Source organism: Streptococcus sp. HPH0090 (assembly GCF_000411475.1).
In the GTDB taxonomy this organism is placed as follows: domain Bacteria; phylum Bacillota; class Bacilli; order Lactobacillales; family Streptococcaceae; genus Streptococcus.
In genome coordinates this window covers 632,687-690,357 of record NZ_KE150464.1, presented here as the reverse complement: position 1 = coordinate 690,357, position 57,671 = coordinate 632,687, and the positions used below count along the sequence as shown (strand labels likewise).

The 57,671-nt window shown below is 39.4% G+C and carries 53 protein-coding genes (2 of these 53 running past the window's edge); 46 read left to right on the top strand and 7 right to left on the bottom strand.

Annotation, left to right across the window (positions count from 1 at the left end):
- The 20 genes from HMPREF1481_RS05345 to HMPREF1481_RS05250 form a co-directional block, all read left to right on the top strand.
- On the top strand, positions 1 to 1,322 hold the 3' portion of the coding sequence (locus tag HMPREF1481_RS05345; protein ID WP_016466022.1) for an LPXTG cell wall anchor domain-containing protein. It extends 355 nt beyond the left edge of the window; 1,322 of the gene's 1,677 nt are visible here — the last part of the coding sequence; its start codon lies off the left edge, out of view; it ends in the stop codon at positions 1,320 to 1,322.
- 200 nt (positions 1,323 to 1,522) lie between these two features.
- Positions 1,523 to 2,458: an HPr(Ser) kinase/phosphatase gene (hprK, locus tag HMPREF1481_RS05340; protein WP_016466021.1), complete on the top strand. Its 936-nt coding sequence runs from the start codon at positions 1,523 to 1,525 to the stop codon at positions 2,456 to 2,458.
- A complete protein-coding gene (lgt, locus tag HMPREF1481_RS05335; RefSeq protein ID WP_016466020.1) occupies positions 2,451 to 3,239 on the top strand; it encodes a prolipoprotein diacylglyceryl transferase in 789 nt (262 codons plus the stop codon). Before hprK ends, lgt begins: the two co-directional genes overlap by 8 nt.
- 1 nt (position 3,240) lies before the next feature.
- The gene (locus HMPREF1481_RS05330) at positions 3,241 to 3,624 is read left to right on the top strand and encodes a DUF948 domain-containing protein (protein WP_016466019.1); all 384 of its coding nucleotides are present in this window, start codon (positions 3,241 to 3,243) and stop codon (positions 3,622 to 3,624) included.
- Between the two features lie 14 nt (positions 3,625 to 3,638).
- Complete coding sequence (locus HMPREF1481_RS05325) at positions 3,639 to 4,034, top strand: YtxH domain-containing protein (protein ID WP_016466018.1); 396 nt, start codon at positions 3,639 to 3,641, stop codon at positions 4,032 to 4,034.
- Between the two features lie 85 nt (positions 4,035 to 4,119).
- A complete protein-coding gene (hemW, locus tag HMPREF1481_RS05320; protein WP_016466017.1) occupies positions 4,120 to 5,250 on the top strand; it encodes a radical SAM family heme chaperone HemW in 1,131 nt (376 codons plus the stop codon).
- Between the two features lie 4 nt (positions 5,251 to 5,254).
- On the top strand, positions 5,255 to 5,992 hold the full coding sequence (locus HMPREF1481_RS05315) for an acyl-[acyl-carrier-protein] thioesterase (protein ID WP_016466016.1): 738 nt from the start codon (positions 5,255 to 5,257) through the stop codon (positions 5,990 to 5,992).
- A 10-nt stretch (positions 5,993 to 6,002) separates the two neighbouring features.
- On the top strand, positions 6,003 to 6,776 hold the full coding sequence (locus HMPREF1481_RS05310; protein WP_016466015.1) for a TIGR01457 family HAD-type hydrolase: 774 nt from the start codon (positions 6,003 to 6,005) through the stop codon (positions 6,774 to 6,776).
- A complete protein-coding gene (locus HMPREF1481_RS05305) occupies positions 6,766 to 7,389 on the top strand; it encodes a TIGR01906 family membrane protein (RefSeq protein WP_016466014.1) in 624 nt (207 codons plus the stop codon). The genes HMPREF1481_RS05310 and HMPREF1481_RS05305 overlap by 11 nt, the downstream gene beginning before the upstream one ends.
- A 145-nt stretch (positions 7,390 to 7,534) precedes the next feature.
- Positions 7,535 to 7,936, top strand: coding sequence for a Spx/MgsR family RNA polymerase-binding regulatory protein (locus HMPREF1481_RS05300; protein ID WP_016466013.1), 402 nt, complete (start codon positions 7,535 to 7,537; stop codon positions 7,934 to 7,936).
- Positions 7,937 to 8,215 carry a UPF0223 family protein gene (locus HMPREF1481_RS05295; RefSeq protein WP_016466012.1) on the top strand — a complete coding sequence of 93 codons (279 nt, stop codon included), beginning with the start codon at positions 7,937 to 7,939 and terminating at the stop codon, positions 8,213 to 8,215.
- Positions 8,205 to 8,972 carry an inositol monophosphatase family protein gene (locus HMPREF1481_RS05290; protein WP_016466011.1) on the top strand — a complete coding sequence of 256 codons (768 nt, stop codon included), beginning with the start codon at positions 8,205 to 8,207 and terminating at the stop codon, positions 8,970 to 8,972. The genes HMPREF1481_RS05295 and HMPREF1481_RS05290 overlap by 11 nt, the downstream gene beginning before the upstream one ends.
- A gap of 6 nt (positions 8,973 to 8,978) precedes the next feature.
- A complete protein-coding gene (locus HMPREF1481_RS05285; protein WP_016466010.1) occupies positions 8,979 to 10,286 on the top strand; it encodes an RsmF rRNA methyltransferase first C-terminal domain-containing protein in 1,308 nt (435 codons plus the stop codon).
- Positions 10,287 to 10,402: 116 nt separating this feature from the next.
- Positions 10,403 to 11,281: a phosphate ABC transporter substrate-binding protein PstS family protein gene (locus HMPREF1481_RS05280; protein WP_016466009.1), complete on the top strand. Its 879-nt coding sequence runs from the start codon at positions 10,403 to 10,405 to the stop codon at positions 11,279 to 11,281.
- The gene (gene pstC, locus HMPREF1481_RS05275; protein WP_006148223.1) at positions 11,281 to 12,198 is read left to right on the top strand and encodes a phosphate ABC transporter permease subunit PstC; all 918 of its coding nucleotides are present in this window, start codon (positions 11,281 to 11,283) and stop codon (positions 12,196 to 12,198) included. Before HMPREF1481_RS05280 ends, pstC begins: the two co-directional genes overlap by 1 nt.
- On the top strand, positions 12,188 to 13,072 hold the full coding sequence (gene pstA / locus HMPREF1481_RS05270) for a phosphate ABC transporter permease PstA (protein ID WP_006150807.1): 885 nt from the start codon (positions 12,188 to 12,190) through the stop codon (positions 13,070 to 13,072). Before pstC ends, pstA begins: the two co-directional genes overlap by 11 nt.
- Before the next feature lie 10 nt (positions 13,073 to 13,082).
- Positions 13,083 to 13,886, top strand: a complete 804-nt coding sequence (pstB, locus tag HMPREF1481_RS05265) for a phosphate ABC transporter ATP-binding protein PstB (RefSeq protein ID WP_016466008.1) — start codon at positions 13,083 to 13,085, stop codon at positions 13,884 to 13,886.
- A gap of 12 nt (positions 13,887 to 13,898) precedes the next feature.
- Complete coding sequence (gene pstB, locus HMPREF1481_RS05260) at positions 13,899 to 14,657, top strand: phosphate ABC transporter ATP-binding protein PstB (protein WP_016466007.1); 759 nt, start codon at positions 13,899 to 13,901, stop codon at positions 14,655 to 14,657.
- A 10-nt stretch (positions 14,658 to 14,667) separates the two neighbouring features.
- Positions 14,668 to 15,321 carry a phosphate signaling complex protein PhoU gene (phoU, locus tag HMPREF1481_RS05255; protein ID WP_016466006.1) on the top strand — a complete coding sequence of 218 codons (654 nt, stop codon included), beginning with the start codon at positions 14,668 to 14,670 and terminating at the stop codon, positions 15,319 to 15,321.
- Between the two features lie 157 nt (positions 15,322 to 15,478).
- The gene (locus tag HMPREF1481_RS05250; protein WP_016466005.1) at positions 15,479 to 16,294 is read left to right on the top strand and encodes an ABC transporter substrate-binding protein; all 816 of its coding nucleotides are present in this window, start codon (positions 15,479 to 15,481) and stop codon (positions 16,292 to 16,294) included.
- Between the two features lie 19 nt (positions 16,295 to 16,313).
- Here the strand turns inward: HMPREF1481_RS05250 and HMPREF1481_RS05245 are convergent, their stop codons facing one another.
- Positions 16,314 to 17,588: an aminotransferase-like domain-containing protein gene (locus HMPREF1481_RS05245; RefSeq protein ID WP_016466004.1), complete on the bottom strand. Its 1,275-nt coding sequence runs from the start codon at positions 17,586 to 17,588 to the stop codon at positions 16,314 to 16,316.
- 329 nt (positions 17,589 to 17,917) lie between these two features.
- Here HMPREF1481_RS05245 and budA point away from each other — a divergent pair, with 329 nt between their 5' ends.
- The 12 genes from budA (at position 17,918) to HMPREF1481_RS05185 (ending at position 34,293) form a co-directional block, all read left to right on the top strand.
- Positions 17,918 to 18,646, top strand: a complete 729-nt coding sequence (gene budA / locus HMPREF1481_RS05240; RefSeq protein WP_025173275.1) for an acetolactate decarboxylase — start codon at positions 17,918 to 17,920, stop codon at positions 18,644 to 18,646.
- Between the two features lie 12 nt (positions 18,647 to 18,658).
- Positions 18,659 to 19,411, top strand: coding sequence for a YhfC family intramembrane metalloprotease (locus tag HMPREF1481_RS05235; RefSeq protein WP_016466002.1), 753 nt, complete (start codon positions 18,659 to 18,661; stop codon positions 19,409 to 19,411).
- A 115-nt stretch (positions 19,412 to 19,526) separates the two neighbouring features.
- Entirely contained in the window at positions 19,527 to 20,432 is a 906-nt protein-coding gene (gene murB / locus HMPREF1481_RS05230) for a UDP-N-acetylmuramate dehydrogenase (RefSeq protein ID WP_016466001.1), read from the top strand.
- A 138-nt stretch (positions 20,433 to 20,570) separates the two neighbouring features.
- On the top strand, positions 20,571 to 21,728 hold the full coding sequence (locus HMPREF1481_RS05225) for an ABC transporter ATP-binding protein (RefSeq protein WP_006150793.1): 1,158 nt from the start codon (positions 20,571 to 20,573) through the stop codon (positions 21,726 to 21,728).
- Positions 21,709 to 22,515, top strand: a complete 807-nt coding sequence (locus HMPREF1481_RS05220; protein ID WP_016466000.1) for an ABC transporter permease — start codon at positions 21,709 to 21,711, stop codon at positions 22,513 to 22,515. Before HMPREF1481_RS05225 ends, HMPREF1481_RS05220 begins: the two co-directional genes overlap by 20 nt.
- The gene (locus HMPREF1481_RS05215; protein WP_016465999.1) at positions 22,512 to 23,285 is read left to right on the top strand and encodes an ABC transporter permease; all 774 of its coding nucleotides are present in this window, start codon (positions 22,512 to 22,514) and stop codon (positions 23,283 to 23,285) included. Before HMPREF1481_RS05220 ends, HMPREF1481_RS05215 begins: the two co-directional genes overlap by 4 nt.
- Positions 23,282 to 24,352 carry an ABC transporter substrate-binding protein gene (locus HMPREF1481_RS05210; protein ID WP_016465998.1) on the top strand — a complete coding sequence of 357 codons (1,071 nt, stop codon included), beginning with the start codon at positions 23,282 to 23,284 and terminating at the stop codon, positions 24,350 to 24,352. The genes HMPREF1481_RS05215 and HMPREF1481_RS05210 overlap by 4 nt, the downstream gene beginning before the upstream one ends.
- A 283-nt stretch (positions 24,353 to 24,635) precedes the next feature.
- Positions 24,636 to 25,121: an LURP-one-related/scramblase family protein gene (locus tag HMPREF1481_RS05205; RefSeq protein WP_016465997.1), complete on the top strand. Its 486-nt coding sequence runs from the start codon at positions 24,636 to 24,638 to the stop codon at positions 25,119 to 25,121.
- A 15-nt stretch (positions 25,122 to 25,136) separates the two neighbouring features.
- Entirely contained in the window at positions 25,137 to 27,755 is a 2,619-nt protein-coding gene (gene alaS, locus HMPREF1481_RS05200; protein ID WP_016465996.1) for an alanine--tRNA ligase, read from the top strand.
- Between the two features lie 216 nt (positions 27,756 to 27,971).
- On the top strand, positions 27,972 to 32,453 hold the full coding sequence (locus HMPREF1481_RS05195; protein ID WP_083936640.1) for a Cna B-type domain-containing protein: 4,482 nt from the start codon (positions 27,972 to 27,974) through the stop codon (positions 32,451 to 32,453).
- Positions 32,454 to 32,628: 175 nt separating this feature from the next.
- On the top strand, positions 32,629 to 33,633 hold the full coding sequence (locus HMPREF1481_RS05190) for an NADP-dependent oxidoreductase (protein ID WP_016465994.1): 1,005 nt from the start codon (positions 32,629 to 32,631) through the stop codon (positions 33,631 to 33,633).
- A 15-nt stretch (positions 33,634 to 33,648) separates the two neighbouring features.
- Positions 33,649 to 34,293, top strand: coding sequence for a TetR/AcrR family transcriptional regulator (locus HMPREF1481_RS05185; protein WP_016465993.1), 645 nt, complete (start codon positions 33,649 to 33,651; stop codon positions 34,291 to 34,293).
- Positions 34,294 to 34,393: 100 nt separating this feature from the next.
- Here HMPREF1481_RS05185 and gdhA read toward each other — a convergent pair whose 3' ends face one another.
- Positions 34,394 to 35,740 carry an NADP-specific glutamate dehydrogenase gene (gene gdhA, locus HMPREF1481_RS05180; protein WP_016465992.1) on the bottom strand — a complete coding sequence of 449 codons (1,347 nt, stop codon included), beginning with the start codon at positions 35,738 to 35,740 and terminating at the stop codon, positions 34,394 to 34,396.
- Between the two features lie 229 nt (positions 35,741 to 35,969).
- On the opposite strand from gdhA, the gene HMPREF1481_RS05175 reads away from it, so the two are divergent.
- The 6 genes from HMPREF1481_RS05175 (at position 35,970) to HMPREF1481_RS05150 (ending at position 41,048) form a co-directional block, all read left to right on the top strand.
- Positions 35,970 to 36,905 (top strand): dihydroorotate oxidase, encoded by a 936-nt coding sequence (locus HMPREF1481_RS05175; protein ID WP_016465991.1) that lies wholly within the window; start codon positions 35,970 to 35,972, stop codon positions 36,903 to 36,905.
- 32 nt (positions 36,906 to 36,937) lie between these two features.
- Complete coding sequence (gene holA / locus HMPREF1481_RS05170) at positions 36,938 to 37,975, top strand: DNA polymerase III subunit delta (protein WP_016465990.1); 1,038 nt, start codon at positions 36,938 to 36,940, stop codon at positions 37,973 to 37,975.
- 69 nt (positions 37,976 to 38,044) lie between these two features.
- Entirely contained in the window at positions 38,045 to 38,650 is a 606-nt protein-coding gene (gene sodA / locus HMPREF1481_RS05165; protein WP_016465989.1) for a superoxide dismutase SodA, read from the top strand.
- A 151-nt stretch (positions 38,651 to 38,801) separates the two neighbouring features.
- A complete protein-coding gene (locus tag HMPREF1481_RS05160) occupies positions 38,802 to 39,710 on the top strand; it encodes a LysR family transcriptional regulator (protein ID WP_016465988.1) in 909 nt (302 codons plus the stop codon).
- Complete coding sequence (gene lspA, locus HMPREF1481_RS05155; protein WP_016465987.1) at positions 39,707 to 40,168, top strand: signal peptidase II; 462 nt, start codon at positions 39,707 to 39,709, stop codon at positions 40,166 to 40,168. The genes HMPREF1481_RS05160 and lspA overlap by 4 nt, the downstream gene beginning before the upstream one ends.
- The gene (locus HMPREF1481_RS05150) at positions 40,158 to 41,048 is read left to right on the top strand and encodes an RluA family pseudouridine synthase (protein ID WP_016465986.1); all 891 of its coding nucleotides are present in this window, start codon (positions 40,158 to 40,160) and stop codon (positions 41,046 to 41,048) included. Before lspA ends, HMPREF1481_RS05150 begins: the two co-directional genes overlap by 11 nt.
- Positions 41,049 to 41,077: 29 nt before the next feature.
- Here HMPREF1481_RS05150 and ffh read toward each other — a convergent pair whose 3' ends face one another.
- Complete coding sequence (ffh, locus tag HMPREF1481_RS05145; protein ID WP_016465985.1) at positions 41,078 to 42,643, bottom strand: signal recognition particle protein; 1,566 nt, start codon at positions 42,641 to 42,643, stop codon at positions 41,078 to 41,080.
- A gap of 11 nt (positions 42,644 to 42,654) precedes the next feature.
- Positions 42,655 to 42,987 (bottom strand): putative DNA-binding protein, encoded by a 333-nt coding sequence (locus HMPREF1481_RS05140; RefSeq protein WP_000402062.1) that lies wholly within the window; start codon positions 42,985 to 42,987, stop codon positions 42,655 to 42,657.
- 153 nt (positions 42,988 to 43,140) lie between these two features.
- On the opposite strand from HMPREF1481_RS05140, the gene rnc reads away from it, so the two are divergent.
- From rnc to ftsY, 7 genes are all read left to right on the top strand, one after another.
- Positions 43,141 to 43,839 (top strand): ribonuclease III, encoded by a 699-nt coding sequence (rnc, locus tag HMPREF1481_RS05135; RefSeq protein ID WP_016465984.1) that lies wholly within the window; start codon positions 43,141 to 43,143, stop codon positions 43,837 to 43,839.
- Entirely contained in the window at positions 43,830 to 47,369 is a 3,540-nt protein-coding gene (gene smc, locus HMPREF1481_RS05130) for a chromosome segregation protein SMC (protein ID WP_016465983.1), read from the top strand. Before rnc ends, smc begins: the two co-directional genes overlap by 10 nt.
- 87 nt (positions 47,370 to 47,456) lie before the next feature.
- Positions 47,457 to 48,116 carry a trimeric intracellular cation channel family protein gene (locus HMPREF1481_RS05125; RefSeq protein ID WP_016465982.1) on the top strand — a complete coding sequence of 220 codons (660 nt, stop codon included), beginning with the start codon at positions 47,457 to 47,459 and terminating at the stop codon, positions 48,114 to 48,116.
- A 144-nt stretch (positions 48,117 to 48,260) separates the two neighbouring features.
- A complete protein-coding gene (locus HMPREF1481_RS05120; protein WP_016465981.1) occupies positions 48,261 to 48,839 on the top strand; it encodes an HD domain-containing protein in 579 nt (192 codons plus the stop codon).
- 131 nt (positions 48,840 to 48,970) lie between these two features.
- Complete coding sequence (locus HMPREF1481_RS05115) at positions 48,971 to 49,762, top strand: Cof-type HAD-IIB family hydrolase (RefSeq protein WP_016465980.1); 792 nt, start codon at positions 48,971 to 48,973, stop codon at positions 49,760 to 49,762.
- On the top strand, positions 49,762 to 50,580 hold the full coding sequence (locus tag HMPREF1481_RS05110; RefSeq protein WP_016465979.1) for a Cof-type HAD-IIB family hydrolase: 819 nt from the start codon (positions 49,762 to 49,764) through the stop codon (positions 50,578 to 50,580). The genes HMPREF1481_RS05115 and HMPREF1481_RS05110 overlap by 1 nt, the downstream gene beginning before the upstream one ends.
- A gap of 3 nt (positions 50,581 to 50,583) precedes the next feature.
- The gene (ftsY, locus tag HMPREF1481_RS05105) at positions 50,584 to 51,954 is read left to right on the top strand and encodes a signal recognition particle-docking protein FtsY (protein ID WP_016465978.1); all 1,371 of its coding nucleotides are present in this window, start codon (positions 50,584 to 50,586) and stop codon (positions 51,952 to 51,954) included.
- Between the two features lie 39 nt (positions 51,955 to 51,993).
- On the opposite strand, the gene zwf is transcribed toward ftsY, so the two are convergent.
- From zwf to HMPREF1481_RS05090, 3 genes are all read right to left on the bottom strand, one after another.
- The gene (gene zwf, locus HMPREF1481_RS05100; protein WP_016465977.1) at positions 51,994 to 53,481 is read right to left on the bottom strand and encodes a glucose-6-phosphate dehydrogenase; all 1,488 of its coding nucleotides are present in this window, start codon (positions 53,479 to 53,481) and stop codon (positions 51,994 to 51,996) included.
- A 149-nt stretch (positions 53,482 to 53,630) separates the two neighbouring features.
- Positions 53,631 to 54,371 (bottom strand): amino acid ABC transporter ATP-binding protein, encoded by a 741-nt coding sequence (locus tag HMPREF1481_RS05095; RefSeq protein WP_016465976.1) that lies wholly within the window; start codon positions 54,369 to 54,371, stop codon positions 53,631 to 53,633.
- Positions 54,371 to 55,816, bottom strand: a complete 1,446-nt coding sequence (locus HMPREF1481_RS05090; RefSeq protein ID WP_016465975.1) for an amino acid ABC transporter substrate-binding protein/permease — start codon at positions 55,814 to 55,816, stop codon at positions 54,371 to 54,373. The genes HMPREF1481_RS05095 and HMPREF1481_RS05090 overlap by 1 nt, the downstream gene beginning before the upstream one ends.
- A gap of 184 nt (positions 55,817 to 56,000) precedes the next feature.
- Here HMPREF1481_RS05090 and uvrB point away from each other — a divergent pair, with 184 nt between their 5' ends.
- A protein-coding gene (gene uvrB / locus HMPREF1481_RS05085) for an excinuclease ABC subunit UvrB (protein WP_016465974.1) crosses the window boundary here: on the top strand, positions 56,001 to 57,671 show its 5' portion. It continues 318 nt past the right edge of the window; only the first 1,671 of its 1,989 coding nucleotides appear in the window; the start codon lies at positions 56,001 to 56,003; its stop codon lies off the right edge, out of view.

Below are 57,671 nucleotides of genomic sequence, written 5' to 3'. Positions count from 1 at the left end.
GCGACTATGTTACAGTTACATTAGAAAACGTCGCTGTCTTAAATCAACTAAATGGCAAGGACGTAACTTACGAAGGTAAGACAATTGGTAAAATTTCAATTGTTTCGTTCGAAAACATCAATAAAGCACGTCAAGGTTCAAACGATACAGCTCAAATGCAACAAGCTGAATTGGAATCAACGCGCGCGACTTTAAAAATTACATTTACGAAGGCTATTGAAGCTGAACAACCAGATGTATTGAAACAAGTCAAGTTCCAAATTAAATCAGACAACGCCTATAATGGAGCTGTAATTGCAAATAAAAACTACACTTTAAATCAAGTGATTAAAGTGGGCTCTTCTTCTGTGACAAGTACAGTGGATATTCCTAAAGTAGAACAATTTGCGACAGAGACAAACTCAATCCACTTTACACCATCTGGAAATACAATTAAGTTCAATGCAGATGGTTCATATGACACTTCAACACAATTCCAAGTGCGTGGAAGTGAAGGGATGAAAGTTGGTTCAACAGTTGAACTAGAATTCAATGACGCTTCAGGTATCGAGTGGAAAACAAGTGGTGACACAGCAATTAAAGTTGGTGATACACACCAAGCTTACTTTATCTTACCTGTCTATAGTAGCTATAGTGTAAACCAATACGGTGCTTATGTGTTCCCAACAGGTGTAGCACCTAAGTTTAAAGTGACTTCTGTTACTGCTAAGAAAATCACACTTGAGATGATTTCAGGAGATGTTCCAAAAGAACTTGGAGTTTTCTTCGGTGTTGGTCAAAATCGTATTAACATTATTGATAAATCTAAGATCGATCTTGAAAAAATGCAATATGATGTTTCGAAAGTAGCTACGGCAACTATTGATGGGAAAGATTCAAAGGGTATTTATATTTACCGTATCATTAATGACTCTGCAGGTGCACAATTAGTTCTTGATACGCTTGTGACAGACTACAAAGACATCGATACAAAAGCAACTCTTAAACCACAGGATAAGGGTTGGAAGGATCCAGCTACTATCGATGGATATGAATTTGTAAAAACAGAAAAAGACCGTGAAGGAAATCGTATCCACTGGTATAAAAAAGTTGAACAACCAACAACTACAACAACTACAACAACCACAACCACAACTACAACAACAGTTGAGACAACTCCAGGTAAAACAACTGAAGAAACAACACCTGAAACTACATCTACAACATCTGAACCTAAAAAGGAACTACCAAATACAGGTTCTAAAGAATCATTGTTCGCAACAGGTGTAGCTCTCTTAGTAACAGGACTTGGCGTATTGGGTCTAAAGAAAAAAGATAATTAAAGTTCACTATTTATTCGTAAATAATACTGTTAAAAATAGTGGAAGGGATTAGACATGAATTTGTTGTCTAATCCCTTTTTCATTAGAATAAATCACTTAAAAAGTTATTTCTAAATAAATAGCATAAAGACTGTAAAAAACATAAACTTATTCCGACAATCTGATATAATAGTAGGAGAACTCTATTGAAGGAGAAATATATGTCGGTTTTAGTCAAAGAAGTAATCGATAAGCTCAGACTAGATATTGTCTATGGTGAGCCAGAATTACTTGAAAAGGAAATCAATACGGGCGATATTTGTCGACCGGGTCTTGAAATGACAGGCTATTTTGATTACTATACTCCGGAACGTATCCAATTATTGGGAATGAAGGAGTGGTCTTATCTCATTAGTATGTCTTCTCACAACCGTTATCAGGTTTTGAAGAAATTGTTCCAACCTGAAACACCTGCTGTTATTGTTGCGCGTGGTTTAGTGGTTCCTGAGGAAATGCTAAAAGCTGCTAGAGAATGTAAAATCGCGATTTTAACAAGTCGTACAGCGACAAGTCGTCTGTCTGGTGAATTGTCAAGTTACCTGGATTCTCGCTTGGCTGAACGTGCAAGTGTGCACGGTGTCTTGATGGATATTTATGGTATGGGTGTTTTGATTCAAGGTGATAGTGGTATCGGTAAGAGTGAAACCGGACTTGAGTTGGTCAAACGCGGACATCGTCTAGTCGCAGATGATCGCGTGGATATCTATGCGAAAGATGAGATGACACTTTGGGGTGAGCCAGCAGAAATCTTGAAACATTTGTTAGAAATCCGCGGCGTTGGTATTATTGATATTATGAGCCTTTATGGGGCTAGTGCAGTTAAGGATTCTTCACAAGTTCAATTGGCTGTTTATTTAGAAAATTACGATACTGATAAGGTCTTTGACCGTTTGGGGAATAATGCGGAAGAGTTGGAAATTTCAGGTGTTTCTATTCCACGTATTCGTATCCCAGTAAAAACAGGACGTAATATCTCTGTCGTTATCGAGGCGGCTGCAATGAATTATCGTTCGAAGGAGATGGGTTTTGATGCGACACGCCTCTTTGAAGAACGATTGACAAAACTAATTGAAAGGAACGAGATGAAGAATGATTGATCCAGTTGCTTTTCAAATTGGTCCTTTGGGTATTAGATGGTATGCACTCTGCATTGTTTCAGGTCTTATTTTAGCAGTCTATCTAGCAAGTAAAGAAGCACCAAAAAAGAACATCTTATCCGACGACATTTTAGACTTTATTTTAATTGCTTTTCCTTTAGCTATCATTGGTGCTCGACTTTATTATGTCATTTTTAGATTTGACTACTATAGTCAGCATATGGGAGAGATTTTTGCCATCTGGAATGGTGGTCTTGCCATATACGGCGGTTTAATCACCGGAGCAATCGTACTCTATTTCTTTGCTGAACGTAGATTAATCAACACATGGGATTTCTTGGATATTGCTGCTCCAAGTGTTATGATTGCACAGAGCCTTGGACGTTGGGGGAATTTCTTTAACCAGGAAGCCTACGGAGCGGTTGTGGAAAACCTTGATTATTTACCTGGTTTTATTAAAAATCAGATGTATATCGATGGTTCCTATCGTCAACCAACCTTCCTTTATGAATCTGTCTGGAATCTCATTGGGTTTGCATTGATTATTATTTTTAGACGTCGATTAAAGAGTATTCGTCGTGGTTATATCACTGCCTTCTATCTAATTTGGTATGGATTTGGACGTATGATCATTGAAGGTATGCGAACAGATAGTCTCATGTTCTTTGGACTTCGAGTATCTCAATGGTTGTCAGTCCTTCTAATTGGACTTGGAATTTATATTATCGTTTATCAAAATCGAAAAAAAGCACCATTTTATAATGTGAAAAAGGAGAATTAAAATGTTAGAAGTTGCTTATATCATTGTGGCAATTGCCTTGGTTGTATTCTTGGTTTATTTGATTATTACCCTTCAAAAAGTTGGTCGTGTAATCGATGAAACTGAAACTACTGTTAAAACCTTAACTTCAGATGTAAATGTTACTCTACATCACACAAACGAACTACTTGCAAAGGTCAATGTTCTTGCTGATGACATCAATGTCAAAGTTGCAACGATTGATCCACTCTTTACAGCAGTTGCAGACCTTTCTGTTTCTGTTTCTGATCTAAATGAGCAAGCTCGTGTATTGAGTAAAAAAGCATCGTCTGCTGGTTCAAGAACTTTAAAAACTAGTGCAGGTTTGTCTGCTATTCGTGTTGCAAGTAAATTTTTTAAAAAATAAAAAGGAGATAGCTCATGGGTAAATTATCATCAATCCTTTTAGGAACTGTTTCAGGTGTTGCGGTTGCCTTATTCCTAACAAGTGAAAAAGGGAAGCGTGTTACGAGTCAAGCACAAGACTTTATTGAAGATTTGAAAGAAGATCCAGAATATGCTAAGGAACAAGCTCTTGAAAAATTGACAGAAGTCAAAGAACAAACCAGAGATTTTGTTCTAAAGACAAAAGAACAAGTAGAATCTGGCGAAATTACCTTGGATTCAGTTCTTGAAAAATCTAAATCTTTAGCTCAACAAGCGACTGAAGCTTCAAAAGAGACCTTGAACAATCTCAAGGAACAATTGGAAGAAAAAGTAGTTGTTGAAGATCCAGAAGACGGTCAAGAAATCATCATCGAAATCAAAGAAGATTAAAAAAGAAATCACCATTTTTGATTCCCTTAGAGTCGGAGATGGTGATTTTTTTCTTGAGGGAAGTCTTTGTGGTATAATAAATACTATGCAGAAGAAACCAACATCAGCTTATGTGCACATTCCATTTTGCACACAAATCTGTTATTATTGTGACTTTTCTAAGGTCTTTATTAAAAATCAACCAGTAGACAGCTATCTAGAACATCTACTGCAAGAATTTCATTCTTATGACATTCAGAAGTTGCGTACTCTCTATATTGGGGGAGGGACACCGACAGCCTTGTCTGCGCCACAGTTAGAGGTGCTTCTGGATGGATTGACTAAAAACTTAGATTTGTCAGTCTTAGAAGAATTAACCATTGAGGCTAATCCTGGTGATTTGGATGAAGACAAGATTGCAGTTTTGAAAAATTCAGCGGTCAACCGTGTTTCGTTGGGTGTCCAAACCTTTGATGACAAAATGCTAAAAAAAATTGGTCGTAGTCATTTGGAGAAGGATATTTATGAAAATATTGACCGCCTCAAATTGGCTGGTTTTGATAATATCTCTATTGACTTAATCTACGCACTTCCTGGGCAGACCATGGATCAGGTCAAGGACAATGTCGCTAAGGCAATTGCTCTTGATATTCCTCATATGAGTCTCTATAGCTTGATTTTGGAAAACCATACGGTCTTTATGAATCGTATGCGTCGTGGGAAGTTACCACTTCCTAAAGAAGAAGTAGAGGCTGAAATGTTTGAATATATCATTGCTGAATTAGAGCTTGCTGGTTTTGAGCATTATGAAATTTCAAATTTTTCAAAACCTGGCTTTGAAAGTCGTCACAATCTTATGTACTGGGATAATGCTGAGTATTATGGTATAGGTGCAGGTGCGTCTGGCTATGTAAACGGTGTTCGCTATAAAAACCATGGGCCAATCCGCCATTATCTAAAGGCAGTAGAAGAAGGCAATGCTCGCATCAATGAGGAACTCCTGAGTCTTAGGGAACAAATGGAAGAAGAGATGTTTCTTGGACTTCGCAAGAAGACAGGAGTTTCAAAAGCAAGATTCGAAGAAAAATTTGGCACATCTTTTGAAAATTTATATGGTCAAGTTGTAAGAGATTTGTGTCATCAAGGTCTTTTACAAGTAGAAGGTCAACAAATACGAATGACAAAAAAAGGTCTCTTTCTAGGAGATACAGTAGCAGAACGATTTATATTGGAGTAAAATTATGGGCTTAACTTATCAAATGAAGATGAAAATTCCTTTTGATATGGCTGATATGAATGGCCATATCAAGTTGCCAGATGTTATTTTGTTGTCCCTGCAAGTATCAGGAATGCAATCCATTAATCTAGGAGTGAGTGACAAGGATGTTTTAGAACAGTATAATCTAGTCTGGATTATCACTGATTATGATATCGATGTTGTACGTTTACCTCAATTTGCTGAGGAAATCACAATTGAAACGGAAGCCTTGACTTACAATCGTCTATTTTGCTACCGCCGATTTACTATTTATGATGAAGCTGGTCAAGAAATCATTCGCATGGTAGCTACCTTTGTCCTTATGGATCGTGAGAGTCGTAAGGTTCACCCTGTAGAACCAGAAATTGTCGCACCTTATCAATCTGAGTTTTCTAAGAAACTACTCCGAGGGCCAAAATACACAGAGTTAGAAGAAGTGATTAGCAAGGACTACCACGTTCGTTTTTATGACTTGGATATGAATGGTCACGTCAATAACAGCAAATACCTGGACTGGGTTTTTGAAGTTATGGGAGCAGATTTTCTGACCAATCATATTCCTAAAAAAATCAACCTCAAATATGTCAAGGAAGTTCGACCAGGTGGTATGATCACTTCTAGTTACGAATTGAATGGACTGGAAAGTAATCACCAAGTTACAAGTGATGGGGATATCAATGCTCAGGCAAAAATAACTTGGCAAGAAATTAACAAAGATTAGAAGGAAATGTATGACTTATAAAGGTTATTTAATTGATTTAGACGGAACAATCTATAAGGGGAAAGATAGAATCCCAGCAGGTGAAGCTTTTGTTCATGAATTGCAAAAAAGAGAGATTCCTTATCTCTTTGTAACAAATAACACCACTCGTACACCTGAGAGTGTTCAGGAGATGTTAGCCAATCACTTTAACATCGACACACCTGTATCGACAATTTATACTGCAACCTTAGCGACTATTGATTACATGAATGATTTGGGGCTTGAAAAGACAGTCTATGTTATTGGAGAAGCGGGGCTCAAGGAAGCAATCAAAGCAGCAGGCTACGTTGAAGATAAAGAAAACCCTGCCTATGTGGTTGTTGGTTTGGACTGGCAAGTAGACTATGAAAAATTTGCTACGGCAACCCTAGCTATTCACAAAGGTGCTCACTTTATCGGCACTAACCCAGATTTGAACATCCCAACGGAACGAGGCCTTTTACCTGGTGCTGGTTCACTGGTCACTCTGCTCGAAGCAGCAACTCGCGTAAAACCAGTTTATATTGGAAAACCGAATGCGATTATTATGGACAAAGCTGTTGAACACCTAGGGCTTGAGCGCGAAGAAATTGTCATGGTGGGGGATAATTACCTGACTGATATTCGTGCTGGTATTGATAATAGAATCCCTAGCCTTTTGGTGACGACAGGATTTACAAAACCTGAAGAAGTAGCAGACCTACCAATCGCTCCAACCCATGTTCTCTCAAGTCTAGCGGAGTGGAATTTCGATGAAAACTAAATTAACTTTTGGAGGAAGTCTCCTTTTCCTCCTTTCGCTTTCTATTTTATTGACCATTTATCTAGCTTGGTTCATGTATCCTCAGGAAATTTCTTGGTTACACCTAACAAGTCGTGTTCCTTTCCAACCTCAGACAATCCAGCATAACTTTAATGTTTTGATGGATTATTTGACCAATCCATTGAATCAAGCATTGAAAATGCCAGATTTTCCGTCGTCTCCTTCTGGCATCCATCATTTTGCGGTTGTGAAGGGACTCTTTCACCTAGCACAAGGAGTAGCGATAGTTACCCTACCGATTTTCTATCTTTTTTGGAAGCAAGTCATTCAGAAAGGTTTTCTGTTTCTATATCGCAGAGGCCTCTTTATTATGCTGTCTCTACCTCTGGTTCTTGCTTTAGTTGGTATTTTCATTGGATTTGAACAATTCTTTACTTTATTTCATCAAATCCTTTTTGTGGGAGATGATACTTGGCTTTTTGATCCAGCAAAAGATCCAGTCATTCTCATCCTACCAGAGGACTTTTTCCTTCATGCCTTTCTTTTATTTTTCTGCTTGTATGAATTGATTTTTGGATTTATGTATCTTAAAAGTCGAAAAACAGGCAAATAAAAGAATAAATGCATAAAAATGTTTTAAAAGAATGTGCGAAAAATCTATTTTCTTGAAAAAATAGGTTTTTTTACGGAAATAACTAGTCAAGCGCTTTATTTTTTTGTATAATAGAGTGAGAAAAGTATGCAAAGAAGAGAATAGCATGATTACACTATTTTTATCACCGAGTTGTACATCATGTCGTAAGGCAAAGGCTTGGCTAGATAATCATAAGGTGCCTTTCCAAGAGCACAATATTATGACCAGTCCTTTATCAAGAAAAGAGTTGCAACACATTCTTTCCTTGACCGAAAACGGTACCGATGACATCATTTCAACTCGTTCAAAAATTTTCCAAAAATTAAATATCGATGTGGAAAGTATCTCGGTGACGGAGTTGCTTAGTTTAATTGAGCAATACCCTAGTCTTTTGCGTCGTCCTATTATCATTGATGATAAACGTATGCAGATTGGCTTTAATGAAGATGAAATTCGTGCGTTTCTTCCTCGTAGTTATCGTAAGCAAGAATTGAAAGAAGCTACATTGAGAGCTGGTATTAATTAGATGAATAAACAGTATAGTTACCCACTAGATTTGTCGTGGAGCACTGAAGAACTTGCTTCAGTGCTTTCTTTTTTTAATGATGTTGAAGCTGCCTATGAAACTAAGGTAGAAGCAAAAAAACTATTAGATTCCTACAAGTTATTCAAGTCAGTTGTTCCAAGTAAGAGTGAAGAAAAACGTTTGGGACGTGAATTTGAAGCAGTTAGTGGATATTCTTTCTACCGTGCAGTCCAATTGGCAAAAGAAAAAGGAGAAGGGAAGATTTCACTTGGAAAATAAATTTACATTTGCCAAAGAAATTGTTAGGGAAGCTGGAGAATATATTCTTGAACATATGAAAGAAGATCTCCATGTTGAGAGAAAATCTTCGCCTACAGATTTGGTCACTAAGTTAGATAAAGAAGTTCAAGCCTTACTCATTGAGAAAATTCGATCTCGTTATCCCGATGATTTATTTTGTGCAGAAGAAGGATGTATGCGTGCAGCAGTAGGACAAGGTTGTGTATGGATTATCGATCCCATTGATGGGACCAACAACTTCGTAGCACAAGGTGAAGATTTTGCCGTTATGCTAGCCTATTTTGAGGATGGTGTTGGGAAATTTGGGATTATCTATGATGTTATGAAAGGTGACTGCTACCATGGTGGAGGAGACTTTCCGCCTTGTCGCAATGATGAACCTTTACCAGCATTTAAAAAGAAACCTTTGAGAGAATTTTTGGTGGCTGGTAATTCTGGTATGCTAGAAAGCAACGAATGGGGCTTAGCAGATTTGGGAAATGCTGCACTTGGCACACGAGTTTATGGCAGTGCTGCAATTAGTTTTGCAAAGGTACTATCAGGACGACTACTAACGTATATCACTTATCTTCAACCCTGGGATTATGCAGCAGCAAGTATCCTAGGTGAAAGTTTAGGTTATAAGGTTCTTACGATTGCTGGTGAGGAAGTTGATTTCCAAACACGGCAGGCCGTTATGATGGTACCAGTCGAGATGAAAGATGAAATTCAATCCTATATCTACGAAAGGAAATAATCTTACATGCAATTTCCAGAAGGATTTGTAAAAAAATACGAAACTATATTGGGAGATGAGGCAAGAGCTTTTCTTGCCTCTTTTGATGATGAAGCCGTTAATGCCTTTCGTATCAATCCCTTAAAAGAAAGTCAAGTTTCTTTTTCAGACGCTATTCCAAATACACCTTGGGGCTACTATGGTAAGGTTTCTGGAAAGTCTCCAGAGCATGTAACTGGTCTGGTCTATTCCCAAGAACCGGCTGCACAAATGGTGGCGCAAGTAGCTCAGCCAAGTCCTGGCATGAAGGTCTTGGATTTGGCAGCAGCACCGGGTGGAAAATCGACACAATTGGCAGCCTATCTAGCAGGTGAGGGGCTCCTCGTTTCCAATGAAATTTCAAGTAAGCGAGCAAAAATACTGGTTGAAAATATGGAACGTTTTGGTGCGACAAATGTAGTTGTAACTAATGAATCTGCCGATCGTTTGGCAAAAGTATTTAAGGGATATTTTGACCTAATTGTTCTAGATGCACCATGTTCAGGTGAGGGGATGTTCCGAAAACAACCTGATGCCATGGACTATTGGAGTGAAGAATACCCAAGACAGTGTGCTAGCCTACAACGTGAGATTTTAGAAGATGCGGTTACCATGTTGGCTGATGGTGGTCGTTTGGTTTATTCTACCTGTACATGGGCTCCAGAAGAAAATGAAGAAATCATCAGCTGGTTACTGGAAAACTATGATTTTGAATTGATTCCAGTTGAACCTATCAATGGGATGGTACCTGGGATTGACTTACCTGAAACAGCTCGTATGTATCCTCACCATTTTAAGGGAGAAGGACAGTTTGTCGCTCATTTACAATTTAGAGGGGAAAATAAGGCCTCTAAATTCAAACCATCTAAGGCTAATCTCTCTCGAGAACAGCTTTCTTTATGGCAGGATTTTGAGGAGAAACATTTAAAAGAAAAATTGACTGGAGTCTTACAAGCTTTTGGGGAGCAACTGTATCTCTTGCCAGAAGTCTTACCCGATTTGGGTAAACTTAAGATTGCTCGAAACGGACTCCATCTTGGAACTTTTAAGAAAAATCGTTTTGAACCAAGCTTTGCACTTGGATTAGCTTTAAAACCAAGCCAAGTCAAACAATCAATTGAAATTCATCAAGAAGACTTCGTTAAATACGTGGCCGGTGAGACAGTTCAATTGTCTGAAACTCTGCCAAATGGTTGGTACCAAGTTTTGGTTGGTGGGAATGGTCTGGGCTTTGCTAAAGTGACAGGAAATACTCTAAAGAATTATTTCCCCAAGGGCTTGAGGTTTAAGGTATAAAACTAGTCAAAATCAGTATTCTATGTTATAGTGGAAGTGTGGATTTTTCGTGAAAAACGTTAGAAAATAAGGACGAAAATCCGGGTTATTCATCATTATTTTCAAGGAGACAAATAGTGAAAAAATTTAAAAAACTCACCCTCTCTCTTGCAACTCTTTTACTTGCTGGTTCGCTAGCAGGGTGTGCAAGTTGGATTGACCGTGGGGAGTCTATGACGGCTGTCGGTTCAAATGCCCTTCAACCTTTAGTCGAGGCGGCAGCAGATGAGTTTGCGTCAGCTCACATTGGTAAAACAGTCAATGTTCAAGGTGGTGGATCTGGTACAGGTCTATCTCAAGTTCAGTCAGGTGCAGTAGATGTTGGGAACTCTGATGTATTTGCTGAGGAAAAAGACGGGATTGATGCCTCTGCCTTGGTAGACCATAAGGTAGCCGTTGCTGGAATTGCTGTTATTATTAATAAAGAGGTGGATGTCGATAATCTAACGACGGACCAGCTCCGACAAATCTTTATAGGAGAAATTACCAACTGGAAAGAAGTTGGTGGGAAAGATTTGGCTATTTCTATTATCAACCGTGCTGCGAGTTCAGGTTCTCGTGCGACCTTTGATAGTGTGATTATGAATGGTCAATCTGCGATTCAGAGTCAGGAACAAGATTCTAATGGTATGGTTAAATCAATCGTTTCCCAAACCCCTGGAGCTATTTCCTACCTAGCATTTGCATATGTTGATGATTCAGTTGGGACCATCAAACTTAATGGCTATGAACCAACTTCAGAGAATGTAACTACTAATAATTGGCCTTTGTGGTCTTATGAACACATGTATACACTTGGTGAACCAAATGAATTGGTTACCGAATTCTTGAACTTTGTTCTTTCAGACGAAGTTCAGAACGGAATCGTTAAGGGAATGGGCTATATTTCTGTCAAGGAAATGAAGGTTGAAAAAGATGCTGCAGGTACTGTGACAGCAATAGAAGGGAGTCAATAATGAATCAAGAAGAATTATCTAAAAAATTGCTCTCTCCTTCAAAGAACTCTCGTCTTGAGAAATTAGGGAAAGGGCTAACTTTTGCCTGCCTCTCTTTGATTGTTATCATTGTGGCTATGATTTTGATTTTTGTAGCACAAAAAGGTTTGTCAACCTTCTTTGTCAATGGTGTGAATATTTTTGATTTTCTATTTGGTGCAACTTGGAATCCATCAGGTAAACAATTTGGTGCCCTTCCAATGATTTTAGGTTCCTTTATTGTTACCATCCTATCAGCTTTGATTGCTACACCATTTGCCATTGGGGCAGCAGTCTTTATGACAGAAGTATCACCAAAAGGAGCTAAGATTTTACAACCAGCTATCGAGCTCCTAGTTGGGATTCCTTCAGTAGTTTATGGATTTATCGGTTTGCAGGTCGTGGTACCTTTTGTACGTACTGTCTTTGGTGGTACTGGTTTTGGGATTTTATCAGGGATTTTCGTTCTCTTTGTCATGATTTTACCAACTGTTACCTTTATGACAACGGATAGTCTGCGTGCTGTTCCTCGACACTACCGTGAAGCTAGTTTAGCGATGGGAGCAACTCGTTGGCAAACCATTTGGCGTGTGACCTTGAAGGCTGCTCGTTCAGGTATTTTTACTGCAGTGGTTTTTGGGATGGCGCGTGCTTTTGGTGAAGCCCTTGCGATTCAGATGGTTGTCGGTAACTCAGCCGTTGTTCCAACTTCATTGACGACACCAGCAGCGACTTTAACATCTGTATTGACCATGGGAATTGGTAATACCGTTATGGGAACTGTTGATAATAATGTTCTTTGGTCACTGGCTCTAGTATTGCTCTTGATGAGCTTGGCCTTCAACAGTGTGATTAAATTGATTACGAAAGAAAGAGGAAAGAAAAACTATGCACGCTAAGAAATTAGATAAACTTGCAACAGCTGTCCTCTATACCATCGCAGGAATCATCGTGACAATTCTAGCTTCTTTGATTCTTTATATTCTGGTTCGAGGCTTGCCTCATGTTTCATGGTCATTTTTGACAGGAAAATCATCTTCTTATCAAGCAGGTGGTGGTATTGGAATTCAGCTTTATAATTCCTTCTTCCTTTTGGTCATCACCTTATTCATTTCTGTACCATTATCCATGGGGGCTGGAATTTACTTGGCTGAGTATGCTAAAAAAGGCCGTGTTACCAACTTCGTTCGTACCTGTATTGAAATCTTGTCATCTCTACCATCTGTCGTAGTCGGTCTCTTTGGTTACCTTATCTTTGTCGTTCAGTTTGAATATGGATTTTCAATTATTTCAGGTGCCTTGGCTTTGACCGTCTTTAACCTTCCACAGATGACACGTAATGTTGAAGACAGTTTGAAACACGTTCACCATACACAACGTGAAGCTGGTTTAGCACTTGGACTTTCTCGTTGGGAAACAGTTCTTCATGTTGTCATTCCTGAAGCTTTACCTGGTATTGTTACTGGTGTGGTACTTGCATCAGGTCGTATTTTTGGTGAGGCTGCAGCTCTTATCTACACAGCAGGACAATCAGCACCAGCACTTGACTGGTCTAACTGGAACGTTCTAAGTGTATCTAGTCCAATCTCTATCTTCCGTCAAGCAGAAACCTTGGCTGTTCATATCTGGAAAGTCAACAGTGAAGGAACTATTCCTGATGGAACTCTTGTTTCAGCAGGTTCTGCTGCGGTGCTCCTCATCTTTATCTTGATTTTTAACTTTGGAGCTCGTAAACTTGGAAGCTATCTACATAAGAAATTAACTGCTGCCTAAAGGAGAAGCCATGTCAAAATATAATTGGGATGAAAGGCATATCATTACTTTTCCAGAAGAAAAAGTGGCCCTCTCTACGAAGGATTTACATGTTTACTACGGTAAGAATGAATCCATCAAGGGCGTGGATATGCAATTCGAAAAAAATAAAATTACGGCCTTGATTGGTCCATCAGGGTCTGGGAAATCAACCTACCTCCGTAGTCTTAATCGTATGAATGATACCATTGATATTGCTAAGGTTACAGGACGGATTCTCTATCAAGGAATTGACGTTAACCGTCCTGAAATTAATGTTTATGAAATGCGTAAACACATCGGAATGGTGTTCCAACGTCCAAATCCATTTGCTAAATCAATCTACCGTAATATTACTTTTGCACATGAACGTGCAGGGGTCAAGGACAAGAAAGTCCTAGATGAAATTGTAGAAACATCTCTTCGTCAAGCTGCCCTCTGGGATCAGGTAAAAGATGATCTTCATAAGTCTGCCTTGACTCTATCAGGTGGTCAACAGCAACGTCTTTGTATCGCTCGAGCAATCTCTGTTAAACCAGATATCCTCTTGATGGATGAGCCTGCATCAGCCTTAGATCCGATTGCGACAGCTCAGCTTGAGGAAACCATGTTGGAATTGAAGAAGGACTTTACCATCATTATCGTGACCCACAGTATGCAACAGGCTGCACGTGCAAGCGACTACACTGGATTTTTCTACTTGGGTGATTTGATTGAGTATGATAAAACTGCTAATATTTTCCAAAATGCTAAGCTACAGTCAACTAACGACTATGTAACTGGACACTTTGGTTAGAAAGGAAACAGTATGACAGAACCGATTTTGCAGGTTTCAGACCTGTCAGTCTATTACAATAAAAAGAAGGCCTTGAATAGTGTTTCCTTATCATTTCAACCCAAGGAAATTACAGCCCTTATCGGTCCGTCTGGATCTGGGAAGTCAACACTTCTAAAGGCTATTAACCGAATGGGTGACCTCAATCCTGAAGTGACGACAACTGGATCAGTAGTTTATAACGGTCACAATATCTATAGCCCTCGTACCGATACAGTTGAATTGCGTAAGGAAATTGGAATGGTATTCCAACAACCTAATCCTTTCCCAATGTCTATCTACGAAAATGTCGTCTACGGTCTCCGTATCAATGGAGAAAAGGACAAGCAGGTCTTGGATGAAGCAGTGGAGAAGGCTTTACAGCGTGCTTCAATCTGGGATGAAGTTAAGGATCGCTTGCATGACTCTGCTATAGGTCTTTCAGGTGGTCAACAGCAACGTGTTTGTGTAGCCCGTGTCTTGGCGACTAGTCCAAAGATTATTCTTTTGGATGAGCCAACCTCGGCCTTAGACCCTATCTCAGCTGGAAAAATCGAAGAAACCCTATATAGCCTCAAGGACAAGTACACCATGCTTTTGGTTACTCGTTCCATGCAGCAAGCATCTCGAATCTCTGATAAAACAGGCTTTTTCCTTAATGGAGATTTGATAGAATTTAACGATACCAAGGAAATGTTCCTCTATCCTCAACATAAAGAAACTGAGGACTACATTTCAGGTAAATTTGGATAAGGAGAAAAAGATGTTACGATCTCAATTTGAAGAAGATTTAGAGAAATTGCACAACCAATTTTACGCGATGGGTCAAGAAGTTCTTTCCCAGATTAATCGTACAGTACGAGCTTTTGTGACACATGACCGTGACTTGGCAAAAGAAGTTATCGAGGAAGACGCAGAAGTAAATGAATATGAAGTAAAACTTGAAAAGAAATCATTTGAAATTATTGCGCTTCAACAGCCTGTTTCACAAGACTTGCGTACAGTGTTGACAGTCCTAAAAGCTGTATCAGACTTAGAACGTATGGGTGACCATGCGGTATCTATTGCGGAAGCAACTATTCGTATGAAGGGTGAACAACGTATCCCAGCAGTTGAGGAAGAAATCAAAAACATGGGACGCGATGTTAAAGGTTTTGTGGAAACAACTCTCGAACTTTACCTTAACGGATCAGTCGACAAGGCCTACGAAGTTGCAACCATGGATGAAAAAATTAACCATTACTTCGAAAATATTCGTGATTTGGCAACTGAAGAAATCAGAAAGAATCCGGATGCTATTGTCACAGGTCGTGATTATTTCCAAGTTATTTCTTACTTGGAGCGCATCGGTGACTATGCAAAGAATATCTGTGAATGGGTTGTTTACTTTGAAACAGGTAAGATTGTCGAATTGTAAAATTGATTAATTATACATAAAAAGGGGCTGAATAATGAATAAAAGCTCCTTTTTTGTTAAAGAAATCGAAAAAAATAAATAAATATTAAAAATATACTTGACAAACAATTTTTATAGAGTTATAATTATACAAAATTAACAGAGAGGTTGTTTATTTATGAAATTTAAAAAATGGATATTTGTTTTATGTAGTTTTCTTGCAAGTTTCTTTTTAGTAGCTTGCCAATCGTCTAGCTCAAGCTCACAGTCTGCAGTAGAGGCTATCAAACAAAAAGGGAAATTGGTGGTCGCAACAAGCCCAGATTATGCTCCATTTGAGTTCCAAGCGCTTGTGGATGGTAAGAACCAAGTTGTAGGTGCTGATATTGACATGGCACAAGCAATCGCTGATGAACTTGGAGTAAAATTGGAAGTTTCAAGCATGAGTTTTGATAACGTCTTGACTAGTCTTCAGACAGGAAAGGCTGACTTGGCCATTGCGGGAATCAGTGCAACTGAAGAAAGAAAAGAAGTCTTTGATTTCTCAATTCCATACTATGAAAACAAAATTAGCTTCCTTATCAGAAAGGCTGATCTTGAAAAATACAAGGATTTAGATTCTCTTGCAAGTGCTAATATTGCAGCTCAAAAAGGAACTGTTCCTGAATCAATGGTCAAAGAACAACTTCCAAATGCGCAGTTAACATCTTTGACTAACATGGGTGAGGCAGTCAATGAGCTTCAATCAGGTAAGGTTGATGCTGTTCATATGGATGAACCAGTTGCTCTAAGTTATGCTGGTAAAAACTCTGATTTGGCTGTTGCTACAGTAAGCTTGACCATGAAAGAAGGCGAAGCAAATGCTGTAGCTATCAAAAAAGGCAATTCAGATTTGAAGGAAGTAGTAGATAAGGTCATCCAAAAATTGAAAGATGACGGAACTTACCAAACCTATCTTGAGAAAGCTTCTAAATTAACCGAAGTAGAACAATAAAAAATAACAGAGTTGGACTTTAGTCCAGCTCTGTTTTTAAGTATTTTAGTGTTGCTTCAATATTTTCAAAGGGAACTTTTGCAAAGTGATAGGGACAAGCCCCTATGTAGGATGCTTCGAAAAAGTCGAGATTTAAAGGACTGTGTTTGAGACTTGCAATCTTAGGATAGTCTCTAAGATCAAGTAAGACTCCATCATGGAGAGAATAGATTGGCAAGGAAATGGGATAGTTATTTAAAAGTTGTTGGATGTGCTCCTGACTTTTTTCCTGAAGTGCTAATCTTGCGAGTCTGTTTTTCTCAAAGAGTTGACTATCAATATAAAGAGATAAGGCCTTTTGCATGATAAGGTTGTTATCATAGTCCAGAATATTTTTATAAGTTATAAAAGCATCCTTTATAGCATTTGGAAGAAGAAGTGCAGTTATCCGGAGGGCAGGAAATAGACTCGTAGAAAAGGATTTGATATAAATGACCAAATCATGTTGATCCAGATAATGAAAAGTTTGTCCCATTTTAGGATCTAAGTCACCTAGATAGTCATCTTCAACGATATAGATCTGGTATTTTGCAGCCAAGTCAAGGATAGCAAGTTTTTCCTCCTCAGAATAGGAATGCCCCAGAGGGTAGTGGAAACGGGGAATAGTATAGAAAAACTTAATCTTTCCACTCTTAAACTGTTTCTCAAGTTCGTTTAGGTCAATACCGTCCACCTGACGTTCAATGGTTTGATAGGGAATGTTTTGAGCTAGTAGTAGTTGATTCATCCGATGATAGGTTGGCTGTTCAACCAGTATTTCCTGAGCTTGACCTGGAAAATCAATCTGAGAAAGAATAAACAGTGCTTGCTGGGTTCCAGATGTCATGACTAACTGGTCTGCCTTACTATAAATCGCTTGATTAAAAAGTAATGTCTGAACAGATTTTCGTAATTCTTCTAGTCCCTCTTGGTTTTCATAGTAGTTGTAGAGATAATTTTCTCGTCCAATCAAGCTTTCATTGACGCAAAGCCGAAAATCATCATAGGCAGCCACATGTTCATCATTAACGGAGATAATTAGGTCTTCGTGACTGGTTTGTTGTTCCAATACATAATAACCACTTTGAGGCTTGGAGTAGATGTATTTCTCGTATCGAAGTTCCATGAGTGCACGCTGAATAGTGTCCTTACTGCAGTGGAAATCTTGACTGAGTCTTCGAATAGATGGCAGGCGACTTCCTGTCACAAATCTACCTGATTCTATCTCATTTTTTAGATAGTGTACGACTTGTTCGTACTTGCTTTCTTGCTTCATCCCAGACCTCTCTTGATTTTGTTACATTGTACCTTTTTTTCAGAAGTTTGGCAATGTTATACTTTTAGAAAATCTCTTCAAACCGAGTCAACGTCGCCTTGCCGTATGTGTAGGATACTGACTACGTCAGTTCCATCTACAACCTCAAAACAGTGTTTTGAGCTGACTACATCAGTTCTATCCACAACCTCAAAGCAGTGCTTTGAGCAGCCTGCGGCTAGTTTCCTAGTTTGCTCTTTGATTTTCATTGAGTATTAAAAGGCAGTCTAGCATTCAATTCTAATCAGAAATGTGATATACTTAGTAAGTAAAATTTCAATAAGAGTGAGATGATGAAGGTGCAAGAACCAGTGAAATTATTCCAATACAATACTTTGGGAGCCTTAATGGCTGGACTTTACGGTGGAACCATGACCGTTGGTGAATTGCTTGAACATGGCGATTTAGGGCTAGGAACTCTAGATTCCATTGACGGGGAATTGATTGTCTTAGATGGAAAGGCTTATCAAGCTAAGGGGTCAGGTGATAAACCTGAAATCGTTGAAGTGTCGCCAGATGCTCTGATCCCTTATGCGGCAGTTGTACCCCACCAGGCAGAAGTTATTTTTCGTCAGCGTTTTGAAATGACTGATCAGGAACTTGAAAAGCGTATTGAGTCCTATTATGATGGGGAAAACCTATTTCGTTCGATTAAGATTCACGGTGATTTTAAACATATGCATGTTCGTATGATTCCAAAATCAACAAGTGAAACAAAGTTTGCTGAGGTGGCAACTCATCAGCCTGAATATAGCTGTGACAATGTTTCAGGAACAATTGTTGGATTCTGGACACCTGAAATTTTCCATGGCGTCAGTGTTGCTGGTTATCATTTGCACTTTATCTCAGATGACCTAACCTTTGGTGGCCACGTTATGGACTTTGTTATCAAGGAAGGAATTGTAGAGGTAGGTGCTGTTGACCAGCTGGATCAACGTTTCCCTGTTCAGGATCGTAAATATCTCTTTGCTAAGTTTAATGTAGATGAGATGAAAAAAGATATCGATCAAGCAGAGTAAGAGGTGCAAGATATGAAAATTCATGTAATAATTACTATGATAGCTTTAGTTGTATTTCTTATAGCAGCCATTTGGTATGCAAAAAAGAAATACAAGATTAACCTTTCGGTACTAGGTCTTGGGGCAGTGGCATTCTTTGTTTCTTCTCAAGTCTTGGAGAAAATCGTTCACCTTTTGGTACTTCATCCACAAAAAGACGGAACCATTTCGCTCATGCAGGAGCACCCTTTTTTATATGTCCTTTATGGAATTGCTATGGCAGCTATCTTTGAAGAAACGGCTCGCCTTGTCTTCTTTAAATGGTTAGAGAAGAAGAGAAACTTAGAAGATTCAGATGCCTTAGCTTATGGGTTGGGGCATGGAGGTTTGGAATTGCTCTACCTCGGAATGGGAAGTTTGATTAGTCTTTTGATCCTCCTATCATTATTAGAGTCTTCAAATCCCGATGTAGCGAATCTCCTTCCAAAAACTACACTTGAAGCAGTTCAGTCCCTATCTGTATGGCAAGTTTATTTACTAGGTGTTGAACGCATACTTGCTCTGGTGATGCAAATCGGACTCTCTTTCTGGGTTTATCAAGCAGTTCGTCAAAAGAATTGGATTTACTTAGTAGCTGCCTATGGTCTACATGCCCTATTTGATTTGGCTCCGAGTCTTTCACAGGTTGGTTGGATTTCAAATCCACTAATAGTGGAAGGATTACTAGCTGTGGAAGTTTTCTTATTTGTATACTTTACAAAGTCAATTTTTTATAAAAAACAATAAACGAAAAGAGGCCTAGCCTCTTTTTAATTTGTATGAATAAAAAAGCTCATCAAATCATCGAAAAAAATCGCTAAAAATGGTATAATGGAATGAATTTTATAAAAGGATAAGAAAAATGACTGTATTAGATAAATTAAAAGAAACCTTAGAAGGAATTGACATTCGATTCGATGAGCCATTGAAAACTTATACCTATACAAAAGTTGGAGGGAAAGCAGATTACTTAGTTTTTCCTCGAAATCGCTACGAGATGGCTCGTGTCGTTAAATTTGCCAATCAAGAAAATATCTCATGGATGGTTCTTGGAAATGCAAGTAATATTATCGTTCGTGAAGGTGGAGTTCGTGGTTTTGTCATCATGTGTGACAAATTGAATAATGTCACAGTTGATGGTTATACGATTGAGGCAGAAGCTGGAGCTAACTTGATTGAAACGACTCGTATAGCTCTTCGTCATAGTTTGACGGGTTTTGAGTTTGCTTGTGGAATTCCAGGAAGCGTCGGTGGTGCTGTCTTTATGAACGCTGGTGCCTATGGTGGTGAGATTGCTCATATCTTGCAATCGTGTCAGATTTTAACAAAAGATGGTGAAATCGAGACTTTATCTGCCAAAGACTTAGCCTTTGGTTATCGTCATTCAGCCATTCAAGAATCTGGAGCAGTCGTCTTATCAGCTAAATTCGCACTATCTCCAGGAAATTATGAGACGATCAAACAAGAAATGGAACGCTTGACCCATTTAAGAGAACTTAAACAACCGTTGGAGTATCCATCTTGTGGTTCTGTCTTTAAACGTCCGGTTGGGCATTTTGCAGGGCAATTGATTTCAGAAGCTGGTTTGAAGGGCTACCGTATCGGTGGTGTCGAAGTCTCAGAAAAGCATGCAGGCTTTATGATAAATGTAGCTGATGGAACTGCTAGAGATTATGAAGACTTAATTGAGTCTGTCATTGAAAAAGTTAAAGAACATTCAGGCGTTACCCTCGAGAGAGAAGTTCGTATTCTGGGTGAGCACGAATAACATTATTTTTACACATCATTCAAAGATTGGGATTTTATCGCTAGATGAGATTTAGGCCATTTTATGTCCTAAGCTTGTTTCTAGCATTTAAAAAGGTCCCAATCTGTTAATTTACGAAGAAAAAGGAATTTAGAGGAATTGAAAAAACCAATTATCGAATTCAGAAACGTCTCTAAAGTTTTTGAAGATAGCGACACCAAGGTTCTCAAGGATATTAACTTTGAGTTGGAAGAAGGAAAATTTTATACACTGCTAGGAGCGTCTGGATCAGGAAAATCAACTATTCTCAATATCATCGCAGGTTTGCTGGATGCAACGACTGGTGATATTTTGTTGGACGGCGTGCGAATCAATGATATTCCGACCAATAAGCGCGATGTTCATACGGTCTTCCAGTCTTATGCCTTGTTCCCGCATATGAATGTCTTTGAAAATGTTGCCTTTCCATTGCGTTTGCGTAAGGTCGATAAGAAAGAAATCGAACGACGTGTATTAGAAGTTCTCAAAATGGTACAGTTGGAAGGTTTCGAAAAACGTTCTATTCGTAAGCTTTCTGGAGGACAACGTCAGCGTGTAGCAATTGCGCGTGCGATTATCAACCAACCACGTGTGGTCCTCTTGGATGAGCCTTTGTCAGCTCTTGACCTGAAGTTGCGAACCGACATGCAGTACGAATTGCGTGAATTGCAACAACGATTGGGTATTACCTTTGTTTTTGTTACCCACGATCAGGAAGAAGCCCTGGCTATGAGTGACTGGATTTTCGTTATGAATGACGGTGAAATTGTTCAGTCCGGAACACCAGTGGACATCTACGATGAGCCAATCAACCACTTTGTTGCGACCTTTATCGGTGAATCAAACATCTTGCCAGGAACCATGATTGAGGACTACTTGGTCGAGTTTAACGGCAAACGCTTTGAAGCGGTCGACGGTGGGATGAAACCAAATGAACCAGTCGAAGTCGTCATTCGTCCAGAAGACTTGCGCATTACCCTCCCAGAAGAAGGGAAGCTCCAAGTGAAGGTTGATACCCAGCTTTTCCGTGGGGTTCACTATGAGATCATTGCATATGATGAACTCGGCAATGAATGGATGATTCACTCAACTCGTAAGGCCATCGTTGGTGAGGAAATCGGTTTGGACTTTGAACCTGAAGATATTCACATCATGCGTCTCAATGAAACGGAAGAAGAGTTCGATGCTCGTATCGAAGAGTACGTAGAAATCGAAGAGCATGAAGCAGGTTTGATTAACGCTATTGAGGAGGAAAGAGATGAAGAAAACAACCTCTAAACTCTTTGTAGTGCCCTACATGCTTTGGATTGCACTCTTTGTATTGGCACCCTTGGTCTTGATATTTGGACAATCCTTTTTCAACATCGAAGGCCAGTTCAGTTTAGAAAACTATAAATCCTATTTTGCGTCCCAAAATTTGACCTATCTCAAAATGAGTTTTAACTCAGTGCTCTATGCAGGGATTGTAACTCTAGTGACGCTACTTATCAGCTACCCAACAGCCCTCTTTTTGACTCGTCTTAAACACCGTCAACTATGGCTCATGCTGATTATCCTGCCAACCTGGATCAACCTTCTCCTTAAGGCCTATGCCTTTATCGGGATTTTCGGGCAAAATGGCTCTATCAACCAATTTCTAGAATTTATCGGGATTGGTTCGCAGCAGTTGCTCTTTACAGATTTCTCATTTATCTTTGTAGCAAGCTATATCGAGCTTCCATTTATGATTTTGCCCATCTTCAATGTTTTAGATGATATGGATAATAATCTCATCAATGCTAGCTATGACCTCGGTGCGACCAAGTGGGAAACCTTCCGCCATGTCATCTTCCCTCTGTCAATGAATGGAGTGCGAAGTGGTGTCCAATCTGTCTTTATCCCAAGTTTGAGTCTTTTCATGTTGACCCGTTTGATTGGAGGGAACCGAGTAATTACCTTGGGGACTGCCATCGAGCAGAACTTCCTAACCAACGACAACTATGGTATGGGTTCAACTATCGGTGTTGTTCTTATCCTGACTATGTTCGTCACTATGTGGGTGACTAAGGAAAGGAGAGAACGATGAAAAAATTATCGAATCTATACCTAGCCTTCGTCTTTATCGTCCTCTATCTGCCAATCTTCTACTTGATTGGTTATGCCTTCAATGCTGGGGACGATATGAATAGTTTTACAGGTTTTAGTTTAGCTCATTTCCATACTATGTTTAGCGATGGAAGACTCATGCTGATCCTGGTACAGACATTTTTACTAGCCTTTTTGTCAGCCTTAATTGCGACAGTGATTGGTACCTTTGGAGCTATCTACATCTACCAATCACGCAAGAGATACCAAGAAGCATTTCTATCACTCAATAACATTTTGATGGTTGCTCCAGACGTTATGATTGGTGCTAGTTTCTTGATTCTCTTTACACAACTCAAGTTTTCGCTTGGATTTTTGACAGTTCTTTCTAGTCATGTGGCCTTTTCAATTCCAATTGTAGTGCTCATGGTCTTGCCTCGATTGAAAGAGATGAATGGAGATATGATTCATGCAGCCTATGACCTTGGAGCTAGTCAGTTCCAAATGTTCAAGGAAATTATGCTTCCTTACCTAACACCGTCTATCATTGCAGGTTATTTCATGGCTTTCACCTATTCACTGGATGATTTTGCTGTAACTTTCTTTGTAACGGGGAATGGTTTTTCAACCCTCTCAGTCGAGATTTACTCTCGAGCTCGTAAAGGGATTTCCTTAGAAATCAATGCACTTTCAGCCCTAGTCTTTCTCTTTAGTATTATCTTGGTTGTCGGCTATTACTTTATTTCGCGTGAGAAGGAGGAGAAAGCATGAAAAAGCTCTATTCATTTTTAGCAGGAATTCTTGCGATTATCCTCGTTTTGTGGGGAATTTCTTACCATCTTGATAGTAAAATCAATAGTCGTGATAGTCAAAAATTGGTTATCTACAACTGGGGAGACTATATCGATCCTGAACTTCTGGAAAAATTTACAGAAGAAACGGGAATCCAAGTTCAGTACGAAACCTTTGATTCTAACGAAGCCATGTACACGAAAATCAAGCAGGGTGGAACAACCTATGATATTGCCATCCCGAGTGAGTACATGATTAACAAGTTGAAGGACGAAGATCTCTTAGTTCCACTTGATTATAGTAAGATTGAGGGAATTGAGAATATTGGTCCAGAGTTTCTCAACCAGTCTTTTGACCCCAACAACCAGTACTCAATCCCATACTTCTGGGGAACATTGGGAATTGTTTATAATGAAACAATGGTGGAAGAAGCGCCTGAACATTGGGATGACCTCTGGAAACCAGAATACAAGGATTCAATCATGCTCTTTGATGGGGCGCGTGAAGTGCTTGGGTTAGGTCTTAACTCACTAGGCTATAGCCTCAACTCTAAAGATCCACAACAACTGTCACAAACGGTCGATAAACTTTATGAGCTAACTCCTAATATCAAGGCTATTGTAGCCGATGAGATGAAGGGTTACATGATTCAGAATAACGCTGCCATCGGTGTGACTTTCTCAGGGGAAGCTAGCCAGATGTTGGAAAAGAATCCTAACCTCAAATACGTCGTACCTACAGAAGCAAGTAACCTCTGGTTTGACAATATGGTGATACCAAAGACAGTTAAGAACAAGGATGCAGCCTATGCCTTCATCAACTTCATGTTGAAACCCGAAAATGCTCTCAAAAATGCAGAATATGTCGGTTATTCAACACCAAACAATGCTGCTAAGGAAATGCTCCCTGAGGAGACAAAAGAGGACAAGTCCTTCTATCCAGACGCAGACACTATGAAACACCTGGAAGTTTATGAGAAATTTGACCATAAATGGACAGGTATCTATAGTGACCTCTTCCTACAGTTTAAGATGTATCGGAAGTAGGAGTATAAATAAAACGAATCAGTTAAGCTGGTTCGTTTTTTGTTAGCTTTCCCAGTTGACTCAATCATCAAAAAACGATATAATAAGAAAGTTGAGAATTGATTTTCTCTCCATCTTAGTTCAGAGAATTGGCGGTGCTGCGAGCCATCTAAGATAGAAAATCATGCTACTCGATTGTAACAATTGCATAAGAATCAAGAATGACAAGTTCATTGAATGAAGGTGGTACCGCGGTTTTTCGCCCTTCGTGATATGGATTTGTCTTTTATTTTTGGAGGTGCTTATGAAAACATTTCTTGTTAAACAAAAGTTCCGTCTAGGTGGTGAACGTTTTGATATCAAGGATGAAATGGGCAATGTCGCCTATCAGGTTGAAGGTTCATTTTTTAAGATTCCTAAGACTTTTACCATTTATGATGCAGTTGGTGAACAGGTCAGTGGAATTAGTAAAGAAATTCTTACCTTTATGCCACGCTTTGAGATTCAACTCAGTAATGGAGATAGTTTCTATATTCGAAAGAAGCTCACTTTATTTAGAGATAAGTATGAGTTCGACAATCTCGGTCTTCGTATCGAAGGCAATATCTGGGATTTGAATTTTAGACTCCTAGATGATCGTGATCAAGTGATTGCTGAGATTACCAAGGAACTTTTTCATTTAACCTCTACCTATACTGTAACAGTCTACGACGAATCTTATGCAGACCTAGTCATTTCCCTCTGCGTTGCTATCGACTATGTGGAGATGCTAGAAAGCCAATCTAATTAGTAAAAAGGAGACATTATGAAACAATTATCTAGTGCACAAGTCCGCCAAATGTGGCTTGATTTCTGGGCAAGTAAAGGCCACTCAGTAGAGCCATCTGTTAGCTTGGTTCCAGTAAATGACCCAACACTGTTGTGGATCAACTCAGGGGTTGCCACTCTTAAGAAATACTTCGATGGAACTATCAAACCTGAAAACCCACGTATTACCAATGCGCAAAAAGCCATCCGTACCAACGATATCGAAAACGTAGGGAAGACTGCTCGTCACCATACTATGTTTGAAATGTTGGGGAACTTCTCAATCGGGGATTACTTCCGTGACGAAGCCATTACTTGGGCTTATGAGCTTTTGACAAGTCCTGAGTGGTTTGACTTCCCTAAAGACAAACTCTACATGACTTATTATCCAGATGACAAGGATTCATACAACCGCTGGATTGAAGTGGGAGTGGATCCAAGTCACTTGATCCCAATCGAAGACAACTTCTGGGAAATCGGTGCGGGACCTTCTGGACCTGATACAGAAATCTTCTTCGACCGTGGAGAAGCCTTTGACCCAGAAAACATCGGCCTTCGTCTTCTTGCAGAAGATATCGAAAACGACCGTTACATCGAAATCTGGAATATTGTCTTGTCGCAATTTAACGCAGACCCTGCTGTTCCTCGTAGCGAATACAAGGAATTGCCACACAAGAACATTGATACGGGCGCAGGTTTAGAGCGTTTGGTGGCGGTTATCCAAGGGGCGAAGACAAACTTTGAGACAGACCTCTTCATGCCGATCATCCGTGAAGTTGAGAAATTGTCTGGTAAGGTATACGACCAAGATGGTGACAATATGAGCTTCAAGGTCATTGCCGACCATATCCGTTCGCTTTCATTTGCGATTGGGGATGGTGCCCTTCCTGGAAATGAAGGTCGTGGATATGTACTCCGTCGTCTTCTCCGTCGTGCTTCTATGCACGGTCAAAAATTGGGTATCAACGAGCCTTTCCTTTATAAACTCGTTCCAACAGTTGGAAAAATCATGGAAAGTTACTACCCAGAAGTGCTTGAAAAACGCGACTTTATCGAAAAAATCGTGAAGAGCGAGGAAGAGTCATTTGCTCGTACCCTTCACTCAGGTCAACACTTTGCAGAAACCATCGTAGCAGACTTGAAAGCCAAAGGTCAAAGCGTCATCGCTGGTCAAGATGTCTTCAAACTCTATGATACATACGGATTCCCAGTGGAATTGACAGAAGAAATTGCTGAAGAAGCTGGTATGACGGTTGACCGTGAAGGTTTTGAAGCAGCCATGAAGGAACAACAAGAACGTGCGCGTGCATCTGCTGTCAAAGGTGGATCTATGGGGATGCAAAACGAAACCCTTCAAAACATTACAGTTGAAAGTAGCTTCAACTACAATGCTAGCCAATTGCCTTCTAAGTTGGTGGCTATCGTAGCGGACAATGTAGAAGTAGAAGCTGTATCTGAAGGAACTGCATCTCTTATCTTTGCAGAAACTCCATTCTACGCTGAAATGGGTGGACAAGTTGCGGATCATGGTCAAATCTTAGATGCTCAAGGAAATGTTGTAGCGACAGTGACAGATGTTCAAAAAGCACCAAACGGACAACCACTCCATACCGTTGAAGTTCTTGCACCACTTGCTTTGAACCAAGAATACACCTTGGCTATCGATAGCAATCGTCGTCACCGTGTCATGAAGAACCACACAGCCACTCACTTGCTCCATGCAGCTCTTCATAATATCCTTGGTCACCACGCCACTCAGGCAGGATCTCTTAATGAGGTAGAATTCCTACGCTTTGACTTTACTCACTTCCAAGCAGTGACTCCAGAAGAGTTGCGTGCTATTGAGCAACAAGTCAATGAGCAGATTTGGGAAGCCATCGCAGTAGAAACTGTTGAGACAGACATTGACACCGCTAAAGAAATGGGAGCTATGGCCCTCTTTGGTGAGAAATACGGTAAGGAAGTCCGCGTTGTCACTATCGGTGATTACTCTGTTGAGCTCTGTGGTGGTACTCACGTAGGTAATACTTCTGAAATTGGTCTCTTCAAGATTGTCAAAGAAGAAGGAATCGGATCAGGAACTCGTCGTATCTTGGCAGTGACTGGTAAAGAAGCCTTTGAAGCTTACCGTGAACAAGAAGATGCACTGAAAGCAGTCGCAACAACCTTGAAAGCTCCTCAACTCAAGGAAGTACCTCACAAGGTTGAAGGACTTCAGGAGCAACTCCGTCAATTGCAAAAAGAAAATGCAGAATTGAAGGAAAAAGCAGCAGCGGCGGCAGCAGGTGATGTCTTCAAGAATGTTCAAGAAGCAAACGGCCACCGTTACATTGCCAGCCAAGTTTCAGTATCAGATGCAGGTGCCCTTCGTACCTTTGCGGATAACTGGAAACAAAAAGATTACTCTGATGTCCTTGTTCTTGTCGCAGCTATCGGTGATAAGGTCAATGTCCTTGTAGCTAGCAAGACAAAAGATGTGCATGCAGGTAATGTGATTAAAGAATTAGCTCCAATCGTTGATGGACGTGGTGGTGGGAAACCAGACATGGCCATGGCAGGAGGAAGCAACCAAGCGAACATTCAAGACTTGTTGGATGCCGTAGCAGGTAAATTGTAAGAAAAAATCTACCATTTTTGGTAGATTTTTTTGTTTATTTTGGTCTTGTTTAGAGTAATTTTTATCTATCACCTAAAAGTAAATGTATATAAAATACGTAAAAATCAAAAAAGTGTATACTAGATATAAAAAATGTATAATTTTTGTAGATAAAATATCTTATTTGTGATAAAATTAATTTGAGCCAATGTGTTTCAATTAATATAAAGGAGAAGAATGATGAACAGGAAAAATTCCTTATGGAAAGCCTTCTTGAGAAAAGGTTTTGTCCTATTCACCATATTAATGATGCTAGGGCAAATGAGTCAAGGAGCTGTATCAGTCCTGGCAAAAGAACTAGCAGTCGGAGATAATGGTGCCTTAGATGTTAGTCTCTTGTACGGAGATAAACAAGACCATCCGGGTGGTATGGCCTATAACACTTCTGATACCATGTCTGGCTATATTCAGATTACCCCAAAAAATCTGACGACAGATATCAATGATGTCGTGGTTAATGTAGTCCTCCCTGGGAAATACTTATCGGAAGTTAGTCTTCCAGGATTCACTAGTAGTTCTCAACATGATGAACCAACAGTGACCAAGGTGGGAGATGATTACCAAATCAGCCTACATTTCACCAATTACCAAAAGTCAGAGGTGTTGACACTACCATTCATCGCTAAGTTTAAGTTAGGATTTCCTCCTACAAACTACTCGATGGATATCACAGGGACATTGAATGTTAATGGTGCTGAGACTGCCCTCAATAGTATAACCTGGAAACCTCAATACAAGGATTATACCTTGACCAAGTTTATTAATCAGAACTATGATGCGACCATGTCTAGGGACTATGCGGAAGCATCTCCAGGGATTGTGATAGGTGCTGATGGTAAAAAGTACATTGAAAAAGCTAGTTCAGTTCCATTTGCCTTCTTGTTAGATGGGATGCGTGGACAGTATAATGGTAGCTATCGCCAGTTGGAATCTGCAACGATTACTGATAAGTTACCAACTTATACGGATAAAAACGGAAAAACTCGTACAGCAGTTCTGGATACAGAAAAATCAGAAGGCTGGGTCGACAATGGGGATGGTACGGTTTCAAAAACTTTTGTTGCCGATGCCAATGCCAATCCTCAAAACTATCATTCTGATTTGATGCAAAAAATCCAAGATAAGAGTTTCTTATACTTGAAATTCCCTGATTTGGTCATGGAAAAAGACCAAACTTTAGAAGATGTCTTAGTGAAAGATTTGACCAATACTGCGTCTGTCGTGGGGATTCCTGCGGAACGTGGTGAGGGAGAACCAGATGTAACGGCTGAAGATTCTCTCATCTTCCGACTCACTTCGCGTGACTTGGAAGGAAAAGGATCTTTTGCCAAACAAGCTGAAGGTAATGTCTACGATTCGACAGACTACAAGGCAGCCAACTATAAGTGGGTATTGAAATTCCAAAATATCACACCATTTGCTCAGAAAAACATTGTCTTTTATGATGAGCAAGTAGACTCTCGTTTGAAGTTTACCAAAATTGAATATGGTCGTATGTTGATTGGAATCTATGGAAATGGACCTCTGATCAATCAATACGTGAAACGCATCATCCTAACCATGGAAGATGGTTCAACTAAAGAAATCCAACCAGAGGCAGACAAGGATGGATTTGGAAGCACTGATTTGACCAAATATGGAACGGTTGTCGGCTGGAGACTGGAGATGAAAGACGACTTCGAGCTTCCATCTGGTCAAGGGATTTATATTTCTACCTATACATCTTTTAAAGATCCAGAAAAGACCCATATTGATCAGAATGATGATACCAAGAATGCCTATGAAAATACTGGACGAATTACTTACAAAACCCAGTCAGGTGCAGACAGAGACCAATCTGCTAAATGGCAGTTCAAACTTCTTCCTTTGAAAGAAAATGTTGAACTGACTAAGAATACAGATTACAACAATGTCCAATTCACAGATGGAAAAACCATTCGTTTTTCCCTATCTGCTGAAAATGTTCGCTTGGATCCAGGTAAGGATTACAAGGACTTGCGTGTTATTGATCTCTTTGATCCAAATACCTTGGACATTGACTTTAAGGACTTAGATCAATATTTTGATAAGAATAACACTCGTTTTTATGCTCCTTGGAACAAATCCTATGAAGTGGTTGAAAACTACCACAACTCTGGACGTTCTGCCTTGATTATCCACTTGGATCAAAAGGAATTTATCAAACGTGCTCTAGAGACTGGTGGTCAAGTTCGTTTGCCATTTATCTATACTAAGCTGAAAGGTAAGGCCGATGGCGGAACCTTTACCAACCATATTTATTTGGCTGGGGAAGGTCTCTGGGATTTAGAAACTGCTAACCCTAATAAGATTGCAGTAGATAGCTACGATTTAAATAACAACGGTTCGACAACGGATAAGATTCCTCATGCGGAATCTAACTATACTATCGTTGCAGCTGAAGGTGTCTATGCTCGTAAGTTCATTGCTAAAAACGATGACTTATCTGATGCCTCAACAGTAACTCGTACCTTTAAACCAGGTGAAACCTTTAATTACAAATTAACAATTAAGAACAACACAGATAATCCAGTTGAAAATACGGTTATCTATGATGTCCTTCCTAAAGTTGGTGATGTCAATACACTTGATGCTTCTGCTCGTAAGACAGAATACACTGTCAGTCTTCGTGGACCAGTCACTGCTCCAGAAGGTTGGACAGTATACTACACTACAGATACAACAGTTACAGCTAGCACTATGGCACAAGCTGCAGATAAAGATATTTGGTCAGCAGATATCACAGACTATAGTAAAGTAACAGGAATTAAGGTCGTTGCAAATGAAGGAACCGCTATCGGTGCGCGTAGCCAAGTTGATATTGCTGTACCAGTGGTCAACCCAAGCGAATTGACAGACCAAGTTAAGCAATTGATGCTAGATCATACAGAAGACAACAAGGACAATGGTGGCCGTTCAGGTGTCGTTCAAGCTCATAACCAATTTGGATATAGAGCTAAAGGACATGATGGAAACCGTGAGTCTAATACGGTAACTTCTCAAATCTTTGCGGCTAGCTTCCATGTGAAGAAAGTGGATAAAGACGATACAAGTAAAGCTTTAGCAGGTGCAGAGTTCACCTTGTCAGATGCTACTGGTACTGTTCTTGCAACTCAAGTTTCTGATAAGGATGGAAACCTTGCCTTCACTACCCTAACAGAAGGAACTTACACACTTAAAGAGACTAAAGCTCCAAACAACTACAAGTTGGATGAGACAGAGCATGCAGTCGTTGTCACTTACGATGCAGACCAACAAATCTATCATGTTACAATTGATGGAGAAGCTGTTGGTTCCAAAGCATCGCCAAAAGTGATTTCAAATAAGACAGCTATCCAATATATCAATCTCGAAGCTTCTAAAGTTTGGGATGACCAAGACAATATTGAAGGTCTTCGTCCGAAATTTATTGAATTCCAATTGTATAAAAATGGTAAAGCAGAAGGAACACCAGTTTCACTCTCAGCAGCGAATAATTGGAAAGCAACCTTTAGCAATCTACCAGATAGAGATAGCGAGGGTAACCTTTTCAGCTATACTGTAAAAGAAGTTAAAGTACCAGCTTATTACACAGTTGATAAAGAAGAAGCTGAATTTATAGATGGAAAAGCAACGATTACTAACAAGCGAACTCCTGAAACAACAGAAGTAACTGTAAAAAAAGTTTGGGATGATGCTAAAAACCAAGATGGTCTCCGTCCTACAACAATTACGGTTCATATCTTGGCTAATGGTGAGAAAGTTCAAACAGCAACTCTTTCTGGTGAGGGAGAAACATGGAGTCATACCTTCACAAACCTACCAGTCTATAAAAACGGTCAGAAAATCATCTACACTGTGACAGAAGATACCGTAGCAAACTACACAGCAACGATTGATGGTACAACTATCACAAACACATACAAACCAGGTAAAACTAGTTTAACAGTGACTAAGAAGTGGGATGATGCAGAAAACCAAGATGGCCTTCGTCCGAAGGCAATCAAGGTTCAACTCTATGCTGACGGTCAAGCATTAGGTAAAGAAGTAGAGCTCTCTGAAGATAACAAATGGACTTACACCTTCTCTGAATTGGATGAGAAAAAAGATGGCAAAGCTGTTCAATATACAGTGAAAGAAACAGAAGTGCCAGAAGGTTATACTCAAACGGTTGAAGCAACTGATCCAGGTCAAGTGGTGATCCGTAATACGCATACTCCATCTAAGACAACAGTTCAAGTAACTAAGAAATGGGATGATAGTGATAACAAAGACGGTATTCGACCTAAGAATGTTAAAGTACAACTTTATGCTGATGGTCAGAAAACTGGCGCTGTAATTGAGTTATCTGAAGAGAACAAGTGGACTTATACATTTAGCGACCTTAATGAAAAAATCAATGGTAAAGCAATCAACTATACAGTTGAAGAAGTAGATGTTCCAGAAGGTTATCAAGTAACTATTACAGATGACGGTAAAGGAAACTTTGTTCTTACCAATAAACATGAACCAAGTGTCCCTCCAACAACTACAACAGAAGAACCAAACAAGAAAGTTGGAATCCTCCCAAATACTGGTTCAAGTGACTCTGTTCTTAGTCTAATCTTAGCTCTTGCTGGAGTTGGCATTGCAGCTTACCTTCTTAGAAAGAAGAAAAACTAAGAGGAAATTGCACTAAAATCTTGTTTATAAAGCCCCAAAAATAAGAGGTCCATAAGACCTCTTATTTTTTATATAAAGTAGCAGAGCAGTTGATTTCGTTAAAGAATAAGCGTATAATATATAATAATTGATTGAGTGTTCACTCAATTTGTTTAGTAATTAGGAGAACAAGATAATGGTCGTTAAAGCAATACACTATAATCGTTTTGGTAATGAAAAAGTCCTAGAATTAGTAAATATTACATCTGAATCATTAAGAATGAATCAAGTTAGGGTAAAAGTATTTGCTGTTGGTTTAAATCCTATTGATTACAAAACTTTCGAGGGGGCGAAGCCGCTTCGTTTTTTGAGTTTTTTGACAAAATTAAAACAACCAAGTCGTTGGTTTGAATCAAAATCATCTTTATTTCCAAGAGGTGTCGCTAGGGATTTTGCTGGTGTTATCACAGAAATTGGTGAAGGAGTGAGCCGTTTTTCAGTAGGTGACAAGGTTTTTGGAACAATAATAAGTGATCCTGGACTTGGTACTAAGAGGGGTGCGTTAGCAACAGAAATTTGTATTAGTGAATCGGAAATCGCATTGAAACCAGAGAATATTGACATGAATCATGCTGCTACTATGGGTGTGGCCTCTTTAACGGTCGGAGGCGCTTTTAGAAGAATTCATTTAAATTCAAAAGATGTTGTAGTTATTTCGGCAGCTTCAGGTGGTATTGGAAGCATTGCAGTTCAGTATGCGGTTGCTAAGGGCGCAACTGTTATTGGTATTGCAAGCAAGAAAAATGCAGAATATCTAGAATCATTAGGCGCTATACCAGTATCTTATGAAGAGGATATCCAAAAGTCTATTTTATCAGTAGCTCCAAAACCTATTACAAAATTTTTGGATTGCTATGGTGGTGATTACGTTAAATTAGCTTTCCATCTTGGATTAAACGGAACTGATATTGGAACTTTAGTACCTTCACCATTTGTTATGATCAAAGGGGCTCAGTTCACTGGGCCAAGACATTCTACTTATGATGATTTTAAAATTCTAGAGGAGATGGTCTCAGATGGAAAAGTTCAGCTAAATATTGAGAAAGAATATAGTTTTTCTTTAGAGTCAGTTAGAGAGGCATATCGTAGTCTGAAATTGGGACATACTCGTGGTAAAAGAATTATTAAAATAAGAGAGTAGATAGAGGGGGCAACAATGGAAAGTATAGAATATAAATTTGCTGAGACATTAAAAAGCAGTGAATTAAGTTTAAAACAACGTCAAGTATTAATATCCAGTTTAAAATTATTTTCCGAGATTGGTTTTGAAAATACAACATCTAATCTTATTGCTGAACATGCTGGAGTTTCAGAAGGAACCGTTTTTAGTTATTTTAAAACCAAGGAAGGTATACTAGATGCTATTTTATCTAGATTTCTAGAACAAGTTATTCCAGAGGTAATTGCTGATTTTTCAGATAAGAGATTTATAATAGAGCAGGAAACTTTTTCTCTTTTTCTAAAAAGTATCGTTCAGGATAGGTTAGTTTTTATTCAAAACAATAAAATGCAAGTTAAAATTCTCTTGAGTCGTTCACTTATTGATAAAAAAATTTCTGAAGAGTTAGGAAATATCATAGTACGTTCAATCATTAAACCAATTAGTCCAATTTTGAATCAGTTTAAAGAAAATGGTGTTATCCGAGATTGGTCAAATGAAAGAATCGTTCGCTATATTTTAGCTTTAAGTCTTTCTTATACTATTCCTATGATTATTAATGACAATGGAGATATAAATATTGATAAAGTAACAAGTGAAATTGTTGAATGTCTTTCATTTGCCTTAGTTACAGTAAAATAACTATTAATTTTAAGCTCACTAAAAAATTTAGTGAGCTCTTTTTAAAACCAAAATAAAAATCCCCAATCGAAGTGATTGAGGTTTTTTGTATTGAATTATTTTACACGATACCTTGCGCAATCATAGCGTTTGCTACGTTTTCGAAGGCAGCGATATTTGCACCTGCAAGGTAGTCAGTTCCAAGACCGTAAGTTTCTGCAGTTGTTTTAGCAGTGTTGAAGATGTTCGTCATGATATCTTTCAAGCGACCGTCCACTTCTTCGCGTGTCCATGAAAGACGTTGGCTGTTTTGGCTCATTTCAAGAGCAGATACAGCTACACCACCAGCATTGGCAGCTTTGGCAGGTCCGTAAAGGATTCCATTTTCCTTGTAGACTTTAATAGCTTCAAGGTCGCTAGGCATGTTAGCCCCTTCAGACACACAGATAACTCCTTGAGCAACCAAGCGTTTAGCAGCTTCACCATTGATCTCATTTTGAGTCGCACATGGAAGAGCGATATCGTAGTTACCAGTGTAAGTCCATACAGAACCTTCATAGTAAGTAGCAGTTGGTTTTTCTGCAGCATACTCAGTCAAGCGAGCACGGCGTTTTTCTTTAACATCTGTAAGAAGGTCGAAGTCGATACCATTTTCGTCGATGACATAACCATTTGAGTCAGATACAGAGATAACAGTTGCTCCAAGTTCAGTTGCTTTTTGAAGCGCGTATTGAGCTACGTTACCAGAACCTGAAATCACAACTTTCTTACCAGCAAAGCTATTGCCGTTTGCTTTAAGCATCTCTTCAGTGTAGTAAACCAAACCGTAACCAGTTGCTTCTGGACGAATCAAGCTACCACCAAATCCAAGAGGTTTACCAGTCAAGACACCAGCATCAAATTGGTTAAGGCGTTTGTACTGTCCGTAAAGATAACCAATTTCACGTCCACCTACACCGATATCACCAGCAGGTACGTCAAGAGATGGTCCGATGTATTTTTGCAATTCAGTCATGAAGCTTTGGCAGAAACGCATTACTTCAGCATCAGTTTTGCCTTTAGGATCGAAGTCTGATCCACCTTTACCTCCACCGATTGGAAGTCCAGTCAAAACATTTTTAAAGATTTGTTCGAAACCGAGGAATTTCAAAATCCCTTGGTTTACAGTTGGGTGGAAACGAAGTCCGCCTTTATATGGTCCAACAGCTGAGTTGAATTGAACACGGTAACCACGGTTAACTTGAACTTTTCCATCACGGTCAACCCAAGGAACACGGAAGCTAATTACGCGCTCAGGCTCAGTGATACGTGCCAAGATATTTTCTTCAATATACTCAGGGTGTTTTTCAAAGACAGGTTCCAAAGTGCTGAAGAATTCTTCAACCGCCTGGAGAAATTCAGCCTCATGCCCGTTACGAGCTTTTACAGTTTCAAACACGCTTTGGATATATTCTTTAGCAGATGTCATATCGTTCTCCTTTTTTGTTGTCATATTTTATTACATGAGACATTATAGCAGAAAAATTTTGCAGTGTAAAGAAAAAAACATAAATTTTCTAAAAATTCTTTCAATTTAGCAACAGCTCTTTTTTTCAGCTAAAAAAGCCAACATTTTTATGAGGTTACTTTTATTAAAAGGGTCCTATCAAAGTATGGTATAATAATAGAGATATAAAGGAATCTGGAGGAATAGAATCATGGTATCAACTAAAACACAGATCGCTGGTTTTGAATTTGATAATTGCTTGATGAATGCGGCAGGAGTTGCTTGTATGACCATTGAGGAATTGGAAGGTGTTAAAAACTCAGCAGCAGGAACCTTTGTCACTAAAACAGCAACCTTGGAATTTCGTCAGGGGAATCCTGAACCACGCTACCAAGATGTTCCACTTGGCTCTATCAACTCTATGGGTCTGCCAAATAATGGTTTAGACTATTACTTGAACTACCTTTTGGAATTGCAAGAAAAGGAACCAAATCGTACCTTCTTTTTATCATTAGTTGGAATGTCTCCAGAGGAAACTCATACCATTTTGAAGAAGGTGCAAGAAAGTGATTTCCGTGGTCTAACTGAGCTCAATCTCTCATGCCCAAATGTTCCAGGAAAACCTCAGATTGCCTATGATTTTGAAACAACAGACCGTATCTTATCAGAAGTCTTTGAGTATTTTACAAAACCACTAGGAATCAAGCTTCCACCTTATTTTGATATTGTACATTTTGACCAGGCAGCAAATATTTTTAACAAATATCCACTCAAGTTTGTGAATTGTGTCAACTCTATCGGAAATGGTCTTTATATTCAAGATGAGTCGGTCGTGATTCGCCCTAAAAACGGTTTTGGTGGTATTGGTGGAGAATACATCAAACCTACCGCCCTTGCAAATGTCCATGCTTTCTACCAACGCTTAAATCCAGAAATTCAAATCATTGGAACTGGTGGGGTGCTTACAGGACGTGATGCCTTTGAACATATTTTATGTGGTGCCAGCATGGTACAAGTAGGAACTACTCTTCATAAAGAAGGAGTAGGTGCTTTTGAGCGTATTACTAATGAACTAAAAGAAATTATGGTGGAAAAAGGTTATCAAAGCCTAGAGGATTTCCGTGGTAAATTACATTATATTGATTAAATAAAAGCGAAACTAAAAAGAAAGGAGAATAGATGCTAGCCATAGAAGAAAGCCGAAAACTGTCCTTAGCTAACCTCCCGAGTTTGACCCTGTTTACAGGGGGCGATCAAGGCCAGTATGACGTCATGAAAACACAGGTTCTAAAGCAAATCGGCTACGATCCTGCAGATTTGAACTTTGCTTATTTTGACATGAAAGAAGTAGACTACAAAAGCTTGGAGCTAGAGTTGGTCAGTCTTCCTTTCTTTGCAGATGAAAAGATTGTTATTTTAGATCATTTTATCGACATAACGACAGCTAAAAAACGCTATCTAAGTGATGATGAACTTAAATCTTTCGAAGACTATCTGGAAAATCCTTTACCTTCTAGTAAACTAGTCATTTTTGCTGAAGGGAAGTTGGATAGCAAGAGACGTTTGGTCAAATTGCTCAAGCGCGATGCGACAGTTTTTGAAGCCATCGAGCCAAAAGAGCAAGAAATACGAGCTTATTTTCAAAAGTGGGCTCAGGAACAAGGCCTTACCTTTGATGGGAAGTCCTTTGAACAGTTGCTTATTAAATCAGGTTTTCAATTCAGTGAAATTCAAAATAATCTACTCTTCTTACAGGCCTACAAGGATAATGGTGACATTACAGAAGAAGACATTGTTGAAGCTATACCAAAGACTTTGCAGGATAATATCTTTGATTTAACCCAGTTGATTTTAGGGAATAAGATTGATCAGGCGCGAGATTTAGTGAAAGATTTGACCTTGCAGGGAGAAGATGAGATTAAACTGATTGCCATTATGCTGGGACAGTTCAGACTCTACACACAGGTTAAAATTTTGCAAGAGTCTGGTCAGACAGAATCTCAGATGGTCAGCAGTTTAGGTCACTATCTTGGTCGCAATCCGAACCCCTATCAAATCAAATTTGCCCTTCGTGACACACGAGGTTTGTCCTTGAATTTCTTACAGGATTCTATCCGACATCTCATCCAAGCTGATTACCAAATTAAGACAGGGGTTTACGAAAAAGGTTACCTATTTGAGAAGGCTTTATTGCAGATTGCTAGCCAGTCGAATTGAGCAAAAAACTTGAAAAAACAGGATGATTGCGTTATCATTTTTATATAAAAAGAAAAAGAGGTATTACAGATGGCTATTATCTTACCAGATCTTCCATACGCTTACGATGCATTGGAACCATATATTGATGCTGAAACAATGCACTTGCACCATGACAAACACCACCAAACATACGTAAACAATGCAAACGCAGCTCTTGAAAAACACCCTGAAATTGGTGAAGACCTTGAAGCATTGCTTGCTGACGTAGAGTCTATCCCAGCTGATATCCGTCAAGCTCTTATCAACAACGGTGGTGGACACTTGAACCACGCTCTTTTCTGGGAATTGATGACTCCTGAAAAGACAGCTCCTTCAGCAGAACTTGCAGCAGCAATCGATGAAGCTTTTGGTTCATTCGAAGAATTCCAAGCAGCCTTCACAGCAGCAGCAACAACTCGTTTTGGTTCTGGATGGGCATGGTTGGTTGTTAATAGAGAAGGTAAGCTTGAAGTGACTTCAACAGCAAACCAAGACACACCAATCTCAGAAGGTAAAACACCAATCCTTGGTTTGGATGTTTGGGAACATGCATACTACGTGAAATACCGCAACGTTCGTCCTGATTATATCAAAGCTTTCTTCTCAGTGATTAACTGGAATAAAGTAGACGAGCTTTACGCAGCAGCTAATTAATATGAACACTAACGCCTTTTGGTTAGAATTTTATCTACCTTAAAAGGTGTTTTTTGTTTGCTTTGATAAGAAGTATCGGTCTCATGATTTTCCTTTGTTGGATAGGCTTGATTTATGGTATAATGATAAGATAGAGATCGAAGGAGAAATCATGAATATTCAACAATTACGCTACGTTGTGGCTATTGCTAATAGTGGTACTTTTCGTGAAGCAGCTGAGAAGATGTACGTTAGCCAACCCAGTCTATCTATTTCTGTAAGAGACCTGGAAAAAGAGCTCGGCTTCAAGATTTTCCGCAGAACTAGTTCAGGGACATTTCTCACTCGTCGTGGGATGGAATTTTATGAAAAGGCACAAGAGTTAGTTAAGGGATTTGATGTTTTTCAAAATCAGTATGCCAATCCTGAAGAAGAAAAGGATGAGTTTTCAATAGCCAGCCAGCACTATGATTTCTTGCCACCAACCATTACAGCTTTTTCGCAACAATATCCTGAATATAAGAATTTCCGTATTTTTGAATCAACAACTGTTCAGATTTTGGATGAAGTAGCCCAAGGACATAGTGAGATTGGGATTATTTACCTCAATAATCAAAACCAAAAGGGAATCATGCAGCGGGTTGAAAAGCTAGAACTTGAAGTGATTGAGTTGATTCCTTTCCAAACTCATATCTATCTACGTGAAGGACATCCCTTAGCCAAGAAAAAAGAGTTGGTTATGGAGGATTTGGCAGATTTACCAACAGTGCGATTCACACAGGAAAAGGATGAGTATCTTTATTATTCAGAGAACTTTGTGGATACAAGTGCTAGTTCTCAAATGTTTAACGTAACTGACCGCGCTACCTTAAATGGAATTCTTGAAAGAACAAATGCTTATGCGACTGGTTCTGGATTCTTAGATAGCGATAGTGTGAACGGAATCACCGTTATCCCATTAAATGATAATCTCAATAATCGCATGGTTTATGTGAAACGTGAAGAAGTAGACTTGAGCCAAGCGGGAACCTTATTTGTAGAAGTTATGCAAGAGTATTTTGATCAGAAGAGGAAAGCATGAAAAAAAGAGGACTAGTAGTATGGATTATAGGATCCTTAATCCTATTCGACCAATTAGTAAAGTCTTATGTCGTTAAGACTATTGCTCTTGGTGAAATCAAGTCATGGATCCCAAATCTAGTTAGTTTAACCTATCTGCAAAATAGGGGAGCAGCCTTTTCGATGCTCCAAGATCAACAGTGGTTTTTTGCAGTGATTACCCTGGTAGTCATGGTTGGAGCTATCTGGTATCTTCATAAGCATATAGAGGATTCCTTATGGACTGTCTCTGGATTGGTTTTGATTATTGCAGGTGGTCTTGGGAACTTTATCGATCGCATCAGTCAAGGATTTGTCGTGGATATGTTCCACTTAGACTTTATCAATTTCGCGATTTTCAATGTAGCAGATAGTTATCTGACTGTAGGAGTAGTTGTGTTATTGCTTGCAATGCTAAAAGAGGAAATGAATGGAAATTAAAATTGAAAAAGGCGGAGTACGCTTAGATAAGGCTTTGTCAGATTTGACAGAACTATCCCGTAGTCTCGCTAATGAACAAATCAAGTCTGGTCAGGTCTTGGTCAATGGTCAGTTAAAAAAAGCTAAGTACTCGGTTCAAGAAGGGGATGTAATCACTTATCAAGTTCCAGAACCAGAAGTTTTAGAGTATGTGGCTGAAGATATTCCCTTAGAAATCATTTATCAAGATGAGGATGTAGCAGTAGTTAACAAACCTCAAGGAATGGTCGTCCATCCAAGCGCTGGCCATACCAGTGGTACCTTGGTTAATGCCCTCATGTACCATATCAAGGACCTATCAGGCATCAATGGTGTATTGCGTCCAGGGATTGTCCATCGTATTGATAAGGATACGTCAGGCCTCTTGATGATTGCTAAAAATGATGAAGCGCATATGGCACTTGCTCAAGAATTGAAGGACAAGAAGTCTCTTCGTAAATATTGGGCTATTGTTCATGGTAATCTCCCAAATGATCGTGGAGTCATTGAGGCACCAATCGGACGTAGCGAAAAAGACCGCAAGAAACAAGCAGTGACTGCAAAAGGGAAACCAGCAGTGACACGTTTCCAAGTTTTGGAACGCTTTGGTGATTATACATTGCTGGAATTGCAACTGGAAACAGGACGTACCCACCAAATCCGCGTACACATGGCTTATATCGGTCATCCTGTCGCTGGTGATGAGGTCTATGGTCCTCGTAAAACTTTGAAAGGTCATGGGCAGTTTCTCCACGCTAAGACACTTGGTTTTACCCATCCAAGAACTGGTAAAGCCATGGAATTTACTTCCGATATCCCAGCTATCTTTAAAGATACTTTGGAAAAACTTCGAAATAACTAAAAAAAAAAAGGACTCAACTGAGTCCTTTTTTATTTGCGTTTTTTCTTAGCTTTTTTCATTTTGTTGGCCATGCGTTTCATGGATTGCTTCATGGCAAATTCACCGATTTTACCTTTGAGGCCTCCACCGAGCATCTGGCTCATATCAGGCATACCAGCTCCTCCGAGAGCAGACATATCAGGCATGCCACCTTGTCCCATCATTCCTTCAAGGTCGGACATATCCATGCCTCCAGGCATATTTTTAGGAAGGTTGTTAGGGTTGATGCCCATTTGTTTCATCATTTTATTCATGTCACCAGACATGACACCTTGCATGAGCTGTTTGGCTTGATTAAAATCCTTAATGAACTTGTTGACTTCGATAAAAGTATTACCAGAACCAGCAGCAATACGACGACGACGACTTGGTGTGAGTAAATCTGGATTTTCACGTTCTTCCGGAGTCATGGAAGACACGATAGCACGTTTGCGAGCAATTTGTTTTTCATCCACCTTCATATTTTGAAGGGCAGGGTTGTTGGCCATACCAGGAATCATCTTGAGCAAATCTTCCATTGGTCCCATATTTTGTACCTGATCCAACTGATCAATGAAATCGTTGAAATCGAAGGTGTTTTCACGCATCTTTTCAGCCATTTCAAGGGCTTTTTGCTCATCGTATTCTTGGGAAGCTTTTTCAATCAGAGTCAGCATATCTCCCATACCGAGAATACGGCTGGCCATACGGTCTGGGTGGAAGGTTTCAATATCAGTAATCTTTTCACCAGTACCAGTGAACTTGATTGGTTTTCCAGTGATGTGACGAACAGAAAGGGCAGCACCACCACGAGTGTCACCGTCAATCTTTGTAAGGATAACACCAGTAACTTCTAATTGGTCGTTAAACTCACGTGCAACGTTGGCAGCTTCTTGACCAATCATGGCATCGATGACTAAGAGAATCTCATTTGGTTGTGCTAGAGCTTTAACATCACGGAGCTCATTCATGAGAAGTTCGTCAATTTGTAAACGACCAGCTGTATCAATCAAGACATAGTCGTTATGGTTGGCTTTGGCTTGCTCCAAACCTTGGCGAACAATCTCAACCGCAGGAACTTCAGTTCCAAGTGCAAACACAGGAACATCAATTTGTTGTCCAAGTGTTTTGAGCTGGTCAATAGCTGCAGGACGATAGATATCGGCCGCGATCATTAAAGGACGAGCATCCTCTTCCTTTTTAAGTTTGTTAGCAAGTTTACCTGCAAAAGTTGTTTTACCAGCCCCCTGCAAACCGACCATCATGATAATGGTTGGGATTTTTGGAGACTTGATAATCTCAGCTGTATCTGAGCCAAGAACTGCTGTTAACTCTTCATTTACAATCTTGATGATTTGTTGGGCTGGATTGAGGGTATCAATGACTTCGTGCCCAATCGCACGTTCTCGAACTTTTTTGATAAAATCCTTAACAACTGGCAAAGCAACGTCGGCTTCTAAAAGAGCAAGACGAATTTCCTTGGTTGCTTCTTGGATATCGCTCTCTGTAATTTTCCCTTTTTTACGTAGATTTTTAAAGACGTTCTGTAAACGTTCTGTTAAATTTTCAAATGCCATATTTATTCCTCTTATTCTCTATTGTCGATACTTGTTAAAATCTCAATTTGCTCTTGTAGAAAAGCATCTTCTGGATAACGCTCCAAAATCTGATCAAAAATCTGACTGCGAACAATGTAGTCAGAGTACATATGGAGCTTCATTTCATAATCTTCCAGTATCTTTTCTGTACGTTTGATATTGTCATAAACAGCCTGGCGACTAACGCCGAATTCTTCAGCGATTTCAGCCAAACTATAGTCGTCTGCATAGTAGAGTTCGATATAGTTCATCTGCTTATCAGTCAAAAGGGCTGCATAAAATTCAAACAGAGCATTCATTCGATTGGTTTTTTCAATTTCCATAAGATTTATTATACCAAAAAATAGGCTAGACTGCTAGTAATGGATTGATTTTAGAAGCAAGTGAGAAAAAGTCGTTTTAACGGTTATTTACTGACTATGAATCCTTTTTTTGGTATAATGGAGTGTATTATAATGTTTTAGAAAGAGGTTCTTATGAAAGAATTAGAAACCGTGTTAGAGCAACGTTTTGAGCTTGTTTTTTCAGATAAACAATTACTTGAAACAGCTTTTACTCACACTAGTTATGCAAACGAGCACCGCCTCTTAAAAATTTCACACAATGAACGCTTGGAATTTTTAGGAGACGCTGTTCTGCAATTATTGATTTCAGAATATCTGTACAAGAAATATCCTAAAAAACCAGAAGGTGATTTATCTAAACTTCGTGCCATGATTGTTCGCGAGGAGAGTTTAGCTGGATTTGCTCGTGATTGCCAGTTTGATCAGTTTATCAAGCTAGGCAAAGGAGAAGAAAAATCAGGTGGTCGCAATCGTGATACCATCTTGGGAGATGCCTTCGAAGCCTTTTTGGGTGCTCTCCTTTTAGACAAGGATCTGGCTAGAGTGAAGGATTTTATCTATCAAGTCATGATACCAAAAGTAGAAGCCGGCGATTTTGAAATGATTAAAGACTACAAGACTCACCTCCAGGAATTGCTTCAAGTCAATGGGGACGTTGATATCCGTTATCAGGTGATTTCAGAGATCGGACCTGCGCATGATAAGATGTTTCAAGTGGAAGTCCTTGTTGAAGGGAAAAGTCTTGGAACTGGTCAAGGACGTTCAAAAAAATTAGCAGAGCAGGAAGCCGCAAAAAATGCAGTTGAGGAAGGGCTGGATTCATGTATTTAAAGGAAATTGAGATTCAGGGGTTTAAGTCCTTTGCTGACAAGACCAAGGTTGTATTTGACCAAGGAGTAACAGCAGTTGTAGGACCTAATGGTTCTGGAAAATCAAACATCACGGAAAGTCTGCGTTGGGCACTAGGTGAATCCAGTGTCAAAAGTCTTCGTGGTGGGAAGATGCCTGATGTTATCTTTGCAGGTACAGAAAGTAGAAAACCATTAAACTATGCTTCTGTAGTTGTTACTCTAGATAATCAGGACGGTTTCATCAAGGATGCAGGACAGGAAATCAAGGTGGAGCGTCATATCTATCGTACTGGGGATAGTGAATACAAGATTGATGGGAAAAAAGTCCGTCTTCGTGATATACATGATCTCTTCTTAGATACTGGACTTGGGCGCGATTCCTTCTCTATTATTTCCCAAGGAAAGGTTGAAGAAATTTTTAATTCTAAACCTGAAGAACGTCGGGCTATTTTTGAAGAAGCTGCCGGAGTCTTGAAGTATAAGACTCGTCGCAAAGAGACGGAAAGCAAGCTCCAACAAACTCAAAACAATCTAGACCGTTTGGAAGATATCATTTATGAGCTAGATAATCAAATCAAGCCTTTAGAAAAGCAAGCAGCAACAGCTCGTAAATTTATAGAATTAGATGGTCAGCGTAAGGCGATTTACTTGGACGTTTTGGTTGCACAAATTCAAGAAAGTAAAGCTGAATTGGATCTAACTGAAGAAGAATTAAACCAAGTTCAAGAACTTTTGACGAGCTACTATCAGAAACGTGAAGAGTTAGAAGAAGAAAACCAAACTCTCAAAAAGAAACGTCATGACTTGCAAGCTGAGATGACAAAAGACCAGGCAAGCTTGATGGATTTAACTGGTTTAATCAGTGAATTAGAGCGTAAGTTAGCCTTGTCAAAACTTGAAACAGAGCAAGTCGCTCTCAATCAACAAGAAGCTCAGGCACGTTTGGCTAGTTTGGACGAAAAGAGAAATGCTCTCATTCAGGAGAAGGAAGAAAAAGAAGCAAATCTCAGTCAGTTAGAAGAAAATTTAGCGGTCAATACGAAGGAACTCAATCGTTTAGAAGCAGAATTATTAGCTTTTTCTGATGATCCAGATCAAATGATTGAGCAATTGCGTGAACGTTTCGTGGCATTCTTACAGGAAGAAGCGGATGTCTCTAACCAACTGACACGGATTGAGAACGACCTTGAAAATAGTCGCCAACAGACTCAAAAGCAAGAAGAACAATTAGAATCCTTGAAGGAACAATTGGCTTCTGCCAAGTCCAAGGCTAGTGAGCAAGAGCTTGCCCTTAAATCAGCTAAAGAAGAAGTACAAAGCTTACTTGCAGACTATCAGGCCAATGCCAAGCAAGAAGAAGAACAAAAGCAGGCTTATCAAAGTCAGCAAAATCAACTCTTTGACCGTTTGGATAGTCTGAAAAACAAACAGGCCAAGGCGCAAAGTTTGGAAAACATTCTTAAAAACCATAGCAATTTTTATGCGGGTGTTAAAAGTGTTCTACAAGAAAAAAATCGATTGGGCGGTATTATTGGAGCAGTTAGTGAACATTTAACCTTTGATGTTCGTTATCAGACAGCTCTTGAAATTGCACTTGGTGCAAGTAGCCAACACATCATCGTTGAAGACGAACAGGCAGCGACTAAAGCTATCGATTTCCTTAAGCGAAACCGAGCTGGTCGTGCGACTTTCCTACCTTTGACAACCATTAAGGCTCGTAGCATTTCAGGTCAGAATCAAGATGTGATTGCCTCAAGTCCTGGTTTTCTTGGTATGGCAGATGAACTGGTTACCTTTGATGCCAAGCTTGAAGCTATCTTTAAAAATCTGCTAGCTACCACAGCTATCTTTGATACAGTTGAGCATGCGCGTGATGCTGCTCGTAAGGTACGCTATCAAGTTCGTATGGTAACGCTAGACGGTACAGAACTACGAACAGGTGGTTCTTATGCTGGTGGTGCCAATCGTCAAAATAACAGCATTTTCATCAAGCCTGAATTGGAGCAGTTGCAAAAAGAGATTACTCAAGAAGAAAAACTTCTTCGCCAAGAGGAAGAAAATCTGAAGTCAGTTCAAGAAGCCTTGAATGAACTTAGTCAAACTTTGGAGACCATTAAGTACCAGGGAGAGCAAGCTCGTATCCAGGAACAAGGCTTGTACTTAGCTTATCAACAAACTAGCCAGCAGATCGAAGAACTTGAGACACTCTTGAAACTTCAGGAGCAAGAATTAACTAATCTCAGAGGTGGAGATTGGCAAGCTGAAAAGGAAAAATGCCAAGAACGTTTCAGAGTTATTGCAACTGAAAAGCAAAAGCTGGAATCTGAAATCGAAGAAATCAAGTCCAATAAAAATGCTATTCAGGAACGCTACCAAAACTTGCAGGAAAAAATTTCCCAAGAACGTCTGCTTAAAACAGAAATGCTTGGACAGAAGCGTTATGAAGTTGCCGATATTGAACGGATTAACAATGAACTTGAGAACCTCAATATCGAGCAAGAAGAGATTGAACGTCTTTTGCAAGAAAAAGTAGACAATCTTGAAAAAGTTGATACAGAACTTTTGGCTAAGCAGGAAGCAGAAGCCAAGAGTCAGAAGGAAGAAATTCAACAAGGATTGATTCGTAAGCAGTTTGAAATCGACGACATTGAGGGACAACTGGATGATATTGCTGGTCATTTAGAACAAGCTCGTCAGCAAAATGAAGAATTAATTCGTAAGCAAACACGAGCGGAAGCGACCAAAGAAAAAATTACGGACCGCCTTCGTTATCTTCAAGGTCAACTGACTGAAGAATATCAGATTAGCTATACGGAAGCTTTAGAAAAAGCGAATCAGTTGGAAGATTTAGCAATCGCTGAACAAAAGGTTAAGGATTTGGAAAAATCCATTCGTTCACTTGGTCCGGTTAACTTGGATGCTATTGAACAGTTTGATGAAGTGCATGAACGTTTGGAATTCTTGAATAGTCAGCGAGATGACATTCTTTCTGCTAAAAACTTACTTCTTGAGACCATTACAGAAATGAATGATGAAGTGAAAGAACGCTTTAAGTCAACCTTCGAAGCTATTCGTGAGTCCTTTAAAGTGACCTTCAAGCAGATGTTTGGTGGTGGTCAAGCAGACCTAATCCTGACAGAAGGAGATTTATTGACTGCAGGTGTCGAAATCTCTGTGCAACCACCAGGCAAGAAAATTCAGTCTCTCAATCTCATGAGTGGTGGAGAGAAGGCCCTGTCAGCTCTGGCTTTGCTCTTCTCAATCATTCGTGTCAAGACCATCCCATTTGTTATCTTGGATGAAGTAGAAGCTGCACTTGACGAAGCAAACGTTAAACGTTTTGGTGATTATCTCAATCGATTTGATAAGGACAGCCAATTTATCGTTGTGACCCACCGTAAGGGAACCATGGCAGCAGCAGACTCTATCTATGGGGTGACCATGCAAGAATCTGGTGTATCTAAGATTGTCTCTGTAAAACTAAAAGATTTAGAGAATATGGATGCTTAGTTAGTGCTCGATACAAACTTTCAGCTTAGCATTTAGAATGACCTTTATGAAGCCAAAAGGGTTACAAAAATAATTTGAGGAGCTTATATGGATTTTGATCTATTCCTAATGGTTTGTAATTATATTGGGACAATAGCCTTTGCAGCGTCAGGAGCCATCAAAGGATTTGGTAAACGTTTAGATATTTTTGGGATTAGTTTGTTGGCGATCGTAACTGCAGTTGGTGGGGGGATTTTAAGAGATTCTATTATCAGTCGCTTTCCTTCCTCGCTTGCTGATCCTGGACCGATTTATGTCTCTATCCTTGTAGCGGTTATCATGTATGTCTTTGTGACTTCAAAGCAGGCCAATGCGAGTCATGATAAAAAGTTCTATAAATGGTTGAGAGAAGCCTATCTCATCTTTGATTCGATTGGGCTGATTATCTTTTCCTTGATTGGAGCGACAGCTTTGGCAGATAGTAAGTTGAATTTGATGTCTGCTGGCATTTTGGCTTGTTTAACAGGTGCTGGTGGAGGAATTATCCGAGACCTCTTAATCAATGAGGTCCCTAGTGTTTTAAAAGAAGACATCTATGCCCTTCTATCTTTCGTAATTGGAGTCGTATACTACTGGCTAGCCTTTGTTCTTCATTTTCCAAGAATTACTGCCTTTATCATTCTCTCTATTGTTGGTTTTGTGATTCGACTTTGTATCATTAAATTCAGACTCTCTTTGCCCAATATGGATAAGAGAACCTTGAACTGATGAATAAGCGAGACTTGTTTTATATAGGCGTCTAATCTCGTATAGATTAGGCGCTATTTTATTCTTTGCAAATACGGGAAATATTTGATGAAATTAATATTTTTTGGTATTATATCTAAAATTTAAAATAAGATAGGAGCAGCAATGAGTAATTTGAAGAATTCGGTTGATTTTATTAAAGAAATAGAGAAATTAAAGTCAGTAACAAGATTTAATAGAACTCTTGATGGAAGATTTGAAAATAGTGCTGAGCATTCTTGGCAGGGTGCCATAGCTGCAATGGTTCTTCAAGATTATTATCCTGAAAAATTGAATATGGAAAATGTGATTTCTATGTTACTGATTCATGATTTAGGTGAGATTTATGCCGGAGATACTTGGGTTTTTGATAATGAAAAAAAGGTTCATTCTCATGATAGAGAGCTAGAATCTATAGAAAAAACAATGAGCCTCCTTCCAAAAGAGAAATATTTGAATATGAAAAATTTGTGGTTGGAATTTGAAAAAGGGCATAGTTCTGAAGCAAGATATGCAAGAGTGATCGATGCATTGGTACCACTGATTAATCATTTAGAAGTATCAGAATTAAATTATAACCCTGATAATATCAGTGCAGACATGGTATTAGAAAAGAAAAAGTTCATAAAAAGTGAATCTGAAGAATTATGGAAATTGACAGAAAAGTTAATTCAGGAAAGTGTAGAGAAGGGCTTATATTTATAATAAGAATTGGCTCTTTGGATTGATTTTTAGTATACTAAGGCGTGTCAATCCTGCACGTCTTTTTTGCTTTTTCTATGATATATCTATGGTATAATAGAAGATAGATTTACTACTGGAGAATATAAGTATTTATGATTAAACTAGTCGCAACGGATATGGACGGGACTTTTCTAGATGAAGCGGGCCAATTTGATATGGAGCGCTTAAAAGCTCTCCTCTCATCATACAAAGAGAGAGGTGTCTATTTTGCTGTCGCATCAGGTCGTGGTCTCTTATCACTTGAAAAACATTTTGCAGATGTCAAAGATGAGATTATCTTCATTGCTGAAAATGGGAGTCTCGTTCGTTTCCATGGAGAGGACCTCTATGAAGCAACCATGCCACGTGATTTTTACCTATCAACTTTTGAAAAACTAAAGACTTCCCCTTATTTTGATGAGAAGAAGATGCTCTTGACCGGTAAAAAAGCATGCTATGTTCTAGATACGGTGGATAAAACTTATCTTATGTTTAGCCATCATTACAATGAAAATATCCAAAAAATAGCTAGTCTTGAAGATATTACTGATGAGATTTTCAAATTCACAACTAACTTTACAGAAGAGACAGTTGAAGCTGGAGAAGCTTGGGTCAATGAACATGTGCCTGGTGTTAAGGCTATGACTACTGGTTTTGAATCCATCGATATTGTTTTAGACTATGTTGACAAGGGAGTCGCTATTGTAGAATTAGCCAAGAAGTTAAATCTAGATATGGATCAAGTGATGGCCTTTGGTGATAATCTCAATGACCTTCACATGATGCAGGTTGTAGGACACCCAGTTGCACCTGAAAATGCACGTCCAGAGATTTTAGAACTAGCCGAAACAGTTATTGGACACCACAAAGACCAATCAGTTATCGCTTATATGGAGGGATTATAATGGCAGATATTAAATTAATTGCTTTGGATTTAGATGGTACTTTGCTAACGACAGACAAGAAATTAACAGATCGTACCAAGGCAACTTTGAAGGCTGCGCGTGAACAAGGAGTCAAGGTAGTCCTAACAACAGGACGTCCCCTCAAAGCTATGGATTTCTTCCTCAAAGAACTTGGAACAGATGGTCATGAGGATGAGTATACTATTACTTTTAACGGCGGTTTGGTTCAGAAAAATACGGGCGAAATACTTGATAAGACAGTCTTTTCAATTGATGATGTGAGCCGTATTTACGAAGAAACTGAAAAACTAAATATTCCATTAGATGCTATTTCTGAAGGCATCGTTTATCAGATTCAATCAGACCAGGAAAGTTTATATGCTCAATTTAACCCAGCTCTTACTTTCATTCCGAGTGCCTTTGAAGATTTGTCTAGTCAGATTACTTACAATAAGTGTGTGACAGCTTTTCCTCAGGAGCCTTTGGATGCAGCTATCAAACATATTTCTCCTGAATTGTTTAACAAATATGAAATTTTTAAATCACGTGAACTCTTGCTAGAATGGTCACCAAAGAATGTTCATAAAGCGACTGGACTAGCTAAGTTAATTGAGCATTTAGGAATTGATCAAAGTCAAGTGATGGCTTGTGGAGATGAAGCGAATGACCTTTCGATGATTGAATGGGCAGGTCTTGGTGTAGCCATGCAAAATGCTGTTCCTGAAGTCAAAGCAGTTGCAAATGTGGTAACACCTATGACCAACGACGAAGAAGCCGTCGCATGGGCGATTGAAAAATATGTACTGAAGGAGAATTAAAGTATGGGATTATTTGACCGTTTATTTGGGAAAATAGAAGAGCCAAAAATTGAAGATGTCGTCAAAGAAGCATTAGAAAATATTGATTTATCTGATGATAACGGGCAAAACGAGGCATCGGAATCTGAAAATGCTGTAGTGACAGAACCAGAAGAAGTTATCTTACCTGCAGAACCTAAGGAAGAAACAAATGAAGACTCACCTGAAGTAGAGGTTGTAGAAGAAGCTATTATTGAACCTCTTGATGAAGTTGAAATTCCTCAAGAAGAACCAAATCAAGTTGAAGAGGTAGAAAGTCCTCAAGTGGAATCGGATCCTGTCGAAGAAATCCCTTCAAATGATAGTGATGAGGAAGAAATTGTTCAACCTCAATCAAACGAAACAGAGCCGGAAATCACTGAGGAAGTGGAAGAAAATCTAGTTATCGAAGAAACTCCTCAAGTTCAAGAGACTGTACAGGAAAAATATGACCGCAGTCTCAAGAAAACACGTACGGGATTTGGGGCTCGTTTGAATGCCTTCTTTGCTAATTTCCGCTCAGTTGATGAAGAATTCTTTGAAGAACTAGAAGAACTGCTCATCATGAGTGACGTTGGTGTGCAGGTAGCTTCAAATCTTACTGAAGAATTGCGTTATGAGGCTAAACTTGAAAATGCCAAGAAACCAGAAGCCCTTCGTCGTGTTATCATTGAAAAATTGGTAGAGCTCTACGAAAAAGATGGGCAATACAATGAAAGCATTAACTTCCAAGATGGTTTGACAGTCATGCTCTTTGTAGGTGTTAATGGTGTCGGGAAAACAACATCTATTGGTAAGCTTGCTCACCGTTACAAACAAGCTGGTAAGAAAGTTATGCTGGTTGCTGCGGATACTTTCCGTGCAGGTGCGGTTGCCCAATTAGCTGAATGGGGGCGTCGAGTAGATGTTCCTGTCGTAACAGGTCCAGAAAAAGCTGATCCAGCCAGTGTGGTCTTTGATGGGATGGAACGAGCAGTAGCAGAAGGTATTGATATTTTGATGATTGATACAGCTGGCCGTCTGCAAAACAAAGAAAACTTGATGGCAGAGTTGGAAAAGATTGGTCGTATCATTAAACGTGTTGTACCTGAAGCACCTCATGAAACCTTCCTAGCTCTAGATGCCTCAACTGGTCAAAATGCTCTTGTACAAGCTAAAGAATTTTCAAAAATCACTCCATTGACAGGAATTGTATTGACCAAGATTGATGGAACTGCTCGAGGTGGTGTCGTTCTTGCTATCCGTGAAGAATTGAATATCCCTGTTAAGTTGATCGGATTTGGTGAAAAAATCGATGATATCGGTGAGTTCAATTCTGAGAACTTTATGAAAGGTCTTCTAGAAGGTTTGCTATAAAAGAAAATCCTGCAAGAATTCTTGCAGGATTATTTTTGATTATTCTAGTCGTCCATCTTCACAATAGGCAATATCCGGTTGCCAAGTCCATTCAGCACCATATTTTTTGAGTAAATCAAAGCTAGCTTGAGGTCCCATGCTACCAGCTTTGTAGTCATGGAGTGGAGCACCGTTTTCAGCCCAAAGCTTCTCAATACGGTCAATCAATTTCCATGATGCGCTTACTTCATCCCAGTGGCTAAAGTTGGTTGAGTTATTGTTCAAAACATCATAGATGAGTTTTTCATATGGATCTGGTGAAGCACCTGTAGCAGTCGCATCTGTTCGAAAGTCAAGAGAATTTGGCGCAAGGTTAAACTCTTCACCCACCTTCTTACCGTTAAGGCTAAGAGAGAATCCTTCAGTCGGTTGGATATAGATGGTAAGAACATTTGGCGCTAGAGGTTCACCAAAAATAGAATCCATTTGTTTGAAGACAATGTTCACGTGTGTTCCTTTTTCAGTTAGGCGTTTACCTGTACGGAAGAAGAAAGGTACACCACGGAAGCGATCAGTATCTACGAAGAAGGCACCTGAAGCAAATGTTTCTGTCATAGATTCGGGGTTGACATTTGGTTCGCTACGGTAAGAGATGTATTTCATGCCATCGACTTTACCCGAACGATATTGACCACGGATGAATTGTTCTTTGAGTTCCTCATCTGTAGGTTGGTAAAGGTTCTTGAAGACCTTGATTTTTTCAGCTCGAATATCATCCTTTGTAAAGCTTGCAGGTTTGTCCATAGCAAGGAGTGATAGAAGCTGTAGGGTATGGTTTTGAACCATGTCACGAAGGGCACCAGACTCATCATAGTAGCCACCACGCTCCTCAACACCGAGACGCTCTGCAAAGGTAATCTGAACATTATCGATGTGCTCACGATTCCAAACATTTTCAAAAATCATATTGGCAAAGCGAATGGCAAAAATGCTCTGGATCATTTCCTTACCGAGATAGTGGTCAATACGATAGATTTGATCTTCGTTAAAAGTAGCTAGAAGTTCTTCGTTTAGTTTGCTTGCAGTTTCATAGTCTGTACCGAAAGGTTTCTCAACAATCAAACGTTCAAATCCCTTGCCGTCAACGATTTGCTCGGACTTGAGGTGTTTGGCAATAGTACCAAAGAATTGAGGTGCCATAGAGAGGAAGAAAAGCTTGTTGTGTTCAGTTTGATATTTTTCATTTAACTCAGCCTGAAGCTTACGTAATTCGATATAGTGCTCAGTGTCATTAACATCGTGACTTTGGTAGTAAAAATGACTAGCAAATGCTTGAGCTTCTTCTACGCTATCTGCCAAGTCCAAAATAGATTCGACAACAACAGATTCGAAATACTCTTTACTCCATGGTCTACGAGCAGTTCCGATAACAGCAAAATGATCAGAAAGATTACCTGATTTATAAAGTCTAAAGAGTGAAGGGTAAAGCTTGCGTTTAGCCAAATCTCCACTTGCACCGAAAATTGTAACAATAACTTTAGATGACATCCAGCTACCTAATTTCTATTTTGTTTCCTAGTCAAGCTAGTCATGAGGAATCCCCATTTTCATACCCTTTATTTTATCATAATTTTCTAAAAAATCCAAAATTCCAATACAAGTAAGAAAAAAACTGCAAGGGAAACCTTGCAGTTTTTTTAAGCGTTGAGAACCTTGTCCAAAAATTCTTTTAGACGAGGGTGTTGTGGGTTATCAAAGATTTGATCAGGGGTTCCATCTTCTAGGAATTCACCGTCTGCAGTAAAGATAACACGATTGGCAACCTTACGAGCAAATCCCATCTCGTGAGTTACGATGATCATGGTCATGCCTTGCTCTGCCAATTCCTTCATAACGTTAAGAACGTCACCAACCATTTCAGGGTCAAGGGCAGAAGTTGGCTCGTCAAAGAGCATAATATCAGGGTTCATTGCTAAACCTCGTGCGATAGCCACACGTTGTTTTTGTCCCCCTGATAGACTATCAGGATTAGCATTTGCCTTGTCAGCAAGCCCAACTTTTTCAAGGAGTTCCATTCCCAATTTTTCAGCTTCGGCCTTAGTCATCAACTTATGCTCGATAGGAGCAAAAGTGATATTTTCCAAGACGGTCATATGTGGAAAGAGATTGAAGTGCTGGAACACCATTCCTACATTTTCACGAACATGGTCCACGTTGGTTGCTTTGTCAGTCAAATCATAACCATTAACTGTGATATGACCTTTTGTCCCCTCTTCGAGGAGATTCAAGCTACGCAAGAAAGTTGACTTACCTGAACCAGAAGGACCGATGATACAAACAACATCACCTTCGTAGAATTTTACAGAGATTCCTTTAAGAACCTTGTTTTTTCCATATTGTTTATGTAAATTATCGACATCAATTTTTAATTTTGCCATTATTGAATCCTCTTTTCTAAGCGTTTTGCTAGTCTAGTTAGAAGAGTGATAATCACAAGGTAAAAGACTGCGAGAATTGCATACATTTTAAAACTTTGGTAGTTACGAGCAATGATAATTTTACCAGTTTGGAAGAGTTCTACAAGACCGATTGCAGATACGATCGTTGTATCTTTCAATGCGATAACAAATTGGTTAACGAAGTTTGGAAGCATGAGTTTGGTTGCTTGAGGCAAGACAATCTTACGCATGGTTTTTCCATATGAAATACCCAGACTTCGACTAGCTTCCATTTGCCCAACGGGAACTGCCTTGATACCACCACGTACGATTTCAGCGATGTAGGCTGCTGAGTTTAGGGAGAGGGCAATTGTACCAGCGACAAAGTCGTTGATTGGGCTTTGTTGACCTGTAAGGGTTTCGATAAAGTTAGGAATACCCCAGAAAATAAATGCTGCAAGAATCATCAATGGAATACCACGGATGACGTCAACAAAAATCTCTGAAATCAAACGAAGTGATTTATATGGGCTGACGCTAAACATACCAAAGATAATTCCGATGAAAATCGCAATTACAAATGAAATAAGGGCTAATGAGAGAGTAATTCCGAGTCCACTGAGGAGTTGTTTGTAGTTATTTTTCAACAAGCCCCAAATAGTTGTTTCATCAGCAGTTGAAGTTGTGGTAGTAGAGTCGCTGGCTAGATACTTATCAAGAATCTTTTGGAATTCTCCATTTGCTTTAAGATTTGCAAGTCCTTTATTGAACTTCTCTAGCAATTCTGGATTGCTTCCTTTTTTAACTGCAAAGGCAGTTTCGCCAATTGGAGTACCTGCGATTGGTGTTTTTAACTTTTGTCCTTGACTGATAGAATATTTAATAACAGGTTCGTCATCCATAACAGCATCAATTGAACCAGTATTTAAACTATCATACATAGAAGCAGCATCTGAAAAGGTCTTGATTTTGTAACCGTATTTGCTTTGATTCTCGTTTAAGAATGTTTGTGAAGCAGTACCATTTTTTACACCTACAGTCTTACCGTTCAAATCTTCGTAAGAAGAAATAGTACTTGATTCTTTAACGCCAAGAATAGTATTTGCAGTATAGTAAGAATCAGAGAAATCAAAAGTTTCTTTACGAGCATCAGTCACTGACATACCTGCAATGATACCGTCTGCTTGTCCAGATTGGACTGCGTTAATAGCAGCGTCAAAACCAGGATTGGTAATCTCTACTTCAAAGCCTTGGTCTTCAGCGATAGCCTTGATTAGATCCATATCGATACCAGTGTATTGGTTGCTTGAGTCTTGGAAAACAAATGGTGCAAATGACGAGTCACTGGCAATGACATACTTGGTTTTCTCAGTATCAGCTTTTACTAGTCCTAATGAAAAAATAGGAAATAAAATAAGCAAACATGCTAGGATTTTTTTCTTCATGTTATGTCTCCTTTCAGGGTATTTTCAAATTATACCAGAAAAGTTGAATTCCAGCAACCATTTTGTGTTTTTATGTCAGAAGATATAACATAAATAAAGGTAGAGGTAGAAGAAAGATAATCAGTAAGTATCTTCTTTTTGTTTGTGGTAAAATAGAGGGATAGAAAATGTGTATGAGGCTATTATGATAAATAGAATTACAGACAACAAATTTAAACTTGTATCCAAATATCAACCTTCTGGGGATCAACCGCAGGCTATTGAGCAGTTGGTAGATAACATCGAGGGTGGTGAAAAAGCTCAAATCTTGATGGGGGCGACTGGTACAGGGAAAACCTATACCATGAGTCAGGTGATTTCCAAAGTTAATAAACCAACTCTAGTCATCGCCCACAATAAGACCCTAGCAGGCCAGCTCTATGGGGAGTTCAAAGAATTTTTCCCAGAGAATGCGGTCGAGTACTTCGTATCCTACTATGATTACTATCAACCTGAAGCTTATGTTCCCTCTAGTGATACTTATATCGAAAAAGATAGTTCAGTCAACGATGAGATTGATAAACTTCGTCACTCCGCTACATCAGCGCTCTTGGAGCGTAACGATGTCATCGTTGTAGCATCTGTATCTTGTATTTACGGTTTAGGTTCACCTAAGGAATACGCTGATAGTGTAGTAAGTTTGCGTCCAGGTCTTGAGATTTCTCGTGACAAGCTGCTCAATGATTTGGTGGATATTCAGTTTGAACGCAATGACATTGATTTTCAGCGTGGAAGATTCCGTGTTCGTGGGGATGTGGTGGAGATTTTCCCAGCCTCTCGTGATGAGCATGCCTTTCGGGTAGAGTTTTTTGGTGATGAAATTGATCGTATTCGTGAAGTCGAAGCTTTGACAGGGCAAGTTCTGGGCGAAGTGGATCATTTGGCGATTTTCCCAGCCACTCACTTTGTGACCAATGATGACCATATGGAAGTAGCGATTGCCAAGATTCAAGCGGAACTAGAAGAGCAGTTGAAGGTCTTTGAAAAAGAAGGAAAACTCCTAGAAGCTCAACGCTTGAAACAACGGACAGAGTACGATATTGAAATGCTCCGTGAAATGGGTTATACAAATGGTGTCGAAAACTACTCCCGTCACATGGATGGACGAAGTGAAGGAGAGCCACCTTATACTCTTCTTGACTTCTTCCCTGATGATTTTTTAATTATGATTGATGAGAGTCACATGACTATGGGGCAGATAAAGGGCATGTACAATGGTGACCGTTCACGCAAGGAAATGTTAGTTAACTATGGTTTCCGTTTACCGTCTGCCTTGGATAACCGTCCTCTTCGTCGTGAAGAATTTGAAAGTCATGTTCATCAGATTGTCTATGTGTCTGCTACACCGGGTGATTATGAGATGGAGCAAACAGACACTGTGATTGAGCAAATCATCCGTCCCACTGGTCTTTTGGATCCAGAAGTGGAAGTTCGCCCAACAATGGGACAGATTGATGACCTCTTAGGTGAAATCAATGCCCGTGTTGAAAAGAACGAGCGTACCTTTATTACAACCTTGACCAAGAAAATGGCAGAAGATTTGACGGATTACTTCAAGGAAATGGGTATCAAGGTCAAGTATATGCACTCGGATATCAAAACTTTAGAGCGGACAGAGATTATCCGTGACTTGCGTCTGGGTGTCTTTGATGTCTTGGTTGGAATTAACCTACTTCGTGAAGGGATTGACGTACCTGAAGTCAGTTTAGTTGCCATACTCGATGCTGATAAGGAAGGCTTCCTCCGTAATGAACGTGGTCTGATCCAAACCATCGGTCGTGCAGCCCGTAATAGTGAAGGTCATGTTATTATGTAT

What these genes read in the sequence shown, in the direction of transcription:
- lspA (WP_016465987.1), top strand. Translation starts at nt 39,707, where the DNA reads ATGAAAAAAAGAGGACTAGTAGTATGGATTATAGGATCCTTAATCCTA.
- pstA (WP_006150807.1), top strand. Translation starts at nt 12,188, where the DNA reads ATGCACGCTAAGAAATTAGATAAACTTGCAACAGCTGTCCTCTATACC.
- HMPREF1481_RS05205 (WP_016465997.1), top strand. Translation starts at nt 24,636, where the DNA reads ATGAAAACATTTCTTGTTAAACAAAAGTTCCGTCTAGGTGGTGAACGT.
- zwf (WP_016465977.1), bottom strand. Translation starts at nt 53,481, where the DNA reads ATGTCATCTAAAGTTATTGTTACAATTTTCGGTGCAAGTGGAGATTTG.
- phoU (WP_016466006.1), top strand. Translation starts at nt 14,668, where the DNA reads ATGTTACGATCTCAATTTGAAGAAGATTTAGAGAAATTGCACAACCAA.
- HMPREF1481_RS05140 (WP_000402062.1), bottom strand. Translation starts at nt 42,987, where the DNA reads ATGGAAATTGAAAAAACCAATCGAATGAATGCTCTGTTTGAATTTTAT.
- HMPREF1481_RS05175 (WP_016465991.1), top strand. Translation starts at nt 35,970, where the DNA reads ATGGTATCAACTAAAACACAGATCGCTGGTTTTGAATTTGATAATTGC.
- HMPREF1481_RS05195 (WP_083936640.1), top strand. Translation starts at nt 27,972, where the DNA reads ATGATGAACAGGAAAAATTCCTTATGGAAAGCCTTCTTGAGAAAAGGT.
- lgt (WP_016466020.1), top strand. Translation starts at nt 2,451, where the DNA reads ATGATTGATCCAGTTGCTTTTCAAATTGGTCCTTTGGGTATTAGATGG.
- HMPREF1481_RS05250 (WP_016466005.1), top strand. Translation starts at nt 15,479, where the DNA reads ATGAAATTTAAAAAATGGATATTTGTTTTATGTAGTTTTCTTGCAAGT.
- ftsY (WP_016465978.1), top strand. Translation starts at nt 50,584, where the DNA reads ATGGGATTATTTGACCGTTTATTTGGGAAAATAGAAGAGCCAAAAATT.
- pstC (WP_006148223.1), top strand. Translation starts at nt 11,281, where the DNA reads ATGAATCAAGAAGAATTATCTAAAAAATTGCTCTCTCCTTCAAAGAAC.
- holA (WP_016465990.1), top strand. Translation starts at nt 36,938, where the DNA reads ATGCTAGCCATAGAAGAAAGCCGAAAACTGTCCTTAGCTAACCTCCCG.
- HMPREF1481_RS05330 (WP_016466019.1), top strand. Translation starts at nt 3,241, where the DNA reads ATGTTAGAAGTTGCTTATATCATTGTGGCAATTGCCTTGGTTGTATTC.
- HMPREF1481_RS05160 (WP_016465988.1), top strand. Translation starts at nt 38,802, where the DNA reads ATGAATATTCAACAATTACGCTACGTTGTGGCTATTGCTAATAGTGGT.
- HMPREF1481_RS05295 (WP_016466012.1), top strand. Translation starts at nt 7,937, where the DNA reads ATGAATAAACAGTATAGTTACCCACTAGATTTGTCGTGGAGCACTGAA.
- sodA (WP_016465989.1), top strand. Translation starts at nt 38,045, where the DNA reads ATGGCTATTATCTTACCAGATCTTCCATACGCTTACGATGCATTGGAA.
- alaS (WP_016465996.1), top strand. Translation starts at nt 25,137, where the DNA reads ATGAAACAATTATCTAGTGCACAAGTCCGCCAAATGTGGCTTGATTTC.
- HMPREF1481_RS05125 (WP_016465982.1), top strand. Translation starts at nt 47,457, where the DNA reads ATGGATTTTGATCTATTCCTAATGGTTTGTAATTATATTGGGACAATA.
- HMPREF1481_RS05190 (WP_016465994.1), top strand. Translation starts at nt 32,629, where the DNA reads ATGGTCGTTAAAGCAATACACTATAATCGTTTTGGTAATGAAAAAGTC.
- HMPREF1481_RS05235 (WP_016466002.1), top strand. Translation starts at nt 18,659, where the DNA reads ATGAAAATTCATGTAATAATTACTATGATAGCTTTAGTTGTATTTCTT.
- HMPREF1481_RS05315 (WP_016466016.1), top strand. Translation starts at nt 5,255, where the DNA reads ATGGGCTTAACTTATCAAATGAAGATGAAAATTCCTTTTGATATGGCT.
- budA (WP_025173275.1), top strand. Translation starts at nt 17,918, where the DNA reads ATGATGAAGGTGCAAGAACCAGTGAAATTATTCCAATACAATACTTTG.
- HMPREF1481_RS05115 (WP_016465980.1), top strand. Translation starts at nt 48,971, where the DNA reads ATGATTAAACTAGTCGCAACGGATATGGACGGGACTTTTCTAGATGAA.
- HMPREF1481_RS05150 (WP_016465986.1), top strand. Translation starts at nt 40,158, where the DNA reads ATGGAAATTAAAATTGAAAAAGGCGGAGTACGCTTAGATAAGGCTTTG.
- ffh (WP_016465985.1), bottom strand. Translation starts at nt 42,643, where the DNA reads ATGGCATTTGAAAATTTAACAGAACGTTTACAGAACGTCTTTAAAAAT.
- HMPREF1481_RS05110 (WP_016465979.1), top strand. Translation starts at nt 49,762, where the DNA reads ATGGCAGATATTAAATTAATTGCTTTGGATTTAGATGGTACTTTGCTA.
- HMPREF1481_RS05310 (WP_016466015.1), top strand. Translation starts at nt 6,003, where the DNA reads ATGACTTATAAAGGTTATTTAATTGATTTAGACGGAACAATCTATAAG.
- hemW (WP_016466017.1), top strand. Translation starts at nt 4,120, where the DNA reads ATGCAGAAGAAACCAACATCAGCTTATGTGCACATTCCATTTTGCACA.
- pstB (WP_016466007.1), top strand. Translation starts at nt 13,899, where the DNA reads ATGACAGAACCGATTTTGCAGGTTTCAGACCTGTCAGTCTATTACAAT.
- smc (WP_016465983.1), top strand. Translation starts at nt 43,830, where the DNA reads ATGTATTTAAAGGAAATTGAGATTCAGGGGTTTAAGTCCTTTGCTGAC.
- gdhA (WP_016465992.1), bottom strand. Translation starts at nt 35,740, where the DNA reads ATGACATCTGCTAAAGAATATATCCAAAGCGTGTTTGAAACTGTAAAA.
- HMPREF1481_RS05215 (WP_016465999.1), top strand. Translation starts at nt 22,512, where the DNA reads ATGAAAAAATTATCGAATCTATACCTAGCCTTCGTCTTTATCGTCCTC.
- HMPREF1481_RS05305 (WP_016466014.1), top strand. Translation starts at nt 6,766, where the DNA reads ATGAAAACTAAATTAACTTTTGGAGGAAGTCTCCTTTTCCTCCTTTCG.
- HMPREF1481_RS05220 (WP_016466000.1), top strand. Translation starts at nt 21,709, where the DNA reads ATGAAGAAAACAACCTCTAAACTCTTTGTAGTGCCCTACATGCTTTGG.
- HMPREF1481_RS05245 (WP_016466004.1), bottom strand. Translation starts at nt 17,588, where the DNA reads ATGAAGCAAGAAAGCAAGTACGAACAAGTCGTACACTATCTAAAAAAT.
- HMPREF1481_RS05095 (WP_016465976.1), bottom strand. Translation starts at nt 54,371, where the DNA reads ATGGCAAAATTAAAAATTGATGTCGATAATTTACATAAACAATATGGA.
- HMPREF1481_RS05285 (WP_016466010.1), top strand. Translation starts at nt 8,979, where the DNA reads ATGCAATTTCCAGAAGGATTTGTAAAAAAATACGAAACTATATTGGGA.
- pstB (WP_016466008.1), top strand. Translation starts at nt 13,083, where the DNA reads ATGTCAAAATATAATTGGGATGAAAGGCATATCATTACTTTTCCAGAA.
- HMPREF1481_RS05210 (WP_016465998.1), top strand. Translation starts at nt 23,282, where the DNA reads ATGAAAAAGCTCTATTCATTTTTAGCAGGAATTCTTGCGATTATCCTC.
- HMPREF1481_RS05185 (WP_016465993.1), top strand. Translation starts at nt 33,649, where the DNA reads ATGGAAAGTATAGAATATAAATTTGCTGAGACATTAAAAAGCAGTGAA.
- HMPREF1481_RS05300 (WP_016466013.1), top strand. Translation starts at nt 7,535, where the DNA reads ATGATTACACTATTTTTATCACCGAGTTGTACATCATGTCGTAAGGCA.
- HMPREF1481_RS05090 (WP_016465975.1), bottom strand. Translation starts at nt 55,816, where the DNA reads ATGAAGAAAAAAATCCTAGCATGTTTGCTTATTTTATTTCCTATTTTT.
- HMPREF1481_RS05325 (WP_016466018.1), top strand. Translation starts at nt 3,639, where the DNA reads ATGGGTAAATTATCATCAATCCTTTTAGGAACTGTTTCAGGTGTTGCG.
- rnc (WP_016465984.1), top strand. Translation starts at nt 43,141, where the DNA reads ATGAAAGAATTAGAAACCGTGTTAGAGCAACGTTTTGAGCTTGTTTTT.
- hprK (WP_016466021.1), top strand. Translation starts at nt 1,523, where the DNA reads ATGTCGGTTTTAGTCAAAGAAGTAATCGATAAGCTCAGACTAGATATT.
- HMPREF1481_RS05120 (WP_016465981.1), top strand. Translation starts at nt 48,261, where the DNA reads ATGAGTAATTTGAAGAATTCGGTTGATTTTATTAAAGAAATAGAGAAA.
- murB (WP_016466001.1), top strand. Translation starts at nt 19,527, where the DNA reads ATGACTGTATTAGATAAATTAAAAGAAACCTTAGAAGGAATTGACATT.